Annotated in this window: 46 protein-coding genes and 1 pseudogene; 21 read left to right on the forward strand and 26 right to left on the reverse strand. The window is 73.0% G+C overall.

What is annotated here, in order from left to right; translation table 11 throughout:
* Positions 1-220, forward strand: a pseudogene (locus ACWEKM_RS25295) (hypothetical protein); the annotation flags it as partial.
* 87 nt (positions 221-307) lie between these two features.
* Here the strand turns inward: ACWEKM_RS25295 and ACWEKM_RS25300 are convergent.
* The 11 genes from ACWEKM_RS25300 to ACWEKM_RS25350 form a co-directional block, all read right to left on the reverse strand.
* A complete protein-coding gene (locus tag ACWEKM_RS25300; RefSeq protein ID WP_451623502.1) occupies positions 308-817 on the reverse strand; it encodes an SHOCT domain-containing protein in 510 nt (169 codons plus the stop codon).
* Between the two features lie 173 nt (positions 818-990).
* Positions 991-1785, reverse strand: coding sequence for a serine aminopeptidase domain-containing protein (locus ACWEKM_RS25305; protein WP_451623503.1), 795 nt, complete (start codon positions 1783-1785; stop codon positions 991-993).
* Between the two features lie 7 nt (positions 1786-1792).
* Positions 1793-2851 (reverse strand): LLM class flavin-dependent oxidoreductase, encoded by a 1059-nt coding sequence (locus ACWEKM_RS25310; protein WP_451623504.1) that lies wholly within the window; start codon positions 2849-2851, stop codon positions 1793-1795.
* A gap of 11 nt (positions 2852-2862) precedes the next feature.
* On the reverse strand, positions 2863-4194 hold the full coding sequence (locus ACWEKM_RS25315) for an NtaA/DmoA family FMN-dependent monooxygenase (RefSeq protein ID WP_451623505.1): 1332 nt from the start codon (positions 4192-4194) through the stop codon (positions 2863-2865).
* A gap of 23 nt (positions 4195-4217) precedes the next feature.
* Complete coding sequence (locus tag ACWEKM_RS25320; protein ID WP_451623506.1) at positions 4218-5063, reverse strand: ABC transporter ATP-binding protein; 846 nt, start codon at positions 5061-5063, stop codon at positions 4218-4220.
* On the reverse strand, positions 5060-5866 hold the full coding sequence (locus tag ACWEKM_RS25325; RefSeq protein WP_451623545.1) for an ABC transporter ATP-binding protein: 807 nt from the start codon (positions 5864-5866) through the stop codon (positions 5060-5062). The genes ACWEKM_RS25320 and ACWEKM_RS25325 overlap by 4 nt, the downstream gene beginning before the upstream one ends.
* A gap of 368 nt (positions 5867-6234) precedes the next feature.
* Complete coding sequence (locus ACWEKM_RS25330) at positions 6235-7125, reverse strand: ABC transporter permease (RefSeq protein WP_451623507.1); 891 nt, start codon at positions 7123-7125, stop codon at positions 6235-6237.
* Positions 7126-7127: 2 nt separating this feature from the next.
* Complete coding sequence (locus ACWEKM_RS25335) at positions 7128-8156, reverse strand: ABC transporter permease (RefSeq protein ID WP_451623508.1); 1029 nt, start codon at positions 8154-8156, stop codon at positions 7128-7130.
* A gap of 62 nt (positions 8157-8218) precedes the next feature.
* The gene (locus tag ACWEKM_RS25340; protein WP_451623509.1) at positions 8219-9790 is read right to left on the reverse strand and encodes an ABC transporter substrate-binding protein; all 1572 of its coding nucleotides are present in this window, start codon (positions 9788-9790) and stop codon (positions 8219-8221) included.
* Positions 9791-10231: 441 nt separating this feature from the next.
* Entirely contained in the window at positions 10232-10627 is a 396-nt protein-coding gene (locus tag ACWEKM_RS25345) for a hypothetical protein (RefSeq protein WP_451623510.1), read from the reverse strand.
* Between the two features lie 28 nt (positions 10628-10655).
* Positions 10656-11192: a cupin domain-containing protein gene (locus ACWEKM_RS25350; RefSeq protein ID WP_451623511.1), complete on the reverse strand. Its 537-nt coding sequence runs from the start codon at positions 11190-11192 to the stop codon at positions 10656-10658.
* Positions 11193-11487: 295 nt separating this feature from the next.
* Between ACWEKM_RS25350 and ACWEKM_RS25355 the strand changes: the two genes are divergently transcribed.
* From ACWEKM_RS25355 to ACWEKM_RS25390, 8 genes are all read left to right on the forward strand, one after another.
* Entirely contained in the window at positions 11488-11940 is a 453-nt protein-coding gene (locus tag ACWEKM_RS25355; protein WP_451623546.1) for an RrF2 family transcriptional regulator, read from the forward strand.
* The gene (locus ACWEKM_RS25360) at positions 11937-12983 is read left to right on the forward strand and encodes a DsbA family protein (protein ID WP_451623512.1); all 1047 of its coding nucleotides are present in this window, start codon (positions 11937-11939) and stop codon (positions 12981-12983) included. The genes ACWEKM_RS25355 and ACWEKM_RS25360 overlap by 4 nt, the downstream gene beginning before the upstream one ends.
* Before the next feature lie 454 nt (positions 12984-13437).
* Positions 13438-13953: a flavin reductase family protein gene (locus tag ACWEKM_RS25365; RefSeq protein ID WP_451623513.1), complete on the forward strand. Its 516-nt coding sequence runs from the start codon at positions 13438-13440 to the stop codon at positions 13951-13953.
* A gap of 149 nt (positions 13954-14102) precedes the next feature.
* A complete protein-coding gene (locus tag ACWEKM_RS25370) occupies positions 14103-14516 on the forward strand; it encodes a hypothetical protein (protein ID WP_451623514.1) in 414 nt (137 codons plus the stop codon).
* Between the two features lie 106 nt (positions 14517-14622).
* Positions 14623-15753, forward strand: a complete 1131-nt coding sequence (locus ACWEKM_RS25375; RefSeq protein ID WP_451623515.1) for a PP2C family protein-serine/threonine phosphatase — start codon at positions 14623-14625, stop codon at positions 15751-15753.
* Between the two features lie 701 nt (positions 15754-16454).
* Entirely contained in the window at positions 16455-16874 is a 420-nt protein-coding gene (locus tag ACWEKM_RS25380; RefSeq protein WP_451623516.1) for a hypothetical protein, read from the forward strand.
* 276 nt (positions 16875-17150) lie between these two features.
* Entirely contained in the window at positions 17151-18554 is a 1404-nt protein-coding gene (locus ACWEKM_RS25385) for a glutamate decarboxylase (protein WP_451623517.1), read from the forward strand.
* 264 nt (positions 18555-18818) lie between these two features.
* Positions 18819-20210, forward strand: coding sequence for an MFS transporter (locus tag ACWEKM_RS25390; RefSeq protein ID WP_451623518.1), 1392 nt, complete (start codon positions 18819-18821; stop codon positions 20208-20210).
* 81 nt (positions 20211-20291) lie between these two features.
* On the opposite strand, the gene ACWEKM_RS25395 is transcribed toward ACWEKM_RS25390, so the two are convergent.
* From ACWEKM_RS25395 to ACWEKM_RS25420, 6 genes are all read right to left on the reverse strand, one after another.
* A complete protein-coding gene (locus tag ACWEKM_RS25395) occupies positions 20292-22253 on the reverse strand; it encodes a helix-turn-helix domain-containing protein (protein ID WP_451623519.1) in 1962 nt (653 codons plus the stop codon).
* Positions 22254-22329: 76 nt separating this feature from the next.
* Positions 22330-23130 (reverse strand): 3-hydroxybutyrate dehydrogenase, encoded by an 801-nt coding sequence (locus ACWEKM_RS25400; RefSeq protein WP_451623520.1) that lies wholly within the window; start codon positions 23128-23130, stop codon positions 22330-22332.
* 54 nt (positions 23131-23184) lie between these two features.
* Positions 23185-23664, reverse strand: coding sequence for an NUDIX hydrolase (locus ACWEKM_RS25405; protein ID WP_451623521.1), 480 nt, complete (start codon positions 23662-23664; stop codon positions 23185-23187).
* Positions 23665-23674: 10 nt separating this feature from the next.
* Positions 23675-25345 carry an apolipoprotein N-acyltransferase gene (gene lnt / locus ACWEKM_RS25410; RefSeq protein WP_451623522.1) on the reverse strand — a complete coding sequence of 557 codons (1671 nt, stop codon included), beginning with the start codon at positions 25343-25345 and terminating at the stop codon, positions 23675-23677.
* A gap of 410 nt (positions 25346-25755) precedes the next feature.
* Positions 25756-26310 carry a hypothetical protein gene (locus tag ACWEKM_RS25415; protein WP_451623523.1) on the reverse strand — a complete coding sequence of 185 codons (555 nt, stop codon included), beginning with the start codon at positions 26308-26310 and terminating at the stop codon, positions 25756-25758.
* Positions 26311-26414: 104 nt separating this feature from the next.
* The gene (locus ACWEKM_RS25420) at positions 26415-27200 is read right to left on the reverse strand and encodes a glutamate racemase (RefSeq protein ID WP_451623524.1); all 786 of its coding nucleotides are present in this window, start codon (positions 27198-27200) and stop codon (positions 26415-26417) included.
* A 39-nt stretch (positions 27201-27239) separates the two neighbouring features.
* Here ACWEKM_RS25420 and ACWEKM_RS25425 point away from each other — a divergent pair, with 39 nt between their 5' ends.
* Positions 27240-28433, forward strand: a complete 1194-nt coding sequence (locus ACWEKM_RS25425; RefSeq protein ID WP_451623525.1) for a glycosyltransferase — start codon at positions 27240-27242, stop codon at positions 28431-28433.
* Between the two features lie 26 nt (positions 28434-28459).
* Here the strand turns inward: ACWEKM_RS25425 and ACWEKM_RS25430 are convergent, their stop codons facing one another.
* Complete coding sequence (locus ACWEKM_RS25430; RefSeq protein ID WP_451623547.1) at positions 28460-29770, reverse strand: TerD family protein; 1311 nt, start codon at positions 29768-29770, stop codon at positions 28460-28462.
* A gap of 299 nt (positions 29771-30069) precedes the next feature.
* On the opposite strand from ACWEKM_RS25430, the gene ACWEKM_RS25435 reads away from it, so the two are divergent.
* The 4 genes from ACWEKM_RS25435 to ACWEKM_RS25450 all read left to right on the forward strand — a co-directional run bounded on the left by ACWEKM_RS25435 (position 30070) and on the right by ACWEKM_RS25450 (position 35109).
* Positions 30070-30516: a DUF6643 family protein gene (locus tag ACWEKM_RS25435; RefSeq protein ID WP_451623526.1), complete on the forward strand. Its 447-nt coding sequence runs from the start codon at positions 30070-30072 to the stop codon at positions 30514-30516.
* A gap of 43 nt (positions 30517-30559) precedes the next feature.
* On the forward strand, positions 30560-31384 hold the full coding sequence (locus tag ACWEKM_RS25440) for an MOSC domain-containing protein (protein WP_451623527.1): 825 nt from the start codon (positions 30560-30562) through the stop codon (positions 31382-31384).
* A 521-nt stretch (positions 31385-31905) separates the two neighbouring features.
* Positions 31906-32511: an Rv1733c family protein gene (locus ACWEKM_RS25445; RefSeq protein WP_451623528.1), complete on the forward strand. Its 606-nt coding sequence runs from the start codon at positions 31906-31908 to the stop codon at positions 32509-32511.
* Positions 32512-32676: 165 nt separating this feature from the next.
* Entirely contained in the window at positions 32677-35109 is a 2433-nt protein-coding gene (locus ACWEKM_RS25450) for a right-handed parallel beta-helix repeat-containing protein (RefSeq protein ID WP_451623529.1), read from the forward strand.
* 16 nt (positions 35110-35125) lie between these two features.
* Here the strand turns inward: ACWEKM_RS25450 and ACWEKM_RS25455 are convergent, their stop codons facing one another.
* Entirely contained in the window at positions 35126-37501 is a 2376-nt protein-coding gene (locus ACWEKM_RS25455; protein ID WP_451623530.1) for a hypothetical protein, read from the reverse strand.
* A 294-nt stretch (positions 37502-37795) separates the two neighbouring features.
* Between ACWEKM_RS25455 and ACWEKM_RS25460 the strand changes: the two genes are divergently transcribed.
* Positions 37796-38626, forward strand: a complete 831-nt coding sequence (locus ACWEKM_RS25460) for a DeoR/GlpR family DNA-binding transcription regulator (protein WP_451623531.1) — start codon at positions 37796-37798, stop codon at positions 38624-38626.
* Between the two features lie 79 nt (positions 38627-38705).
* Positions 38706-39197: an SRPBCC family protein gene (locus ACWEKM_RS25465; RefSeq protein WP_451623532.1), complete on the forward strand. Its 492-nt coding sequence runs from the start codon at positions 38706-38708 to the stop codon at positions 39195-39197.
* Positions 39198-39762: 565 nt separating this feature from the next.
* Here ACWEKM_RS25465 and ACWEKM_RS25470 read toward each other — a convergent pair.
* On the reverse strand, positions 39763-40887 hold the full coding sequence (locus tag ACWEKM_RS25470; protein ID WP_451623533.1) for a PLP-dependent cysteine synthase family protein: 1125 nt from the start codon (positions 40885-40887) through the stop codon (positions 39763-39765).
* A 368-nt stretch (positions 40888-41255) separates the two neighbouring features.
* Between ACWEKM_RS25470 and ACWEKM_RS25475 the strand changes: the two genes are divergently transcribed.
* Together ACWEKM_RS25475 and ACWEKM_RS25480 are read left to right on the forward strand one after the other, a co-directional pair.
* Complete coding sequence (locus ACWEKM_RS25475; protein ID WP_451623534.1) at positions 41256-41579, forward strand: hypothetical protein; 324 nt, start codon at positions 41256-41258, stop codon at positions 41577-41579.
* 181 nt (positions 41580-41760) lie between these two features.
* Positions 41761-42306: an ATP-binding protein gene (locus ACWEKM_RS25480; RefSeq protein WP_451623535.1), complete on the forward strand. Its 546-nt coding sequence runs from the start codon at positions 41761-41763 to the stop codon at positions 42304-42306.
* 26 nt (positions 42307-42332) lie between these two features.
* Here ACWEKM_RS25480 and ACWEKM_RS25485 read toward each other — a convergent pair whose 3' ends face one another.
* The 5 genes from ACWEKM_RS25485 to ACWEKM_RS25505 all read right to left on the reverse strand — a co-directional run bounded on the left by ACWEKM_RS25485 (position 42333) and on the right by ACWEKM_RS25505 (position 48334).
* The gene (locus ACWEKM_RS25485) at positions 42333-44888 is read right to left on the reverse strand and encodes an ABC transporter permease (protein WP_451623536.1); all 2556 of its coding nucleotides are present in this window, start codon (positions 44886-44888) and stop codon (positions 42333-42335) included.
* The gene (locus ACWEKM_RS25490; RefSeq protein ID WP_451623537.1) at positions 44885-45634 is read right to left on the reverse strand and encodes an ABC transporter ATP-binding protein; all 750 of its coding nucleotides are present in this window, start codon (positions 45632-45634) and stop codon (positions 44885-44887) included. The genes ACWEKM_RS25485 and ACWEKM_RS25490 overlap by 4 nt, the downstream gene beginning before the upstream one ends.
* The gene (locus ACWEKM_RS25495; protein WP_451623538.1) at positions 45631-45921 is read right to left on the reverse strand and encodes an SHOCT domain-containing protein; all 291 of its coding nucleotides are present in this window, start codon (positions 45919-45921) and stop codon (positions 45631-45633) included. The genes ACWEKM_RS25490 and ACWEKM_RS25495 overlap by 4 nt, the downstream gene beginning before the upstream one ends.
* A gap of 467 nt (positions 45922-46388) precedes the next feature.
* Positions 46389-47636 carry an ROK family protein gene (locus ACWEKM_RS25500; protein WP_451623539.1) on the reverse strand — a complete coding sequence of 416 codons (1248 nt, stop codon included), beginning with the start codon at positions 47634-47636 and terminating at the stop codon, positions 46389-46391.
* Between the two features lie 23 nt (positions 47637-47659).
* Positions 47660-48334, reverse strand: a complete 675-nt coding sequence (locus tag ACWEKM_RS25505; protein ID WP_451623540.1) for an alpha-ketoglutarate-dependent dioxygenase AlkB family protein — start codon at positions 48332-48334, stop codon at positions 47660-47662.
* A gap of 68 nt (positions 48335-48402) precedes the next feature.
* Between ACWEKM_RS25505 and ACWEKM_RS25510 the strand changes: the two genes are divergently transcribed.
* The 3 genes from ACWEKM_RS25510 (at position 48403) to ACWEKM_RS25520 (ending at position 51952) form a co-directional block, all read left to right on the forward strand.
* Entirely contained in the window at positions 48403-49536 is a 1134-nt protein-coding gene (locus ACWEKM_RS25510; protein ID WP_451623541.1) for a methyltransferase, read from the forward strand.
* 749 nt (positions 49537-50285) lie between these two features.
* Complete coding sequence (locus tag ACWEKM_RS25515; protein WP_451623542.1) at positions 50286-51086, forward strand: MerR family transcriptional regulator; 801 nt, start codon at positions 50286-50288, stop codon at positions 51084-51086.
* Positions 51083-51952, forward strand: a complete 870-nt coding sequence (locus tag ACWEKM_RS25520) for a hypothetical protein (protein ID WP_451623543.1) — start codon at positions 51083-51085, stop codon at positions 51950-51952. Before ACWEKM_RS25515 ends, ACWEKM_RS25520 begins: the two co-directional genes overlap by 4 nt.
* 586 nt (positions 51953-52538) lie before the next feature.
* Here ACWEKM_RS25520 and ACWEKM_RS25525 read toward each other — a convergent pair.
* Positions 52539-52971: class II fructose-bisphosphate aldolase (locus tag ACWEKM_RS25525; RefSeq protein WP_451623544.1), on the reverse strand; the 433-nt coding region annotated here is incomplete at its 5' end.

Here is a 52971-nt window from a genome sequence, read left to right on the forward strand (position 1 = left end):
GGCCGCCCTCATCGCGCATCAGCGCCCGCGCGCACCGCCGCCGACCGATGCCCCGGGCCGCCAGGTCGCACCGCACCGCGCCGCGCTCACCGCCCGCGCCCCCGCGGGCCGGCCGCGGCAGGCCGGGCGAGGGCGGGCGCCGCACGAGACGCCGTTCCCGCCGCTGCCGGGACTCCCGCCCCCGCCGGGCGACGGGGAGCGGGGCATCCCCATCCCGTGACCCTGCGGGTCGGCATCCCGTGACCCTTGGGGTCGGCCGTGCCGGTCGGGCGACATACCTGGCGGTCCGCGCCCAGGCTGTGCCGGGTCAGTGATCGGCGGGTCCCGGGGTGGCGGTGGTGGCTCCTCCCCCGGTGCTCGCGCCTCCCCCGGTGCCCGGTCCGGCACCGGCGCCGTGGCCGGACAGGACCAGTTCCTTGGCGCGGCGGAACTCGTCGTCGGAGATGTCTCCGCGGGTGCGCAACTCGGAGAGCTTGGTGAGTTCGTCGGCGTTGCTGGGACCGCTCCCGCCGCCGGCGGCGGTCCGGCGGACGTAGCTGTCGAACGCCTCCTGCCGCGTCTGCGCCTGCGCCAGCTCGCGGTGTCCCATGTCCTTGCCGCGGGCGATGAGGTAGACGAAGACGCCGAGGAAGGGCAGCACGATGACGAAGATCAGCCAGCCCGTCTTGGCCCAGCCGTTCAGGGTGTCGTCGCGGAAGATGTCCAGGACGACCCGGAAGAGCAGGACGAACCACATGATCCACAGGAAGAACCAGAGCATCGTCCAGAACGCGCTCAGCAGCGGATAGTCGTACGCGAGGTACGTCTGCGCGGTCATTGCCGTCCTCCGTCCCGGGCAGCCGCCCACCGTGTACCGCTCGATCGTGTCTGCGGTGCATCGCTCTTCTGCGGTGCACCGCTTTGTCGCTCGATGCCCCCAGCGTGCACGGGGCGGGGGTGTGGCGGCCTCACCCGGGACGGGTGAGCGTGCGGGTCAGTACCGGGCCGCGGTCACCACCCGCTCGACTCGACCACGATCAGCGGCACCATGCCGTTGCGCACGGTCTCCAGGAAGGTGACGATCTCGGCCGCCACCGAGCGGTGCTGCACATCGTTCAGGACGTCGTGGTGGGCCCCGCGGACCACCCCGAGGCGGGCCCGGGGAAGGGACTTGGCGAGCTGGGCGACGGCGTCGCGGTCCGCGAGCGGATCGGCGGCGCCGACGAGGAACAGGGCCGGGACGGCGATGCCGCCGTCGTACGCCGCGGCGAGCAGGGCGTCCGGCACCGGGGTGTCGAGCAGGCCGCGCCGCACCAGGGGGTCCTCGCTGAGGGTGGCCCGGTGGACGGGGCAGGAGGTGCGCACATCCAGCTCGTCCTCCCAGGTGGCGCCCGCCGCCGCGGTACGGGCCGGCACTCCGGCGAGGACGACGGCCCGCGGCAGCCGGGCCGCGGGAAGGTCCGTCCGGGCCAGCAGCGCGGCGACCGCGGCGGCACCGCTGTCGGCGGCGACCAGGACGACGGGCTGGACCACGCCGTCGCCGGACGCGGTGCCCGCGACGGCGTCGGCGATCCGGGCGCCGAAGCGGGCCAGCGACCCGGACAGGTCGTCCGGGTCGAGGTCGGGCGCGTCGACGACGCGGACGCGGTAGGCGTCGGCGGATAGCCGCCTGCCCAGCCGGGCGTAGGTCGCCGGGCTCTCGCCCCGGCCGGGCACCACCACGATCGTGCCGCGGGTGCGGATGCCTTCGGGGGCGTGGTGGTCGGCGTGGCCGGCCGGCTCGACCGGCTCGGTGTACTCGGTCATCTGGTGCTCACACTCCTGTGTGCTCGGGCTCGGTCACGGGCCGCCAGCCCAGGGCGGGCGCCACGTCGGTCGCGATCAGCTCCAGGGCGCGGATCGCGGCGTCGTGGTCGGGGACAGCGGGGTTGAACTGGGTGATCAGGTCGGTCGCGACGGGCAGGACACGCTCCCGCCGGAGCGCGGTCACGATCTCCTCGGGGGCGCCGTGGAAGGTGTGGAACCTGCGCAGCGCCTCCTGCGCGTCCAGGCCCCTGGGGAAGGCGCCGTGCTCGGCCATGCGCTGCGCGGCGCGGTGCACGTCGTCGCCGATCTGCCGCAGCGCGGTGCGCCGGTCCTTCGCCGGGAACACGAACCGGGACAGCCCGATCCGGGGCCGACGCGGCTGCCGCCAGGCGGCGAGGTAGGCGTCCGCCCACGGGCGCTGCACCTCGTCGGTGGGCGCGTCGAACCCGTACGCCGCGCGGTTGAGCAGCAGGTTCGAGCCGCGCCCGGCCGCGTACGCGGCCCCGGCGGCGCTGAACACGCCCTGCCAGATCCGGTCGGTGAAGTCACCGGCCGGCGGCTGGATACGGAAGCCGGGCGAGACCTCCTCGCCTGCCAGGGCGCGGCGCAGCAACCGCAGGCTCTCACTGGTCAGTTCGCGTTTGCGGGTGAGGTCCTTGCCGAATGCGGCGTACTCCGGGCCGCTGGATCCGCTGCCCACGCCGAGTTCCACCCGGCCGCCGCTGAGCGTGTCGACGGTGGCGACGTCCTCGGCGAGCCGCAGCGGGTCCTCCAGCGGCAGGATCGTGACGGCGGTGCCGAGCCGGATCCGGCGGGTGCGGGCCGCGGCATGGGCGAGGAAGGTCCACGGCGATGCCAGCCCGCCGCCGCCCAGCGGTAGGTGGTGCTGGGCGACCCAGCCGACGTCGAAGCCGAGTTCGTCGGCGGCGACGAACAGGTCCTGGGCCTGGCGGTAGGTGCGGGACAGGTCGTCGCCGCGGCCCTGCACATGAGTGAGGAAGCCCAGCCGGAAGCGCGGCGGCGGGCCGGTCGTGGGGTTCTCGCCGGTCTCCGGCGGCTCGCTCACGGGGTTGGCCCTCACACCTGTGCCGGGCGGCTGTGGCGGTTGGCGGGGACCGGCAGACCGAGGTGGCCGCGCAGCGTGTCGGCGGTGTACTCGGTGCGGAACAGTCCGCGCTTCTGCAGCAGCGGCACCACGCCGTCCACGAAGAGGGCGAGGTCGTCGTCGGTACGGAAGGCGAGGTTGATGCCGTCGAAGGTGCCCGCGGCGAACCACCGCTCGATGGTGTCGGCGACGGTCTCCGGCGCCCCGACGAACGGCGACCGGCGGAACTCGCCCACCGAATCGGCCACTTGACGCAACGTCAGGTTCTCGGTCCGGGCCCGCTCGATGATCTTCGCGGCGCCGGTCCTGCCGCCCTTCTCGGCGAGGTGCGCCACGTCCGGGAACGGCGCGTCCAGGTCGTGCACGCTGAAGTCGTAGGCGCCGAAGGAGCGGCCGAGCAACGCGAGGTTGCGGTCGAAGTCGTTGTCCTCCTCGAAGATCTCCCGCTCGCGCCGCCTGGCCTCCTCGTCGGTCGGGGCGACGACCGGGCCGCCGTGGATGAAGATCTTGATGTGCTCGGGATCGCGTCCGTGGGCGGCGGTGCGGCGCTTGACGTCCGCGTAGTACTCCTGGGCCTGTTCCAGCGAGCCGCCGGGCGCGTAGATGCCCTCGGCGACCCGCGCGGCGAGGTCGCGGCCCTCCGCGGAGACCCCGGCCTGGAAGATCACCGGCTGGCCCTGCGGGGAGCGGGAGAGGTTGAGCGGCCCGGCGACCTTGAAGTACTCGCCCTCGTGGTTGAGTTCGTGCAGCTTGGCCGGGTCGAGGAAGAGGTTCCGGGCGACGTCGGCGGGGAAGGCGTCGTCCTCGTAGGAGTCCCACAGGCCCCGGGCGACCTCGACGAACTCCAGGGCCCGGCCGTAGCGGGTGGTGTAGTCGAGGTGCTCGTCGAGCCCGAAGTTGCGGGACACTCCGGTGTCGAAGCTGGTGACCACGTTCCAGCCGGCCCGGCCGCCGCTGATGTGGTCGAGGGAGGCGAATCGGCGGGCCAGGTTGAAGGGCGAGTTGTATGTCGAACTCGCCGTGCCGACCAGCCCGATGTGCCGGGTGTGGGTGGCGACGGCCGACAACAGGGTGAGCGGCTCCAGCCGGTTGAGGTAGTGCGCCGGGTAGGTGGCGTTGATGAACTGGCTGTCGACGATGAACAGGGCGTCGAACAGGGCGTGTTCGGCCGCCTGGGCCTGGCGGATGTAGTAGTTGATGTCGATGCTGGCGTTCTTGGCGACGCGCGGGTCCTTCCACAGGCCGTGCTGTCCGGGGCCGCCGACGCCATAGGGGTGCAGCGCGAGGTGGATCGTGCGGGACATGGCTGTTCCTCTCCGTGGTGTGTTCAGGCGTTCAGCAGCGCGCGCAGTGCCGCGCGGCCGGCCCGGTCGGTGGGTGCCGCGCGGAGCGTGGGGGCGGAGCCGACGAGCAGGCGCGTGTAGGCGTGCCGGGGGTGGTTGACGACGTCCCCGGCGGCCCCGACCTCGACGAGTTCGCCCCGGTACAGCACGGCGATGCGGTCGGAGGTCAGGGCAACGGAGCCGAGGTCGTGGGAGATGAGGACGAGGGCGACCCCGGCGGCGCGCAGCTCCTTGAGGATCTCCAGGATCTGTACGCGGTTGGCGGAGTCGAGGGCGCTGACGGGCTCGTCGAGGATGACCAGGCGTGGCTCGGTGACCAGGGCGCGGGCCACCGCGACGCGCTGCCGCTGTCCGCCGGACAGCTCTCCGGGCAGCCGGTCGAGCAGGTCCGCGGGGAGCCGGACGCGGTCCAGGAAGGCGCGCGCCCGTCGGGTCGCCTCGGCCCGTGGGACGCCCTGGACGAGCAGCGGCTCGGTCAGGGACTCGGCGATGGTGAGGTCGGGGTCGAGACTGCGCAGTGGGTCCTGGAAGACGTACTGGACGACACCGCGGCGGCGCAGCGCGCGCCACTGGCGCCGGCCGTATCCGCAAACGTCCTCGCCGTCGATGCGGACCGAGCCCGCCGAGGCGGGCACCAGGCCGAGCACGGCGCGCGCGAGGGTGGTCTTGCCCGAGCCGGTCTCACCGATGACGCCGACGGTCTCACCGGGGTCGACGGCGAGCGACACCCCCTTCAGCGCGGGCCGGGAGCGGCGGCGCGCGCCGTAGTGGACGTCGAGTCCGGCAATCTCCAGGACCGGGTCGGTCTCTCGCCGCCGGTCGCCGGTCATGATGCCTCCCGGGTCGTCAGGAATGTCTCCAGGCCGTACCGCTCGTGTTCGGCGATGAGCAGCCGGGTGTACTCGTGCCGCGGTTCGTGCAGGACGTGCCGGGTCGGTCCGTGCTCGACCACCTCGCCCTCGCGCAGGACGAGCACCTGGTCGCACAGCTGGGCGACGACGGCCAGGTCGTGCGAGACGACCACCAGGGCGAGGCCGCTCTGGTCGCGCAGGTCGGCGAGCAGGTCGAGGATCTCGGCCTGCACGGTGACGTCGAGGGCCGTCGTGGCCTCGTCGGCGATGAGGACGCGCGGGTCGGCGGCGACGGCCGCGGCGATCAGCACGCGCTGGAGCATGCCGCCGGAGAGTTCGTGCGGGTACTGGGTGTAGACGAGCTCCGGGTCGCGCAGCTGCACGGCGGCCAGCAGTTCGACGGCCCGGTGCCGGGCCGCCCGCCGCTTCAGCCCCTGCTTGACCCTCACGACCTCGGCGATCTGGGGGCCCACCCGAATCGACGGGTTGAGGTAGGACGCCGGGTCCTGGAAGACCGCGCTGATCGTGGCGCCGCGCAGGGCGGTCCACTGCGCGGGCGTCAGGGTCGCGATGTCGGTGCCGGCGATCTCGATGGAACCGCCGGACACCTCGAAGTGCGGCGGCAGGATGCCGAGCGCGGCACGGCAGGTGAGGGTCTTGCCGCTGCCGGACTCGCCGACGATGCCGACCGCCTTTCCGGGGGTCAGCTCGAAGCTGACCCCGTGGACGATCTCCCGGTCGCCGGCCCGGTCGCTGATGCGGACGTCGCGCACGGCTAGCACGGGGGCGGCCGCGGAGCGGCCCGGTCCTTCCTCGGCGGTGGTGCCGGCCGAAGCGGCGGTGGCGGTGGTGTCGGCCGGGGCGGCGGTCGTGCCGGTGGTGTCGGCCGAAGCGGCCGTCGTACCGGCCGGTTCGGCAACGGCACCCGCCGGGCTGCCGCCTGCGGCGTCGGTCGGGCTGCCTGCGGCGTCGGACTGAGCGCCTGCGGTGCGGCTGGGCCCGGTACCGGTGGGCCCGGTGACCGTAGACCCGGTGCCCGTAGACCCGGTGCCCGTCGGCCCGGTACCGGTCGGCCCGGTGACCGTAGACCCGGTGCCGGTCTCTGTGGTGCCGCGGACCGGATCGGGGGCCGTGTTCTTCGACAGGGTCGTCATCGCGTACCTCCGGCGGAGACGGGGTCGGCCGCGGCTCGGCGGTTGGCTCGGGCCTTGCGGGAGTTGACCAGCGCGCGGCCGGCCTCGCCGGAGACGTCGCGGATCGCGTCGGCGAGCAGATTGGCGGCCCAGACGGTCACCATGATCAGCAGTGCGGGCACCACGGGCGCCCACGGCCGGTGGCCGAGGTAGCCCAGGTCCGAGGCGAGCAGCCCGCCCCAGGTCGGCTCGGGCGGCCGCACGCCGATGCCGAGGAAGGTCAGGCTGGAGACGATGACGAAGCCGACCCCGATGGTCTGGGCGAACGCGACGGCCAGGGGCGGCAGCACCTTCACCCACACGTGCCGGCGCACCACCCAGCCGATGGACGCGCCGGAGATGAGCGCCGCCTCCACATACTGCGAGCGGGCGACGGCGAGCGTGGCGGCGCGGGCGACCCGGTAGAAGAGCGGGGCGACCAGCGCGCCCGTGACCAGCATGGCCTGGGTGATGCCATTGCCGAGCAGCGCGATCACGGCGACCGCGAAGAGCAGGAACGGCAGCGCGACCAGTGTGTCGGCGAGGCGCAGGGTGACCCACTCGAAGACCCGGCCGAGGTAGACCGAGAGGATGCCCGGGATCGCGCCGACGACCAGGGCCATCACGGCGACTTCGAGCGATCCGAGCACGCTGACGCGGGAGCCGTCGAGAAGTCGGCTCAGGACGTCACGGCCGAGGTAGTCGGTGCCCAGCCAGTGCGCGCCCGATGCGGCGGCGAGCGTGTTGTCGCTGGTGGCCAGGGGGTTCTGGGGGGCGAGCAGCGGGCCGAGGAGCGCGAGCAGCGCGATCAGGGCGAGAATGCCGACGGCGATCCGGCCGGAGGTCAGGGCGAGGACGCGGCGCACCATGGTCACACCCCCCGCCGGGCGGCCGGCGTGACCCGTGCCAGCACCAGGTTGACGATCAGGTTGAAGGCGACGACCAGGACGATCGACACCACGAGCACCCCTTGCACGGCGGGCACGTCACCGGCCTGCGCGGAGTCATTGGCGAACCGGCCGAAGCCCTGCAGGCCGAAGATCCACTCCGTGACGACGGAGGCCCCGACGAGCGCGGGGAACTTCAGGCCGAGGGTGGCGAGCGCGGGTCCGAGGCCGTTGCGCAGGACGTGTCCGAGGAAGATCCGCCGGGGGCTCAGGCCGCGGACGACCGCGCCGGTCACGTAGTTCTCGTGGTAGGCGGCGATGAGACTCGTACGGAGCTGGCGTGCGACGTCGGCGACGACGTCCAGGCTGAGCGCCAGCGCGGGCAGGGTGATGTGGGCGAGCCAGGGGCCGATCCCCTGCCGCGCCGGGACGTATCCGGCGGACGGGAACAGATGGAATCCGACCGCGAGGACGCCCACCAGGACGATGCCGACGACGAACGCCGGCATCACCGAGATCACCGTGACGCATCCCGTGATCGCCCGGTCGATCCAGGTGGTGCGGCGCAGCGCCGCGACCGTGCCGAGGACGAAGCCGGCGAGCACGCCGAGGATCAGGGCGAACGTCGCGATCGACAGGCTCACACCGAGGCCGAGGCCGATGAGCGTGGAGATGTCGGCCCCGTTGACCCAGCTGGTGCCGAGCTGTCCGTGCAGCACACCGGTGAACCAGTCCCAGTACTGCGTCAGGAACGGCCGGTCCAGGCCCCATTGGGCCTCGACCCGCTGGATCGCCTCGGGAGTCGCCTCCTCGCCGAGCTGGATCCGTGCCGGGCTGAGCCCGCTCAGTGACCGGAGCGCGAACGTCACGAACGTCGCGACCAGGAACACGGGCACGAAGATCCCGATCGACCGGGCGACGGTGGCCAGGACCCGGCCGAGCCCGTGCCGTGCCCGGATCGCGGCGGCCCCTCGGCGGCGGGCCGGTGTCGCCGGTGCCGCGATCGTCGTCATGGGGATCGCCCCCTCTCTGTTGCTGTCTGTCGTGGACGTGGTGTCGGTGCCGGGCGGGCGGGTCAGCTGCCGCCGATGGTCACGCCGGTCCAGTCGATGTGTGCCGGATTCCTGGGCAGGTCCGAGACCGACTTGCTCTTGGCGAAGAGGTTCGGCGAGGAGTACGTGAACACCAGGGCCCTGCTCTGCAGACCGGCCCGGGTCGCCGCCTGGAGGACCTTCGGGTAGTCCGGCGCGTCCAGCGGCGTCCGGCGTACCTTGCCGACGGCCGCCGCGAAACCGGCGGGCTGGTACGGCGAGCTGAGGTTCAGCGGGCCGTTCGGGCCGAAGTGGGCGGTGAGCGTCTGCACGGCGGAGTCGCGGCCCGTGGTGGCGTACAGCGAGAAGGTCAGGTCCTTGGCGAAGAACGGCGTGGCCCAGTTCTTGTCGATCTTGATGGTGACCTTGATGCCGACCGCGGCGAGCTGCGACTGGACGATCTCGGCCGCGGGGTCCTCGGCGGGGATGACGAGGTCGAGTTTGATGTCACCGCTGCGGTGGCCGGCCTCGGCGAGGAGTTGCCTCGACTTCGCGGGGTCGTACGGGTAGGCGTCGGCCGACCGCGGGTCGTAGGCGACGTATCCCTTCGGGAACGGCTGGTCGGTCGCCTCCCCGTAGCCGAAGGTCAGTTTGTCGACGAACTCCTTGCGGTTGACGGCGTAGCGCACGGCGTCCACGACCTTGTCGTCGTCGAACGGGGCCTTGTTGACGTTGAGGCTGATGTTGGAGGCGTTGAACCCCGGCTGAATGAAGACGTCCAGGCCGGCCTGCTTCGCGGTCTTCGCCTGACTGGGGTCGATGTCCGCGAAGTTGTAGACACCGGTCTGCAGGCCGGAGACCACGGTGGCGGCGTCGGGGGCGGAGGTCAGCTCGACGTTGTCGATGTGGATGTTCTTCGCGTCCCAGTAGTGCGGGTTCTTCTTCAGCAGCACCTTGGTGCCCGGCACCAGCTGTTCGACGACGAACGGTCCGGCACCAACCGGGTTCTGGTCCAGCTTCGACGGGTTCGCGGCGGCCTTGGGGCTGGCGATCTGTAGCACGCGTTCGCCGAGCAGTTGCGGGATCTGGTAGTCCACCTGGGTGAGGTGGACGACGGCGTCGAGTCCCTTGGCGTCGACCGACTCGATGGAGGTGAGGTCGCCGAAGAGCGCCGAGTTCTTCTGCTTCTTGGCCCGCTCGATGGCGGCCTTGACCGCGCTCGCGTCGACCGGTGTGCCGTCGCTGAACTTCAGGCCGGGGCGGAGGTGGAAGGTGATCCGGTCGCCCTTGTCGTTGTACTTCCAGCTCTCGGCGAGGTCGGGGACGGCCTTGCCGCTCGCGTCCGTGCGGGTCAACGAGGCGTATACGAGGGCGAGTTCACGGAACTGGGCGCCGCTGCCGGCGACCACCGGGTCCCAGTGGGCGGGGAAGTAGGAGGAGGCCCACTTCAGTGTGGCGTTGCCGGACGCGGAGGCGGCGTCGCCGGCGCAGGCGCTCAGGGCGGGGGCGAGCAGGGCGAGGAAGGCGGCGGCGAGGGCGGTGAGCCGCGGGCCGCGGGCCCGTCGGGCCGGTCTGGCGTCGGCTGTGGGACGGCGGAGGGCGAATCGTGCGGGCATCTCACTCTTTCTGTGACGGGTCCCGGCCCGAGGTGGGCGGAGGGGGCGCGCGGGACGGCCCGGTGGGCGGGCGGGGGCGTCGGCGCGCACTCGGGCAGGCGGGACCGGGGAGGCTTGGAGGCACACGTCGGGCGCCGCCGAGGGCGGCGGGCAGGGCTGGCTCACCGCCGGGCGGGTTCAGGGTGCCGAGCGCATGCCACACGGCAGGGGGAACTGGCGCGGGAAGGGCGGGCGCGGACGCGCCCGCACCCAACGGTGCCGACGAGTAAGGCCGTCGGCGGCCGACGCCTGTGGGCGGTGGTGGACGGCGATCAGCGACAGAGGGCGCTACAAGTGCGCCGCAGGTCCACGTAGCGGCACACCACACCGGGGTGCGTCGTGAGCATGCTGCTCATCCTGGGGCCAGCCGCAAGCCACTGTCAATGGACACCAATTGATGTCTCATTCGGTGGAACGGTTCGGGAGGGACGATGCAGGAGGGACAGTTCGGGAGGGACAGTTCGGGAGGGACGGTGCGAGCAGGACGGGCCGCTCGCGGACCCGGCGCCGGCCGAGCCCCGGCACCGCCGGCGCGATCACATCGATCACCGCGAACAGGGTGAGCCCGCAGGAGAGGTAGCGGGTCGGCTCGAACAGCAGGCCGGAACCCGCCGCCGTCCAGGGCGACCCGCGCGTGTCCACCCGGGCGAGGAGCGCCACGGCCCACGCGGCGACGGCGGCGAACCGGGGTACGGGCGGCGCACGGAACGGCCCCCTGACGTGGATCAGGGGGCCTGCGGGTCCGGGCGGGCGGGGGCCCGCCGCGAGTGGCGCCCGCCCGCCGGCAGCCGGCGGCACAGGACACCTCAAGGCGTCCTGATGCGGGTCAGTCCGCCTGCTGCTCCTTGTCCAGCACATACAGCTCGGGCAGGTTGACGACGATCGCCTCCTGGGTGCTGCGGGCGATGACCACGACCGCCTCGGTGTCGATGCTGGGGTTCTCCTCGCGGTGCGGCACGAACGGCGGTACGAAGACGTAGTCGCCGGGTGCCGTGCGGATCCGGATCTCCTCGGGTGTCCCCGAGGCGTCGTCGAGGAAGACGAACTCCGGGTTGCCCGCGACGATGTGGATGGCGGTCTCCGAGGCGCCGTGGTGATGGTTGGAGGAGGCGGTGCGGGGCGAGACATGGGTCTGGCCCATCCAGATACGCTCCGATCCGACGGTGCCGCCGCTGATGGCGGCGAAGCGGCGCATGCCCTCGGTCTGCGCGGTGCCGCCGTCGAGCGCGTCGGCGCGGATGTGGTGCAGTCGCGCCCGCAACGGCAGGACGGGACCGGCGGGCCGGGTGAGGTCGGGGTGGAACGCGTCGTGCTCGCCTTCCTGGCAGGGCGCGGCGGCGGGGGGTGTCTCGTGCGAGGTCATGGCTGTTCCTGCTCGTCGAAGGTGCGGGTGCGGCCGGGTCGGCCCATACGCACGGCCGGGGCGGAAGGGATCGGGCAGCCTCGACGGTGGGGATACGTGGACGAGCGCGCGGCCACGTGTTCGCCGTCCGGCCGTCGGCGAGTACGCGCACGATGAGTACGCGCACGATCCTGCGGCGACGGTAGAGAGCCCGCCAAATGGATGTCAAGATGTGTCCAATGCCGCTCGCCCGTTCGGCGACCGGGACGCGGACCGGCGCCGCGGCGGGCGACCGACCACACGGAAGACGGTGCAGATGCATATCTCGGCGAAGGCCGACTACGCGGTCCGGGCTCTGGTGGAGCTGGCCGCGGACAGCACGCGTCCCCTGACCTGTGAGGGGATCGCCGCGGCCCAGGAGATCCCGTTCCGGTTCCTCAAGTCCGTCTTCCGCGATCTGCGGGCCGCCGGACTCGTACGCAGCCAGCGCGGTTGCGAGGGTGGTTACTGGATCGGCCGGGACGCCGGCCGGATCACGGTGGCCGAGGTGATGACGGCGGTGGACGGGACGTTCTTCACGGTGCGCGACGAGACCCCGGCCGACCTGGTGTATCCCGGCACGGGTCGGGCGGTGCCCGGCCTGTGGCAGGACGTGGAGGCCGTCGCCCTGGCGCTGCTGCGGCGCACCACGATCGCCGAACTCGCCCGGCGGGGTGCGGCGGGCGAGGAGGCCGGTGCCGAAGCCCGGCGGCGGGCGGTCGGCGTATGACGGGTGCGCCGCCGGACGCCGAACCCCTGGCCTCAGAACCTCTGGCCTCCAAGCCTCTGGTCGCCGACCCCCTAGTCTCAGAACCCCTGGCCTGCGAACCCCTGGTCGTGGTCACCGAGTTCACCGACCCCGCCTGCCCGTGGGCGTGGGGCTCCGAGCCGGCCGTACGACTGCTGCGGACGGTCTTCGGCGACCAGCTGCGGTGGCGGCGGGTGTTCGGCATCCTCTTCGACGAGACCGACGACCCGGCGCCCGATCCCGCGGCCGAGGCACGCTGGTACGAGGGTTTCGTGCGGGACGTCACCGCGCACACGGGCGCGCCGCGCCCGGCGCGGCTGCACTGGCTGACCCGGACGAGCTGGCCCGCCTCCGTCGCCGCCAAGGCCGCCGAGCGGCAGGGCGCCGAGCCGGCCGAGCGGGTGCTGCGCCGGCTGCGGGAGAGCACGTTCGTCACGGGGACGCCCGCGGACTCGGCGGCGGGCGTGGCCTGGGCGGTGCACGGAATCCCCGGGCTCGACACCGACGTCCTGCGCGCCGACTCGGCCTCGGCCAAGGCACGGGCGGCCGTCGCGGCGGACCATGCCGAGACCCGCAGACCGTGCCGCGAGGTGCGGCTGCTCGACGCCCCGGGACCGCATCCGGGCCGGGCCAAGGAACTGGCCGACGGCGTGCGCTACGCCCTGCCCACGCTGCTCTTCGACGGCCCCGGCGGACGGGTCTGCGTACCGGGCTGGCGTCCGGCGCGCACCTACCTGGACGCGGCCCGGACCGCGGCCGGCACCGCGTTGCGTACGGCGGGACCGGTGCGGGCCGAGGCGGCGCTGGAGCGGTGGCGTACCCTGACGCTGCCCGAGCTGGAACTGCTCACGGGCGGGCGCACTCCGCCGGCCGACGCGGTCGAACTCACCACGGCGCACGGGGTGTTGTGGCTCCATCCGAGGGAGGCGGCCGGCCATCCGGCGCTGCGCGAGCCGCACCCCGAGGCACCGGCTCCGGCGGGACCGGACAAGCCGGGAGGAGGCGGTGCGGGTCTCGCCGAATGAGACACCGATAAGTGTCCATTGACAGGGCCGTGACGACACCGTGAGGATGTGGACCATGCATCCGCAGCACCCCGGCGTCGTCTGTCGTTACGTCGACTACCGACGCACCTCCAGCGCCCTGTGTCGCTGAGCGACGGCGTCGGCCCGGCGCCCGACGGGCCTGCCGCTTCGCGTCCGACCGGTTGACCATCGCACCCGCCCGTCCACGGGCGACGCAACCGCGGGCCACCTCGCCCCGGGCCTGACCGTCCCCCCGGACACCGGCGCCCGCAGCGCCACCCGGGGCGGGCCGTACCGGCACCCCGCCGGATCCCACCTCCCGCGCATCACCCGCCCCGACCGGCCCGCCGCCGCGCCGTCCGGGCGCCCGTGACGGCCGATGACTCCCACCCGCCCCCGCACCGCACCGGCCCGGTCCCAGGGCCGGCCGCCGCCATGCCCGAAGGGAAGCCGTGTGACCGCCTCCGCAAGCCCCCGCCTCACTCCCCGCCCCGCCGGCCCCGAAGCCGCCGAGATCCTGCGCAGCACCCTGCGGCGCCATGCCGCGGGCGTGACCGTGATCACCGTCCCCGGCCCGGCCGGCTTCACCGCGACCTCCTTCACCTCGGTGTCCCTGCGGCCCGCGCTGGTCTCCTTCTGCGTCGGACTGACGGCTTCGGCGGCCCCGGCCGTACGGACGGCGGACCGGTTCGCGGTGCACCTGCTCGGCACCCGGGACACCGCCCTCGCCGACCGGTTCGCCACCAGCGGCATCGACCGGTTCGCAGGGGTCGCCTGGCGCCGCGACGCCGCGGGAGTGCCGCTGCTCGACGGTGTGAGCGCCTGGCTCACCGCGCGGGTCACCTCGCGCCAGACCCTCGGCGACCACCTCCTAGTGGTGGGCCAGGTCGACGACGGCACCGTCGTCGACGAGGCCACTCCGCTGGTCCACCACGCCGGTTCCTTCGCCTCGGCGCTGCCGCTTGCCTGACCACACGTCCCGGGCGCGGGCGCCTCGAACGGGGCGTTGTCCCCGGCCGGACTGAGTACGCGTGCTCAGGACGCGGGCCCGAACGGCTCCTACGGTGGCTCCCGACGGGCGGCCACGGACCGTACGGACCGCGGGACTTCGGGGGAACCATGAGCGTCGGCAACCACCACTACGGCAACCACCACTACGGTTACCACCACTACGGTTACCACCACCACGCGTACCCCGTGGCCCCCGCTCCCGAGCGGTGGCCGGCCGCCTACCTCACCGTGGTGGGGCTGCTGGCCGGCCTCGGCGCCCTGGTCGACGCCTTCGTCTTCTACCTCTCGATCTTCGCCACGGACAACTGCTCGACCGAGAACCCTGCCTTCCGGTGCACGACGTCCGGGATCCTCACGATGCTGGGGCTGCCCTGGTTCGGTCTGCTCCTGGCCGTGGCCGCCTCAGTGGTGCCCGGCCTTGTCGTGTACCGCGGCGGGGGTTCGCCGTGGTGGTTCCTGCCACTCGGGGCCGTGCTGTACGTGGCGTCGCTGGCCGGGACCTGGCTGGTGATGACGTCCTGACCGGCCCCCGCGTCAGCAGAACGGCAGGGAAGGCGGCAGGCAGCGTGCGGCGGTCCGGTCGCGCCCGTGCTCGCGCGCCCGTCCGTCGCGGTGCACTGTGGGAGGCATGTTCTCCACGCAGCGGCTGTTCGCTCGGCCGTGGCAACCGTGGCGGCCGAGCCGCCTGCTGCTGTTGGTCCCGGTGGGACTCATCGTCGTGATCACGGTGACCGACATCGTGTCGCCCGCCGACATCGTGCTCGGCCCGCTGCTGGTCATCGCGCCCGCGGTCACCGCGTGGTTCGAGGGCCCGGTGCTGACGGCGATCGTGGGTGCCACCGCGGCAGGGGCCCAGGCGTTCATCGGCTGGCATTCCGGCATCCTGTGGTCGCGGAACACCCTGGTGCAGATCTTCGCCCTGCTCGTGCTGTCGCTCCTGATCGTGGTGTTCAGCGCGGTCCGTGAGCGGCGCACCCGGGAACTGGCCCAGGTGCGGTCCGTCGCCGAGGCGGCCCAGCGGGTGCTGCTGTGGCCGCTGCCCCATCGGCTCGGCACCCTGCAACTGGCCTGCGTCTACCTGGCCGCCGAGGAGGAGGCCGAGATCGGCGGCGACCTGTACGCCGCGGCCCGCGGCACGGAGGGCACCCGAGTGGTCATCGGTGACGTACGGGGCAAGGGGCTGTCGGCCGTCGGGGAGGCGGCCCTCCTGCTCGGCGCGTTCCGCGAGGCCGCGCACCACAACGCGGCGCTGCCCGAGCTGGCCGCCTCGCTGGAGCAGAGCGTGACCCGCTATCTGGCCGATTTCGAGCCCACGGAGGAGGCGGGGGAACGGTTCGCCACCGTTCTCCTGCTGGAGATCCCCGACCACGATCCGGTCGCCCGGCTGACCAGCTGCGGTCACCCGGCACCGCTGCTGCTGAGCGCCGGCCGCTCGGCGACCGCCGCCGACCTGGTTCCCTCGCCTCCGCTGGGGGTCGGCCTGACCGACCCCGGTGACATCACGGTGGCCGTGCTGCCGTTCGCCGTCGGGGACACGCTGCTGCTGTACACCGACGGGGTGGTCGAGGCCCGCGATCCCGGCGGCGTCTTCTACCCCCTCACGGAACGCGTCGCCCAGTGGGCCGGGCACTCCCCGCAGGCCCTGCTCCACCACATCCGGCGCGATCTGCTCGCCCACACCGGCGGCCGGCTCGGCGACGACGCCGCCCTCATCGCCATCCGCCGCACTCCTGCCGCAGCCCACCCCGCCAAGCGGTAGCCGTTGCGGTGGTCGGCTCTTTCCTCGCTGATCCGACCGTGTCCCCGGGGACGACGGGCGGTCACCCGACTCCGCAGAGAGCATGGTCGATGAGTTGCAAGATGGCTCGGTCCTGATCGTCCTGCCGCTCGTCGCCGGGCCTCCATGTGTTCGTGGAGGTCGCGACCGCGCGGCGGCCGTCGGCGGTGACGCCAGCTGTGGAGATGAAGCCGGGCATGGTCCCGCCGTGGTATCAGATGCCGTCCTTGCACCCTTTGGCAGGTCGCCGGTAGATCCCGAGACCGTAGCGGGCGCCGGGCTCGATGTCCCGCATGTCTTTGGCCTCGACGGTTTCCTTCATGTGCGCCAGTTGGGCGGGGCGTACATGTGCGCCAGTTGGGCGGGGCGTAGCAGCCGTCCGCCCAGCAGCGCACGGAAGAAGGTGTTCACATCCGCCGTCGTGCTGATGAGAGGGGTGTCCGACCCGTGCGCTCCCGACGTGCGGACCCGAGCGAGAAAGGTAAGAGAAATGTAAGAGGACCCGGACCCGTGTCGACCCGTTCCACCTGCGCGGACACACGGAGGGTCACCACACCCCACAGCCTTGGCGGCCGGATCGGGATGCCACTCCCAGGGACCAGGTTCACCCTGATGGAGGCGCGGCATGGCCCCACGGCACATGCCCGACCCAGGGGGGCATCCGTCGACCCACGGGAGTCACCATGACCTTCACCTTCCGCAGCCGCACTGTCCGGACGGTCGCCGCCGGCGCCCTGACCGTGGCGCTGGTGTCCGCCGGCTCGGCGGCGGCCCAGGCCGCCGCCGACCCGAGCCCGAAGCCCACCACGACGCACAGCGACGCGCCAATACTCGCCTCGCTCACGGCCGAGGTCAGTCCGACCAGCGTGAAGCCCGGCGAGGAGATCCGGATCACCGGTCGCAGCACCGGTCTTCTGGTCGGCGCCCCGGTGACGCTGCAGCAGGAGAAGCACGGCCAGTGGACCACGCTCCAGATGAGCTCCACGGTCAAGAACGGCGACTCGTACACCCTCACCACCCGGCCCACCGCGATGGGCACCCAGCACTACCGCGTGATGTCCGGCACCACACACTCCCCGGCCGTCTCCGTGACGGTGAAGTAGGGCCCGGCGGGGCGGTTTTCCACCGTTCCGGAACCGAGCCCGCACACCGGCCGCCGGCACCGCGCGTGGCGGCGGCCGGTCCATGGGGGCCGCGCACCGGGCATTGCCACGGTGGTCCCATGACCGGTTGTCACACGGGGAAAATCCAGCTCATCACTCCGCAAATCGCTCACTAGATCGGTGTAACCTGCACGGCCGCCGGGCCGCGAAGAGATCTAACGTCCGGAATGTACGCGGGCCGCAACGCACTCGGACCAGAAAGGCATCCAGGCACCCATGCCCATTCCGGATACCGGCGTCCTGCCGGAAGCAGACCTAGACACCCTCATCGCCTCCCCCCAAGTCCTCCCCCAGCCCGCCGACACGCTGCTCGTGCCGGTCGAGGAACTACCCGCGGCGGAGTCGTCCCCGGACGCGGTCCACCGCCGCGTGCGCGACGAGCTGATGCTCGACGGCAACGCCCGGCTCAACCTCGCCACCTTCGTCACCACATGGATGGAGCCGCAGGCGCGCCATCTCATGGCCGAGACCGCCGAGAAGAACCTCGCGGACCGCGCCGAGTACCCGCAGATCACGGCCATGGAGGAGCGCTGCGTCCGGATGCTCGCCCGGCTGTGGCACGCGCCGCACCCGGAGCGGGTGCGCGGCTGCTCCACCACCGGCTCCAGCGAGGCGGCCATGCTCGGCGGCCTCGCGCTCAAACGCCGCTGGCAGGCCCGTCGCCGCGCCCAGGGCAAGGACGCCACCCGTCCGAACCTGGTGATGGGCGCGAACGTCCAGGTGTGCTGGAAGAAGTTCGCCAACTACTTCGAGGTGGAGCCGCGTTACGTCCCGATGGAGCCGGGCCGCTACCACCTCACCCCCGACACCCTGACCGCCTACTGCGACGACAACACCATCGGGGTGGTGACCGTCCTAGGCTCCACGTTCGACGGCTCCTACGAGCCCGTCGCGGACATCTGCATGGCCCTCGACGGCTACCAGGCCGCCACCGGCACCGACATCCCCGTGCACGTCGACGGCGCCTCCGGCGCGCTGGTGGCACCCTTCCTCGACCCCGGCCTCATGTGGGACTTCCAGCTCGAACGCGTCGCCTCCGTCAACGCCTCGGGGCACAAGTACGGACATGTCTTCCCCGGCCTCGGCTGGGCGCTGTGGCGGGACGCCGAGGCCCTCCCCGACGAGCTCGTCTTCGAGGTGGACTACCTCGGCGGCACCTCCCCGACGTTCACCCTCGCCTTCTCCCGCCCCGGCGCCCCTGTCGTCGCCCAGTACTACAACTTCCTGCGGTACGGCTTCGACGGGCTGCGGAACCTGGCCCGCCAGAGCCGCTCGACGGCCCGCGCACTGGCCGCGCGGATCGCCGGCATCCCGCCGTACGAACTGGTCACGGACGGCTCCGAACTCCCGGCCTTCGCCTTCCGGTTGGCGCCCGGCACCTCGGACTTCACGGTCTTCGACGTGTCCCAGGCGATGCGTGCCCGCGGCTGGCACCTGCCCGCCTACACCTTCCCCGCACCCTGCCAGGACGTCTCCGTGCTGCGCCTGGTGGTGCGCACCGGCTTCACCGCCGAACTGGCCCGGCTGTTCGTCTCCGACCTGTCACAGGTGACCGCGCAGCTCCGGATTCCCGACCCGCGTCGGCGCACCGCGACGCTCCGTACCGCCGTCGCGACCTGATTCCCTGTCCCGCGTCCCACGCAGCCCGTCCGGGGCTTGACGGACGGGTACCGGACCGTCCCGTCGCCGCGACCCGCGCCACAGGTCGCGGCGACCGGCCTGGCGGGAAAGGATCCCTACCGACCGGCCGGAATGTCGGCGTGGTGGCAGCGCACACACATCAGCTGATACCTATGAACTCCCACCACATATTCGCCTGACCTGCTTCTTCCTACGGTGTGCCGACACACATCCGTCCCCACCGCACTTGAGGAAGTGGCGTACATGGCCTCCGCAGCATCCGCTCCACCGACACCCGCCAAGCTCCCCCGCATCGTCGCCGCCAGCCTCATCGGCACCACCATCGAGTGGTACGACTTCTTCCTCTACGGCTCGGCCGCCGCGCTCGTCTTCAACAAGCTGTTCTTCCCGGACTCCGACCCGCTCGTCGGCACCCTGTTGTCGTTCCTCACCTATGCGATCGGGTTCGCGGCGCGACCGCTCGGCGCCCTGGTGTTCGGGCACTACGGGGACCGGCTGGGACGGAAGAAGCTGCTGGTCATCAGCCTGCTGATGATGGGCGCCTCGACCTTCGCCATCGGTCTGCTGCCGACCCACGCGAGCGTCGGAACCGCGGCCCCGGTGCTGCTGACCCTGCTGCGGCTCGTCCAGGGGTTCGCCCTGGGCGGCGAATGGGGCGGCGCCGTGCTGCTGGTGTCCGAGCACGGGGACGCCCGGCGGCGCGGGTTCTGGGCCTCGTGGCCGCAGACCGGCGCGCCGGCCGGCCAGTTGCTGGCGACCGGTGTGCTCTCGCTGCTCACCACGCTGCTGTCGGACTCCGCGTTCGGCAGCTGGGGCTGGCGCATCCCGTTCCTGCTCTCGGGCGTGCTGGTCGGCATCGGCCTGTGGATCCGCCTGTCCGTCGACGAATCGCCCGTGTTCAAGGAGGCGTTGGCGAAAGCGGAGGCCCGCAAGGCGACGGAGACGACCGACCCGGAGAAGCTGCCGCTCGTCTCCGTGCTGCGCAACCACTGGCGCGACGTGCTGGTGGCGATGGGCGCGCGGATGGCGGAGAACATCAGCTACTACGTGATCACCGCGTTCATCCTCGTCTACGCCACCACCTCGGCCGATGTCTCCAAGCAGACGGCCCTGAACGCGGTGCTCATCGGGTCGGCCGTGCACTTCGCGGTCATCCCGCTCTGGGGCGCGCTGTCGGACCGGATCGGGCGCAGGCCCGTCTACCTGCTGGGCGCGGTCGGGATCGGCCTGTGGATGTTCCCGTTCTTCGCCCTCATCGACACGTCCTCGTTCGGCAATCTGATCCTGGCCGTGACCGTGGGCCTGGTGCTGCACGGCGCGATGTACGCGCCGCAGGCCGCCTTCTTCTCCGAGATGTTCGCGACCCGGATGCGCTATTCCGGCGCCTCCATCGGCGCCCAGTTCGCCTCCGTCGCGGCCGGTGCCCCGGCGCCGCTCATCGCCACCGCGCTGCTCTCCGAGTACGACAGCTCCACGCCGATCGCGCTGTACGTGATCGCGGCGGCCGTGCTGACGCTGGTGGCCATCGTCGTGGCGAAGGAGACCCGGCACCGGGACCTCGCCGATCTCGAATCCGAGGCCGCGGCCGGCCAGGAGCAGTCCACGGACCAGGCGGCGGACGCCCGCACCGTCTGAACCGCGCCCGACCCGCTCCCTTCGGTTCGCGCTGACCCCGTACGGACGCCCGTACGGGGTCAGCGCCGTACGGGGTCAGTGCTATGACGGCGCGGCCAGCCGGTGCAGACGCAGGGCGAGTTGGATCTCCAGCGCGCGGGCCGGGTCATGCCAGTCGTCGCCGAGGAGCTGAGACACCCGGTCGAGCCGCTGGGCGACCGTGTTCACATGGACATGGAGCTCGTCCTTGGTGCGGGCCGGGCTCATACCGCAGGCGAAGTACGCGTCGAGCGTGCGCAGCAACTGCGTACCGCGCCGCTCGTCGTACTCCGCCACGGGGCCGATGGTGCGCTCGACGAAGCCGGTCACGTCCCGCTCGCCGGCGAGGAGCAGCCCGAGGAAGCCGAAGTCCTCGGCCGCGCCGCCGTCTGCACACCGGCCGAGCAGGCGCAGCGTGTCGAGGCAGCGACGTCCCTCGGCGTAGGCGGCGGCCACGGCCTCGGGGCGGGCGAGGAGGCCGGTGACCGGGGCGGACGCTCCCACCGTGACCGGCTCGTGGACGGCCGTACCGAGGTGGCGGGCGGTGCGGCGGGCCACGTCGGTGGCGGTGTCGCCGGGGCCCAGCGGCAGCAGCAGGACGGTGCCGCCGTCGCGGGCGGCGGCGAGGCCCTGCCGGGTCGCGGCGAGGTGGGCGGCGGCAGCGCCCAGGCGGCGGCGGGTGGCGGCCTCGTGTTCGGCGTCGGCCACCGGCCCGCCGAGGCGGGCGGCCAGAACCACATGCACGGCGTCGAGGTCGGCGTGCAGCCGGGACGCGCGGTCGCGCAGCAGGCGCGGGTCACGGTCGCGGGCGTCCAGGAGGTCGTCGAGGAGTTCGCCGCGGACCCGCTGCTCGGCGTCGGCGGCCGAGCGGCGGGCGAGCAGGAGCAGCGAGGTGACCGTCGCGGCGCGCTCCAGGGTGCGCTGGTCGACGGGGTCGAGTCCGGGGTGGCCGCGCAGCACCAGCGCGCCGAGGAGTTCCCCGCCGGCGGCGACCGCTGCGATCCAGTCGGCGCCGTGGGCCACCGCGTGGCCCTCCGCCCGGGAGGCATCGAGCGCCCCTGCCGGTGCGTCGCCGGTCTCGGTGAACTCGACGGTGCCCGCCAGGACTTGGGAGACCGCGGCGGCCACGTCATGGACCCCGCCGCCGTGCAGGACGAGTTCGGCGAGCCGGTCGTGGACGTCCGAGGCCCGCTCGATCACCGCGCTGCGGTCCTGGATGATCTCGTTGGCCCGCTCCAGCTCGGCCAGGGCCGAACGGGTCTCGGTGAGCAGGTTCGCGGTGTCGATCGCGGCGGCGGCGAGCGCGGCGAACGAGCCGAGCAGCGCGATCTGTTCCCGTTCGAAGACCCGTGCCCGGCGGTCCGCGGCGAACAGGACGCCGATGACATGCGGACCGAGCATGAGCGGAACGCCGAGGATGGCGACCAGGCCCTCGTCGCGCACGCCCGCGTCGATGGTGAGCGTGTGCCGGAAGCGGTCGTCCTTGAAGTAGTCGTCGGTGACATACGGGCGGGCGGTCTGGGCGACGAGCCCGCCGAGCCCCTCCCCCATGGCCAGGCGCAGCTGCTGGAAGCGGGCGGCGACCGAGCCCTCGGTGACCCGCATATAGGTGTCGCCCCGGGCCGGGTCGTTGAGGCTGAGGTAGGCGATATCGGTGCCGAGGAGCGAGCGGGCGCGCTGCACGATCGCCTGTAGGACGGCGTCCACGTCCCGCAGTCCCGCGAGGTCGTGGGCGGTCTCGAAGAGGGCGGACAGCTCCGCCTCGCGGCGCCGTCGGCCCTCCAGTTCCGCGCGGACCCTGAGCGCGATGAGCTTGGCCCGCTCCAGCGCGGCGATCCGGTCGGTGGGCCGGCCCGCGGCGCGGGCGAGCAGCACCGGCTGCTCGTACGCCTCGGCCGGGGCGCCACGGGCCAGCAGGTCGAGGAACGGCGTCCCGGCGTCGCCGTCCTGCGGGACGGCGGTACCGGCCGGGAGCCCGGCGGCGGTGGCGGGCCGTCCGGTGGAGTGCAGGTGATCGCGAGACATGCTCACAGGATTCCGCATCGCCCGTCCGTCCCGTCCGGCCTGTGGAAAACTCCCCGGCCCTCGGTCGCCGGGCGGGTCAGTGAGCCGTCCAGCCGCCGTCGAGCACCAGCGAGGTGCCGGTGACGAAGGCGGCCCACGGGCCGCAGAGATAGCCGACGGCCTCGGCGACCTCCTCCGGTTCGATGAGCCGCTTGACGGCGCTGTCCTGCAGGAGCACCTCGGTCAGCACACGTTCCTCGGGGATGCCGTGGGCCTGTGCCTGGTCGACGATCTGTTTCTCGACCAGGGGGGTGCGCACATAGGCGGGATTCACACAGTTCGAGGTGACCCCGTGGGGCGCGCCCTCCAGCGCGGCCGTCTTGGACAGGCCCTCCAGACCATGTTTGGCGGCCACATAGGCCGACTTGTAGGCGGAGGCGCGCAGACCGTGGACGGAGGAGATGTTGACGATACGGCCCCAGCCCTGACCGTACATGTGCGGCAGGGCACCCCGGATGAGCCGGAACGGGGCCTCCAGCATCACGGTCAGCACGGTGTGGAAGACGTCGGGCGGGTACTCCTCGATGGGGCGGACCAGCTGCAGCCCAGCGTTGTTGACCAGGATGTCGATACCGGCGGCGGCGTGCTCGGCGGCGTCGAGGTCGGTGAGATCCAGGACCTGCGGTTCGACCGTGCCCGCCAGCTCTCGGGCCCGCTCGGCCAGCGCGTCCAGGCCGGCCGCGTCCCGGTCGACGGCGCGCACCTTGGCGCCGGAGGCCGCGAGTCGCAGCGCGCAGGCGCCGCCGATGCCGCCCGCCGCGCCGGTGACGAGGGCGGTGCGGCCGGAGAGGTCGAGCGAGGGGGTGTGCGGACCGGGCAGGGAGCTGGGCGAGGTCATACCTCGACCCTAAGCAGCGCCCCGACCCGGCCACATGTGGTCACACCCCATACTTCATTCAGAACTCGTAGGGACAAACCATGTGGGTTCGTCGGACAGGGCCTGTTTGATCCGGAACAGTTGGCGTTCGTTCATCGTCGGCATGGCGTCCACCTCGAACCATCCGACCTCAAGGGACTCGTCGTCGTTGACGCGCGCCTCGCCGCCGACGGCCCGGCAGCGGAAGGTGAGGTCCATGAACTGGCAGATGTCGCCGTTGCCGTAGGTGACCACGTCACCGGACTTCACCATCACGACCCGTTCCGGGACGCACCGGACGGCGGTCTCCTCGTACACCTCGCGCACGGCGCAGTCGGCCGGCTGCTCGCCGGGGTCCGGGATACCCGACGGCACCGCCCACTTGTGGTTGTCCGCGCGCCGGCCCAGCAGCACTCTGCCGCGTTCGTCGAGGACGACGGCGCTGACGCCCGGAAGCCACAGCAGCTGGTGGCCCGCCGAGGCCCGGATGGTACGGATGAAGTCAGGAGTACCCATGAACCCGACCCTAATGGGCCCGGTCGTGTTCCTCCCGCGCTAGCGGCGGGGCGTGCGACGGGCGGCGGGACGCGTCGGTGGCGCGCCGGGCGCGCACACCGGCGCCGATCGCCCAGCCGAGCCCGCCCGCGGCGACCAGCACGAGGGCGATCTCGGGCAGGATGCCCAGCCGGGTGGCGGGGGTCTGCGAGGAGCGCAGCGGGATCTTCTGGACCAGGTAGTCCGCCACGAACATGCCGGTCTTCTGGGTGATCTTCCCGTCCGGCATGATCACCGCGCTGACGCCGCTGGTCACCGGCACGGTCACGGTGCGGCTGTGCTCCACGGCGCGGACCCGGGACATGGCGAGCTGCTGATAGGTCATCTCGCTGCGGTCGAAGGTCGCGTTGTTGCTCGGCACGGAGATCATCTGTGCGCCGTGGGTGACCGTGTCCCGCACGACCCAGTCGAAGGCGGCCTCGTAGCAGGTCGCGAGGCCGACCTCGGTGCCGCGGATGTCGAAGACACCCGGCTCGGTGCCCCGGCTGAAGTCCTGGCGGACCATGGCGGTCCAGGTGCCGTTGATCGCGCCGATGAGCGAGCGCAGCGGCAGGTACTCGCCGAACGGCTGGATCTGCCGCTTGTCATACGTCTGTGTGGGCCCCTTGGCCGGGTCCCACAGGATCTGCTCGTTGAACAGTCTGCCGTTCCGCTCGACGACGCCGCCGACCGAGATGGGCACGCCGATCGCCTTGGCCGCGTCGTCGATGACGAGGCCGGCGTCGGGGTTGGCGAAGGGGTCGATGTCGGAGGAGTTCTCCGGCCACAGCACGAAGTCGGGCCGGGCGACCTTGCCCGCCTTGACGTCGGCGGCCAGTTTCCTGGTCTCGCGCGCGTGGTAGTCGAGCACGGCGCGGCGCTGGGCGTTGAACACCAGGCCGGCACGCGGCACATTGCCCTGGATGACCGCGACGGTCACCGCGCCGTCCTCGGCCTTGTCGCTCACCAGCGGCCGGGCGGCCAACGCCCCCGCCACCGGTACGGCCACGCTCAGCAGGGCCGCGGCGGCGGTCCCCCGGCGGACGACCCGGGTGCGGCGGCCCTCGACGGCGACGCGTACGGCCTCGTACAGGCCGAACCCGCACAGGACGACGGCGAAGCCGAGCACGGGGGTGCCGCCGACCGCGGCGAGCGGCAGGAAGACGCCGTCCGCCTGGCCGAACGCGATCTTTCCCCAGGGGAAGCCGTGGAACGGTACGCGCGCGCGTACCGCCTCGTCCGCCACCCAGAGGGCCGCCGCCCACACCGGCCAGGCGGGCAGCTTCGAGACCACGGCGACGCCGAGCCCGACCAGCGCGATGAAGACCGCCTCCACGGCGACCAGGGCGAGCCAGGGCCCGGGGCCGACCTCCACGCCGGTCCATACCAGCAGCGGCAGCAGGAAGCCGAGACCGAAGAGGTAGCCGAGGCCGAGGGCCGCCCGCCAGCGGCGGCCGCGCAGCACCCAGCCGAAGCCGGCGAAGGCGGGCAGGGCGAGCCACCACAGTGTGCGCGGGGGGAAGCTGACGTAGAGCAGCACTCCGCAGAGCGCCGAGACGGCGGCCGGGACCAGACGCAGCAGCCGGGAGCCGGGCGTGGGCCATGGCCATGGCCGCGGCCGGACCCGGTCCGGCCGGTCCACGGATGTTGCGGTGACGGTCACCCCGGGAGTGTACGGCGGGTGACCTTGCCGCAGACAGCGCGGTCCGGGTACGGGGGGGGCGACGCCGTGGGGGCAGCGGGGCAGACGTCCGCGTCCGGATCTGAAGCAGACAAGGGGCGCGGGCACGAATGCGGACGCCGTCAGCGGCAGACGACATGCTTCCGATGTGCCGGACATCGTGGTGCTCGTCGTGGTGCCAGACATCGTGGTGCCGGGTGCCCGCACCATGTGGTTCCTGATCACCACGGCGGCGTGGGACGGCCGTCCCGAGGTGTCCTGCTCGCGGTACTCGCCATGGCCGTGGGCTGTGCCTGGGGCCGGATCTCCGGGGCGCTGCGCCCGCCGCCGCGCCCTTCGCCGGGGCGCTCGCCGAGCCGGCGAAACGGTGCGTCCCGGCAGCGGCGGCAGGCTCAGTGGGCGGTACCCGGTGTGATCGTCCGCAGCCGGGCCTTGATCACCCGGACCGCGGACTCCGCGTTGTCCACAGTGATCGTGAACGTGTGGCCGTCCCACAGTCGGAGCACCACGCCCTCGCCGCGGCGCACGACGACGGCGGTGCCCTTCTCGGGCCGCCAGCGGTACCCCCAGCCGCCCCAGTGGCGCGGGGTGACATGCGGGGCGAACTCGGCGCCGGCGACATGGCTGAGCGGGATACGGCGGCGGGGCAGCCCGATGTGGCCGCAGCGCACTTCGAGGGACTCCTGGTCCAGCTTCAGGTCGACGTGCACGAACGCGAGGGTGCCGAAGAGGACCAGCAGCCCGGCCGCGATACAGCCGACGACGGACATGACGAGCGGGGCGATGCCGGAGGTCCAGGCGGACTCCACGGCGAGTTCGATGCCGAGGGCCATGCAGGCCGCGCCGACGAGCGCGAGCAGCCACTGGACCCGGTTGGTGGCGCGGCCGGTCCACACCTCGGGGTGCGAGGCGTCGGTGGTGTCCTCGTCGTGGGAGTGGTCCTGCATGGCTACGAGGTTACTCAGGATTCGCTGCGCGGTGTGTGCGTTGGGCACGCTGACCGCGCCGGGTCGCGGGAAGCGGCCCAAAGGGTCCGCCCGGCCACCGGTGGTCAGCGGGCGGGGCTCGCGGCCACGAGGAGGCGGCCCTCGGCGTAGCGCAGCGCGGGCGCGGGCAGCCCGCCCGCACGGCCGCTCAGCAGCACCGTCACGGTGCCCTCGGCCGGCGCGTCGGGAGCGGGCCGCTCGCCGATGCGGCGCAATGTCTGGGCGGCCACCGCGCCGGCGCTGCCGTGCAGCACCAGCGGCGGGGCGTCGGCGCGTCGCACGGCCGCGCGGATGCGTTCCGCGACCAGTTCGTAGTGGGTGCAGCCGAGGACGACGGTCGTCACGTCGGGCGGGGTCAGCCCGGCGGCCGCGGCGACGGCGGCGTCGATGGCGGCCTCGTCCGCGTGCTCGACGGCCTCGGCGAGTCCCCGGCACGGCACCTCGGCGACCGGTACGCCGTCGGCGAACTCCTCGATGAGCCCGCGCTGGTAGGGGCTGCCGGTGGTGGCGGGTGTGGCCCAGATCGCGACGGGGCCGCCACCGGCCGCGGCCGGCTTGATCGCCGGGACGGTGCCGATCACCGGGATGCGGGGTTCCAGGCGGGCGCGCAGCGCGGGCAGCGCGTGCACGGTGGCCGTGTTGCAGCCGACGACCAGGGCGTCGGGGCGGTGCGCCGCGGCGGCCTCGGCCACGGCCAGGGCGCGCTCGGTGAGGTCCTTCGGGGTGCGCGGGCCCCACGGCATGCCGTCGGGGTCGAGGGAGAGGACGAGATCCGAGTCGGGCCGCAGGCGCCGCACCGCGGCGGCGGCCGCCAGCAGGCCGATTCCGGAGTCCATGAGCGCGATCTTCACCCGGCCACGATAGACGACGGGTCCCGGCGGGCCCGTCCGGTGGGGCAGACTGCGCAGGTGAGTGCCCTCCTGTGGATCGCCGCCGTATCGCTCGCCGCCTGGCTGTGGCTGTTGCTGTGTCAGGGCCGCTTCTGGCTGACGGATGTGCGTCTGCCGCCACGCCGGGACCCGGACGACTGGCCGTCGGTGTGTGTGGTCGTACCGGCCCGGGACGAGGCCGCGGTGCTGCCGTCGAGCCTGCCGTCGCTGCTGGCGCAGGAGTATCCGGGGCGGGCGGAGGTCTTCTTGGTCGACGACGGCAGTTCGGACGGCACCGGGGAGCTGGCCCGCGAACTGGCCCGGCGCCACGGCGGGCTGCCGCTGACGGTGGACTCGCCCGGCGAGCCGCCCGCGGGCTGGACGGGCAAGCTGTGGGCGGTGCGCCACGGCATCGGTCTGGCACGCGCGCGTGACCCCGAGTATCTGCTCCTGACGGACGCCGACATCGCGCACGCGCCGGACAGCCTGCGGCACCTGGTGGCGGCGGCACGCACCGGCGGCTTCGACGTCGTCTCGCAGATGGCCCGGCTGCGGGTGGAGAGCCTGTGGGAGCGTCTGGTGGTGCCCGCCTTCGTGTATTTCTTCGCGCAGTTGTACCCGTTTCGCCGGATCGGGCGGCGCGGGGCGCGCACGGCAGCCGCGGCAGGCGGCTGTGTGCTGCTGCGCACGGAGACGGCCGAGCGGGCGCGGATCCCCGACGCGATCCGGCATGCCGTCATCGACGACGTGGCGCTCGCGCGGGCCGTGAAGGGCGACGGGGGACATGTCTGGCTGGGGCTCGCCGAGCGGGTGGACAGTGTGCGCCCCTATCCGCGGCTGCACGACCTGTGGCGGATGGTCTCGCGCAGCGCGTACGCGCAGCTGCGGCACAACCCGCTGCTGCTCGTCGGCACCGTCGCAGGGCTGGCGCTGGTGTACCTCGTGCCGCCGGTGGTGCTGGTCGTGGGCGCGGCAGCGGGGAGCACGGCCGCCGCGGTGACCGGTGCCCTGGCGTGGCTGGTGATGACGGGGACGTATGTCCCGATGCTCCGCTACTACCGCCAGCCGCTGTGGCTCGCCCCCTCGCTGCCGTTCACCGCGTTCCTGTACCTCCTCATGACGGTCGACTCGGCGGTTCGGCACTACCGGGGCCGCGGAGCGGCCTGGAAGGGCCGTACGTACGCGCGTCCCGACGCCGTGCCCGACGAGGGCTGAGGGTTCGTCACTTCCGGCCGGTGTCGTCACTTCCGGCCGGGTGTCCAGTTCATGCCCCATCCGTAGGCGCGGTCGACGGTCCGCTGCGGGCTCACTCCGCGGGCCGGCACCAGGTACTGGGCCTCGCGCCGGACCACGAGGTCCCCGCCCGTGTTGGTGATCAGGGCGAGCGCGCACACCGTCGACGGCACCCTGCACTCGTCGAGCGAGAACTCGACGGGCGCGCCGTGCTGGGGCCGGAGGGTGACGGTGGCGTGCAGGTCGACGAAGGAGTCGGCGCCTTCGTAGATGGTCACGAAGACGAGGATGCGCCGGAAGTCCTGGGTGTGGTCGAGGTTGACGGTGAGGTTCTCGCCGCTCGCCTGGGCGCCGGTGCGGTCATCGCCGTCGAGGTGGATGTAGGGGGGCCGGTGCAGCGATCCGAAGGCGTTGCCGAGGGCCTGGACGACCCCTTTGCGGCCGTCGGCGAGTTCGTACAGGGCGCACAGGTCGAGGTCGAGATCCGAGTGCGCGGCGCCGTGCCGGCGGCCCCATCCGGAGAACTGCTTGCGCGTCTGCCAGTTGAGGTTGACCCGCAGGGCACCGGACGTGCCGCCCTGCTTGGCGAGCGAGACGGTGGGGGCAGCCTTGGTGAGCGTGACCTTGCCAGGGCGCACGGGCGCGGCGGACGGCGGCGGGGGCAGCGGGACCGGCTGGCCCACCGGCGGCGGTGCGGTCACCGTGGGCGGTGCGGTCCGCGCGGGCGGCGGGGCAGCTGGGGGCGGCGGCACCGGCGGCCGCACCGCGGTGGCCGGTGGAGCGGGCGGTGCCGTGTGCTGCGGCTCGTCCACGGTGATCCCGAAATCCGTCGCCAGCCCCTCCAGGCCGCTGCCGTAGCCCTGGCCGACGGCGCGGAACTTCCAGCCGCCCTGACGGCGGTAGAACTCGCCGAGCACGAAGGCCGTCTCGACCGTCGCACCCATGCTGTCGAAGCGCGCGACCGCATCGCCCCGGGCGGCGTCCGTCACCGCGATGTACAGGTCCGGCACCCGGCCGAAGGTCCCGCCGTCCGCCGAGGCGGCGAGGACCACGCGCTCGACGGCGGCCTCCACGCGCGCGAGGTCCACGAAAAGGGTGTCGGTCACCCTGCCCGCGGCATTCCGCTTGCCTTCGTGACGGACCGCTCCGGAGGAGTGCGCGGGCTGGTTGTAGAAGACGAAGTCACCGTCCGAGCGCACCTTTCCCGCCACCAGCAGGAGTGCCGAGGCGTCCACGTCCGGGACCCCGGGCCCCGCACGCCAGCCCAATTCGACGCGCAGCGCCGTCGTGGGCACCGGTGCATTCGATCCTTTCGACATTGCCATGTACGCCCCCATCACGTGGTCGCCGAGCCGGGTCGCGTCCCGGCCGGCTCCTGCCATCCCTACCCCGCCAACCTATTCCGGGGGACGGCGAACTCCCATGAGCTGCACAGAATGATCGCTGTCCAACCCCCGGTAACCTGCCGGGAACTTGGCCTTTACATGATTCAAACGCAGGTTGCCGCCCCTTTTTGCCAAGTTCGCTCGGATTGGCGATCCCGCGTCACCGCCGACACAGAAAACAACCCTCTTATCGGTCTCCCCAACCAGCACATCGTGGGCTTAACTTATGTGCCATGACCTCCCCCCGCTCCACTTATGGCGGCGGCTACTACTCCGCCTCCTTCCCGGACACTCCGATCTACGACTCGCTCGTGGCCGAGCGGGGCACCCCGCAGATCGCCCCGATCCGGGTCCCCGCGGCCTACGACACGTCGGGCGGCAACCTGCCCGCGCTGCCGTCGGCTCTGCCCGCGCTCCCGGCGGGACCCTCCCAGCACGCCCCCCACTACGGCTACCAGCAGGCGCCGCAGCCCGCTCCGCTGCAGCAGGCGCCCACGGCGTACATCCCGCAGCAGGCCACCGCCCCGCGCGGCTACCCCGGTCCGCAGCCCCCGCAGCCGCGGCCGATGGCGCCGGGCACCGGCTACGAGGCGATGCGCCCCGCGGCCCCGCGGCCCGCTCCGGCTTCGTACCAGGACCCGTACAACAACCACAACCAGCAGCAGTACCGCGGCTACTGACCGGTCCGCCCCGGCTGTCGGTGCCGACTGGCACGATGACGGCATGGGGAACGCCACGCTGCACTCGATCCACGTCCATCCGGTCAAGGCGTTCCGGGGCGTCTCGCCCCGGGAGGCCACCGTGGAGCCCTGGGGGCTGGCCGGAGACCGGCGCTGGGCGCTGATCGACGACGGGGGAAAGGTCGTCACGCAGCGGGAGGAGCCGCGCCTCGCGCTCGCCGCCGCCGAGCCCGTGCCCGGCGGCGGCGTTCGGCTGTCCGCGGCCGGGAGAGCGCCGCTGACGGTGCCGGTCCCCGCGCCGGGCACCACGGTGACGGTGTCCGTCTTCGGCACCAAGCTGGAGGCCGTCGCCGCCGACGCCGCCGCGCACGCCTGGTGCGCCGACCATCTGGGGACGGACGTCCGCCTGGTCCACCTGGACGACCCGGCCACGCGCCGCCCGATCGATCCGGCCTACGCGCTGCCCGGCGAGACGGTGAGCTTCGCCGACGGCTATCCACTGCTGGTGACCACGCTCGCCTCCCTCGACGCGCTCAACTCCCTGGTGGCCCGGGGCGATCACGCGCACGAGGGCCCGCTGCCCATGAACCGCTTCCGGCCGAGCGTGGTCGTGGCCGGCCCGGAGCCCTGGGCCGAGGACGGCTGGTCGGACATCGCCATCGGCGAGGTGGTCTTCCGGGTCGCCAAAGCCTGCGGGCGGTGCGTAGTGACCACGACCGACCAGGGCACCGCCGCACGCGGCGCGGAGCCCCTGCGCACGCTGGCGCGGCACCGCCGCATCGGCCGCTCGCTGGTCTTCGGCCAGAACCTGGTGCCCCGCTCCACCGGCACGATCCGGGTGGGTGATCCGGTGACGATCCTCGCTTGAAGTGTGTTGCGAGCGGCGGCGACCGCCCGAGGCCGGACGCCGCGGTGCCGCAGTGTCGCAGTGCCGCGGGGTGCGTCGGCCGGGCGGACCCGAGGCGGTTGAACGGCAGGCGTGCGACCCCGAAGCGGTGCGGCGCCCTCGGGCCGGGCGGGCACGGGCGGGCACGGGCGGGCACGGCCATGCGACGAGCACGCGCCGGACGCCGCGCGCCCCGGCCGGACGTCGAAACGCCGCGCGCCGGGCCGGGCGTCACAACACGCCCCGGGCTCCGGCGGATCGCATTCCCGCCGCACCGGGCCGCCTCCTGACGGGCGGTCGGTGTTGGTCGGCGGTGGCTCGATCCCGTCGCCGTGGGGAACCGGACGCCGTCGCCCGATCGTTGGGATGTCGTGGAAAGTCCATGAGAGGTCTCGGTCGAAGCTGCTCAGGAGCGGAGGTGATTTCGCTCTCTCTTCGACCGGGCCCGCGGATGAACGGCTCCGCGAGGGGTTATCACGGAACGGGAAGGGGGGTGCGGAAGGTTGCGGGCAATCAGCGGCCTCTGGCGCTGGCGGCACAATCCGCTGCGCCGCGCGACCGATCTGGCCGAAGCGTGGGTGGCCCTCGGGGCACTGCTGCTGATCACGGTGGCCGCACCCGTGGCCGGCTCGCTCGTCGGCGCCGTGGCGCAGGACGCCCTCCAGCAGTCCGCGCGGGCCCAGCAGCACTCCCGGCACCTGGTCACGGCGACCGTGGTGCGCAAACTGGCCGACGCCGTGCCGGAGGCCGGCCCGGACACCCCCATCGGCCATGATCCCCGCAGCCGTGTCCTGGCCGAGTGGACCGCCCCGGACGCCACCCTGCAGCACGGGCCGATCCTGGCACCCCTCACCTCCCCGCACCCGGGCGACCACTTCACACTGTGGGCGGACGCGCACGGCCGCATGGTCGCCCGCCCACTGGACTCCGCGACGGCGACGACGCACGCGGTGCTGGCCGGATTCGGCGCCGCGCTGCTGATATCGGGCCTGGTCGAGGGCGGCAGACGGATGATCGTCTGGCGCATGGTCCGCCGCCGGTACGCGCGCTGGGACCAGGCATGGGACCGGGCGGGCCCGGACTGGGGCAAGGCAGGCACCGGCAGTTGACGGGCCGCCGCCTCTGGTCAACCCACCGCCCGCGCGCACGCTACGGTGGACCGGCCGAGGCACTCGGCGACGACCCGCGCGCAACGAGCCGCAGGGACCGCGGCACCGGCCGTGCGCCCCGAGGCGAACGAGCCACGTACCACGAGGTGGGGGCACAGCAACGCCATGGCACAGGGCACGGTTCAGGTGACGCACACCGGTACATCGCGGTGGCGGCGCCGCACGGGTGAGTACGTTTCGCTCGCCGCCGCCCTGGAGGCCGCCGCCGACGGCGACGTCCTCACCGTGGCTCCCGGCACCTACCGGGAGAACCTGGTGATCCAGCGGGCGGTGACGCTGCGCGGCCCCGAGGGCTCGCCCGGCTCGGTGCGGATCGCCCCGCTCGACGGGGTGCCGCTGACGGTGCGCGCCTCGGCCGTGGTGCAGGACCTGCTCGTGGAGGGCCAGGACGCCGCCGCGCCCGCGCTGCTCGTCGAGGAGGGCACGCCCGAACTGCGGGACGTGCGGGTCGTCGCCCGGTCCGCCTCGGGCCTGGAGGTGCGCGGCACCGCCCGCCCGACCGTGCGGCGCTGCACCGTGGACAACCCTGCGGGGATCGGCATCGCCGTGCTCGACGGCGGGGCCGGGGTGTTCGAGGACTGCGAGGTGGTGGCGGCCGGGCAGTCGGGCGTCGCGGTGCGCGGCGGCGGGCACCCCCGGCTGGAGCGCTGCCGGGTGCACCACGCCTCGGGTGTCGGTCTGATGGTGACCGGCGAGAACTCCGCGCTGGAAGCGGTGGGTTGCGAGGTCTACGAGGTACGCGGAGCCGGTGCCCAGGTCACCGCGCGGGCCACGGCGCACCTCACCGACTGCGATGTGCACCGCACGGCGGCGGACGGCGTCACGCTGGACACGGATGCCGTGCTGACCCTCGCCGACTGCCGCATCCACGACATCCCGGAGAACGCGGTCGACCTGCGCTCCCGTTCGGTGCTCACGCTGACCCGGACGACGGTGCGGCAGTTCGGGCGCAACGGCCTGTCGGTGTGGGACCCGGGCACCCGCGTGGACGCCAACCAGTGCGAGATCTTCGACAGCACGGGCGACTATCCCGCGGTGTGGGTGAGCGACGGCGCGACGGCCGTGCTCGACTCCTGCCGGGTGCACGATGTGCCGGACGCCCTGTTCGTCCTGGACCGGGGCTCCCGCGCGGACGTGGTGGACAGCGACCTGTCCCAGGTGCGCAACACCGCCGTGTCGGTCAGCGACGGGGCGACCGCGCAGCTCGACGACTGCCGCATCCGGGACGCGGCGACCGGCGCCTGGTTCCGCGACCACGGCAGCGGCGGGACGCTCAACAACTGCACCGTGGACGGCACGCAGACCGGCGTGATCGTCACCAAGGGCGCGGACCCCACGATCGAGCGCTGCTCGGTGGACGGCCCCGCGGAGGCGGGCTTCTACGTCTCGGCCGGGGGCCGCGGCAGCTTCCTGGGCTGCCGGGTGACGGGCAGCGGCGGCTACGGCTTCCATGTGATAGACGGCTGTCGTACGACGCTGAAGAAGTGCCGTACGGAGCGCTGCGCGCGCGGCGGCTACGAGTTCGCGGACGGCGGCCCCGACGCGGGTTCCGGCACGGGGCCGGTCGTGGAGGACTGCACCAGCGACGAGAGCGGCGGCGGGCTCAAGCCGCCCGCGGCCCGGGAGACCGCCGCGGAGACGACCGGTCCCTCCTCCGGGCTGCTGGGCGCGATCCCCGGCCAGCGCAGCGGCGAGGAGGAACCGCCGGGGGTCGCCGCGGAGTCGGCGCGGACGTCCGAGGACGTGCTCGGCGAACTCGACGCCCTGGTCGGCCTGGACAGCGTCAAGCGCGAGGTCCGCGCGCTCACCGACATGATCGAGGTGGGCCGGCGCCGCCGTGCGGCGGGTCTGAAGGCGGCGTCGGTCAAGCGCCATCTGGTGTTCACGGGCTCCCCGGGTACCGGAAAGACCACGGTGGCCCGGCTCTACGGCGAGATCCTCGCCTCGCTCGGCGTGCTGGAGAAGGGGCACCTCGTCGAGGTGTCCCGGGTCGACCTGGTCGGCGAGCACATCGGGTCCACCGCGATCCGCACCCAGGAGGCATTCGAACGGGCCCGCGGCGGTGTGCTGTTCATCGACGAGGCGTACGCGCTCTCGCCGCAGGACGCCGGCCGGGACTTCGGCAAGGAGGCCATCGACACCCTGGTCAAGCTGATGGAGGACCACCGGGACGCGGTGGTGGTGATCGTCGCGGGCTACACGGCCGAGATGGAGCGTTTCCTGACCGTCAACCCCGGTGTGGCGTCCCGCTTCTCCCGGACCATCACCTTCGGCGACTACGGGCCCGACGAGTTGCTGCGGATCGTGGAGCAGCAGGCCGACGAGCACGAGTACCGGCTGGCGCAGGGCGCCTCACAGGCGCTGCTGGAGTACCTCACGGCGATCCCCAAGGGTGCCGCGTTCGGCAACGGCCGCACCGCCCGGCAGACCTTCGAGGCGATGGTGGAGCGGCACGCGAGCCGGGTCGCCCAGCTCGCCGAGCCGAGCACGGACGATCTGACGCTGCTGTACGCCGAGGATCTGCCGGAACTGCCCTGACCCGGAACGGCCCCGGTCAGGGCGCCGGTTCGGGGCGCTGACCGGGTACGTCCGGCCGCAGCCCGGCCAGCAGCCGCTCCCGTTCCTCGGCGAACGCCGGGTCGGCCTGGTACTCGGAGTGGCCGAGGATGGGCGCGGGAAGCGGGTGCCGGGCGGTGCGGCCGTAGGCGAGGGGGTCCTTCAGTGGCGCGTGGTCGACGTCCGGGCCGCAGTCGCCGGGCAGCCGCACGGGGCCGCCGATGGGGTCGGTGAGCCGGTAGAGATTGCGCCAGCGGGCCACCTCGCGGTGCAGGGAGCCGAGTTCGGCGGGGCCGAAGTAGGCGGGGAACCAGCGGCCGTACAGGCGCTCCAGCGGGGAGCCGTAGGTGAGCAGGGCGACCCGTCCGCGCACGGACGGCGTCAGCTGCCAGGCCGCGGCTGCCGCGAGGACACTGCCCTGGGAGTGCCCGGAGATCACCAGGCGTCCCCCGGTGTGCTGCGTCCAGGTCGCCATCCGCCAGGTCAGGTCGGGCACCGCGCGCTCGGCGTAGCAGGGCGGCGCGAAGGGGTGGGCGGCGCGCGGCCAGAAGGTGCCGACGTCCCAGAGGATGCCGATGGTGCGCCGTGCGGAGGCGTCCTTGTAGGCGCGCCGCCCCCAGCTGACGAACAGGACGAAGCCGAGCCCGACCAGCCAGGAGCCCAGTGCCTGCGCGGTCTCGGCCGCACCCCGCACGACGGCGTAGGTGTGCCCGGCCGCCTCCCCGGGGGTCTTCCCGGTGTCCAGGCCGCCCGCCAGCGCTCCCGCGCCGAGCAGCAGCGTGGTGGCGGAGACGACGACGAGGAGGAGGGGCGCTTGGTCGGTGAGCGCGGCCATCGCGCGGGTGCGTGCGATACGGCGGGTGGTGGCCGGGTCGTCCGGTTCCTTCGGGTAGTCGCGCCGCACCGTGCTCCGCTCGGCGCGGCTGAGCTGCCAGGTGCGCCAGGACAGCCAGCCGACCAGGGCGAGCAGCGCCACCAGGAGCGGCGGGATGACGGACGCCTGCCAGGTCAGCAGCACGGGCGGGCCGTCGATGGAGGAGCCGGTGCCGTCCAGCCAGTCGGCCACGCGCTGGGCGACGCCGCCCGACATCACGCCGCCCAGCGCGCAGGCCAGCAGCGCGACGGCGGGCCCGCCAAGACCGCGCATGGCGGCCCGCCCGCCGACCGGGGCGCCCGCCGGTCCGGCGGGTTCGGGGTCCGGGGGCGGGGAGCGGTGCAGCAGGTGGGCGACCGCCGCGATGACGACCACGAGCAGCCCCTGTACCAGGGCGATGGCGCCGAAGGTGGTGTCCCCCGACAGCCGCCCGGCCGACTGCCAGCCCGGCCGGGACCAGCCCGCGTACAGCAGCGCGAGGGCGAGCAGGACGAGGGCGGCCAGCGGCAGCCGGCGTACGAGGTGCTCATCGAGTTCCCGGTCCAGGCGGTTCTCGCTGCGGCCTTGGCGGCACACCACCCAGAGCACGGTCGCCGCGGTGGCGCACAGCCCGGCGATCAGCAGCCGGCCGAGGGAGTCGAGGGCGTCGGACCCGCCCGGCCCGCGGTCGAAGCGGACGGCCGGGGCGACGATCGCCGCCGCCACCGTCAGCAGGCCCGCGGCGGTGTGGGCGGCGCGCAGCCGGGCCACCAGTCGGCGCCCGTACCAGAAGCCGGGGCTGCCCAGCGCGGTGGGGCCGCCCTGTTCGTCCGGCTCGGGGCGGTGCGGCAGCGGCGGCTGGGACTCATAAGCGCTCCAGGTGCGCCGCGACAGGTACCAGAGCAGGTAGGTCAGGGCGGCCGGCACCAGGGCGGCCAGGGCGAGCCGGCGCCCGGGCAGGCTCCACCAGCCGTCGCCGGAAGCGGCGGGCGAGAGGAAACCCAGCCAGGAGTGGCGCGCGGCGCATGCCTCGACGCCGGCGCACTGCCAGGCCACGAGGTCCAGGGCGACCTCGCAGGCCGCCGCCACCAGCAGCACCGTGAGGGTGAGCCCCGCGAGCCGCACCAGCAGCCCGTACAGTCGCACCGTCCGCCGCCGGCGGCCCCGGGTGGCGGGCCGCATCCAGTGGGCGAGGTTGACGACCATGAAGGGCAGCAGCAGGAGCCACAGGGCGCGAGCGCTGTTGCCGGAGGTGAGGTTGCACCAGACGTATGCCTCGGGGACCGGTCTGTCCCGGTACTCCTCGGGCCGGTCCTCCGCGTCCACGTCCACGGCGCGCCGGAAGACGGCGGCCGTGTCGTCGCCGGTGATCCGCACCGTGCACGGATCGTCGAGCATCTCCTCGGGTGTGGTGCCCCCCACTCCGTGGACCAGGAGTTCCAGGTCGACCGGGGTCGTCCCGGGCCGCACCGCGGGGCCGTTCGCCCCGTCCGCCGCGGTCTGCTGCTGCGCACGCTCCACTGTTCTCGCTCTTCCCCCCGTGACGCGCCGACGGCTGGTGTCCGTGCGGCCTTCAGGATCTCCACTCCGGGTGCTCCCTACACCTCTCGTCACCGAATCTCCCCGATCCGTGTGACCATCAGCGGGACGGACGGTGTCCGAAGGGCATGTCCGGGTCGATATGGAGGCCGGCACGGCGGGGAGCAACCCGTGACAAGATGGGACGCCCGCGCACCGGTGGCATGGCGGAACATCCTGGTCGGAGCGAGTGTGAGAGGCATGTCGGACGGCTGAGGCGAAAGGACCGGAGCGTACGTGAGTGAGAATCAGAACCTCCTCGCGGAGCAGCGCCGCGCCTTGATCCTGGACGAGGTCCGGCGGCGCGGCGGCGTCCGGGTGAACGAACTGACGCGCAAGCTGGGCGTGTCCGACATGACCGTGCGCCGCGACCTGGACGCGCTGGCCCGGCAGGGGGTCCTGGAGAAGGTGCACGGCGGGGCGGTGCCGGTCATCGAGGCGAGCACGCACGAGCCGGGTTTTGAGGCCAAGTCGGGCCTGGAGCTGAGCGCCAAGGAGGACATCGCGCGGGCCGCCGCCGAGCTGGTCGGCCCGGGCACCGCGATCGCTCTGTCGGGCGGCACGACGACCTACGCGCTGGCGCACCGGCTCCTCGATGTGCCGGATCTGACGGTGGTGACCAACTCGGTGCGGGTCGCGGACGTCTTCCATGCCGCGCAGCGCACCTCGGGTCAGCGGGAGGGCGCGCCGACGGTGGTGCTGACCGGCGGGGTACGCACTCCGTCCGACTCGCTGGTGGGGCCGGTGGCCGACCAGGCGATCGCCACACTCCACTTCGACCTGTTGTTCCTCGGCGTGCACGGGATATCGGTCAAGGCCGGCCTGTCGACACCCAATCTCGCGGAGGCCGAGACCAACCGGCGGCTGGTGCAGTCGGCACGGCAGGTGGTGGTGGTCGCGGACCACACCAAGTGGGGGACGGTGGGCCTGAGTTCGTTCGCGACCCTGGAGCAGGTCGACACCCTGGTCACCGACCGGGGGCTGCCGGCGGCGGCGCGCGCGGAGATCTCCGAACATCTGCGTCGGCTGGTGGTGGCGGGTGCTCCGGCCGAGGACCCGGACAACTGATGGGCCGTCAACTAGGCTGACGTCTCAGCACTGTCAACGGCCCGTTCGCTCAAGGGAAGTCGCGAGGAGATTCGCGTCCATGGCTCACGGTCTGCGTCCGGTGGGGATCGACTTCGCCGAAACGGCGCCCCTGCGCCTGGTGCTCACCCGCGAGATCACCGCCGCGCCGGACGCCGTCCACCGCGCACTCGCCGAGGACGTGTCCGGCCGGCCGCAGTGGTTCTGGGCGGTGACGTCCGCCCGGGCGACCGAGGGCGGTCAGGAGGTCCGGCTCCGGGGCTGCACATGGCTCACGGAGTCGGTGATCTCGGCGAAGGCTCCCGAGGTGTACGCGTATCGCGTCGACAGGACGAACGCGCCGGGAGCCCGCGCCTGGATCGAGGAGTGGCGGCTCGCCCCGGCCGGCACCGGCACCCTCGTCCGGATGACGTTCGCGCTCGACGGGACGGGGCTCTTCCGCGCCGTCGCCCGCCTGGCGCGCCCCGGCGTCGGCCGCGCGTTCCGCGACGCGGTCACCGCGCTGGACCGACGCCTGACCGACCGGAACCCGTCGGGTCCCGGTCCCGTGTGAGCACCGCACCGAGGACCAACTCCGGTGCGCACCCGCCCGATTGACCTCCCCCAGCAGCCACGTTCCCCAACGGCTCATCGAGCGGGCACAGGCAGGTGCCGCACAGACCGGACCCACGCGACAAGCGCACCGACAGGAAGCCCCCGCGAACGCGTCCACGAGCGTCCCCGCAGCGATCACGGCCCCACGGACGGCAACAACCGCCACAAACCGACGGACAGCGACCGCACGCGCCCCGCGCACTCCGGCAGGACGCCGGCCCCGGCGGACGCCGGTACACACGTGGCCTGACGCCGGTACACACGCGGCCTTCCGCCGGTGGGGACCCGGCGGGGCGCCGTATGACTGTGGGCCCCACGGCCGATAGGACCATGACCATGACCAAGCCAGCCGGATCAGGACCGGGACCGCCGCCTCGGGGGCCAGGGCCAGGGTCACGTCCGGCTCCCCCGCACCACGTATCTGCGCTCCCCCGCGAGCGTCTCCCCGGCGGGCCACGCTGTCATGAGCACCGGTACTCGGACTCGGCGACGGCCACGGCGACGGCGATCCCGCGGACCGCCGGTCAGCGCGACCACGCCCCCGTGGTCAGCAGCGCGTCGATCGCGGCCGTGTACGGCCCGATGTCCAGGCCCTGCTCCGCCAGCCAGGCGTCCGAGTAGTACTTGTCGAGGTAGCGGTCCCCCGGGTCGCACAGCAGGGTCACCACGCTGCCGGTGCGCCCCTCGGCGACCATCTCGGAGACGATCTTGAGCGCGCTCCATAGGCCGGTGCCGGTCGAGCCGCCCGCCTTGCGGCCGATGACCCGGTCCAGGGCCCGTACGGCGGCGACGCTGGCCGCATCCGGGACCTTCATCATGCGGTCGATGGAGCCGGACACGAAGCTCGGCTCCATGCGCGGCCGGCCGATGCCCTCGATGCGCGAGCCACGGTCACAGGTGACGTCCGGATCACCGGTGGTCCAGCCCTCGAAGAAGCACGAGTTCTCCGGGTCGGCGACGCAGATGCGGGTGTCGTACTGCATGTAGTGCACATAGCGCGCGATCGTCGCCGAAGTGCCGCCCGTGCCCGCGGTGGCAACGACCCAGGCCGGCTCCGGGAACCGCTCCAACTCCAGCTGGCGGAAGATCGATTCGGCGATGTTGTTGTTGCCGCGCCAGTCCGTGGCCCGCTCGGCGTAGGTGAACTGGTCCATGTAGTGGCCGCCGGTCTCCACCGCGAGGCGGGCCGATTCCTCGTACATCTTCGGCGAGTCGTCGACGAAGTGGCATTGCCCGCCGTGGAATTCGATGAGGCGGCACTTCTCGGCACTGGTCGTGCGCGGCATGACGGCGATGAAGGGCACGCCGATCAGCTTGGCGAAGTACGCCTCGGACACGGCCGTCGAACCGCTGGACGCCTCGATCACCGGCCGGTCGGGCCGGATCCAGCCGTTGCAGAGGCCGTAGAGGAAGAGCGAGCGCGCCAGCCGGTGCTTGAGACTGCCGGTGGGGTGGGTCGACTCGTCCTTCAGATAGAGGTCGATGCCCCACTCCTCGGGCAGCGGAAAGCGCAGCAGATGGGTGTCGGCGGAGCGGTTGGCGTCGGCCTGGACCTTGCGGACGGCCTCCTTCAGCCAGGCGCGGTAGGCGGCGTCGCTGTGGTCGGCGTCCAGGGTGGCGCCGGTCCGGGTCTGTGGGGTGGTGCTCACGACGTGGCTCCTTACACTTGGCGCCGACGACGCCGACGGCGACCGGCAACTCCGATCATAAGCAGCTTCCACACCGCTTCCCACCTGCATAAACTCACCTTTGGGCAGGCATAAGGCGGCGCGGGGGCACGGTGCGCGAGCGGCGCTGGGGGCGCTGGGGGCGCATTCCGGAGAGTGCGCCGGGCGCGGCGCTCGCGGGGACCGTGCGCACTGGTGCTCGGCGTCGGGTGGGGGCAGACTGCACCGGGTGCGGGGCCTGCACCCCGTGCGAAGGCGCACAATGGATCACGGAACGAGCCGGACGACACCGGATCCCGCCCCGGCGGGTCCCGGTGCGGCGGGCGAGAGACGTGAGGGGGCGGGGAAGAATGGCGGAGCCGGAGTTCACGGCCACGGGGGTCCGGATAGACAAGCGGCTGCGGTCGCTCACCCGGGCCGGGCAGGTCCGGATCAGCGGCGGCAGGGTGGAATTGCTCACCAGCTACGGCAGTGAGATCGACAGCGCGCCGGTCCAGGCGGTGCGCGCCTCGAAGCCCTGGTTCGCCCCGGACGACCGGGCGCTGGCCGATCTCAACGGCCACCGATATCTGCTGACTCTGGGCGATCACGACCCGGCGCCCGGCCGTCCGGGCCCGCCCGCCGCACGCCGGTTCATCGAGGCGGTGCGCCGGGCCGCGGGACGCGGGGACTGAATCACGGCGAGTTGCGCGCATGTGTGTCCTGGGTCACTCTGGTCTCACGTCACTCTGGGTTTACCGGCGATAACGCTGCGAACCAGCCAGCCGGCCATGACAGCAGGCGACCGCTGGACACAGGCGCCTGCTGGATCCGTACTCCGTGTTCTTCCGGACCTCACGTCGGGGAGTCGCAGCCGTGATCAGTCACCCAAGCAGGCACTGCGCGGTGGAGCTCCAAGCCCTGCCGTCGCGGATCGGCCAGGTCCGCAGAATCGTATCTGCGCACTTGCGCTACTGGCATCTGGACCCGTTGATCGACCGGGCCGCGCTCGGTGTCACGGAGTTGCTGACCAACGTCCACCAGCACGCCCGGCCCGACAAGTCGTGCACCGTGGAGATCGAGCTGCGGCTCGACCGGCTCACGGTCTCGGTGCGCGACCACGATCCGCGCCTCCCCGTGGCGGCCGACATCAAGGACGTCGCACCGCTGGACACCTGCGGGCGCGGGCTCGCCATGGTGGCCGCGCTGAGCGAGAGCTGGGGCGCGCGACCCTGCGGCACCGAGGGGAAGGTCGTGTGGTTCACGCTGCCGACGCATGCGGAGGCGAAGCCGCAGCGGACGGGTGCGCCGCGCCGTACCGCCGTGGAACGGCCCGCCCCCGGGTTCCTGGAGGCCGAACCCGTCGCCTGCGCGCCCGCCGCCGCGCCCTGTGCTCCCGCCCGGTCGGCCGTCGTCGGCTGACCGGGCGGTGACCTCCCCTAGCCCCGTCACTCGGTGGCGATGGCCCGCAGGATGTCCAGGCGGGCCGCCCGCCGGGCCGGGCGCACCCCCGCGAGCCCTCCGGCGGCCAGGCCCACGAGCGCAACCACCGCGAGCTGCCCCGGCGGGAGCGCGAAGGCGAAGGCGCTGTCGCCACCCGACGCCTTCACCAGCACCCAGCCGAGGAACGCGCCGAGGCCGAGCCCGCCTGCCGTGCCGAACGCGGCGACCAGGACCGACTCCCAGCGGACCATGGCCCGCAGTTGGGGCCGGGTCTGACCGACCGCCCTGAGCAGGCCCAGCTCGCGGGTGCGTTCATGGACGGCGAGGGTCAGCGTGTTGGCGATGCCGAGCAGGGCGATCAACACGGCGAGCGCGAGCAGCGCGTAGACGAGCGTCAGCATCATGTCGATCCCGCCGGCCGACGACTGCGCGTACTCCGCACGGGTCTGCACCTGCGGATCGCCGTACCGCGCCGCGGTCTTCGCCACCGCGGCCTTCCCGGTGTCCGTGCTCACGCCGTCCTTGAAGGACACCGCGACCAGGCTGTCGGAGTCCTGGGCGCGGTGCGGCGCCCACGCCGCCCGGGTGATCACATAGTCGCCGGCGAGTTCGGAACGGCCGTAGACCGCACGGACGGTGAAGTCCGCCCGGGTGCCGTCGGCGAAGGCGAGCCGGGCGGTGCGGCCCAGGGTCAGGCCCTGGGCTTCGGCCTCCTTCCGGGTGACCGCGATGCCGTGTGCGCCGAGGTCGCGCAGCGAGCCGCGGACCGTGCCGAGGTCGAAGGTGCGGGCGAGCGCGGCCGGGTCGGTGACGGTCAGCGCCCGTCCCGTGCCGTTCACTTCGGCCACGCCGCGGCCGAGCCCGACGGCGGTGTCGACCTCGGGCAGCCGTTGCAGCGCCGGGGCCAGCCCGGGGCTCAGCCCGCTGCCGCCCGCCCCGAACGAGGGGGTGCTGACGGCGACGTCGCCCGCGAAGGACCGGGCCACGGTCTGGTCCATGGTGGCCTTGAGCGAGGCGCCGAACACGGTGAACAGCGAGACCACGGCCACGCCGATCATCAGCGCGCTCGCGGTGGCGGCCGTCCGCCGCGGGCTGCGCAGCGCGTTGCGCCGGGCGAGCGATCCGGTGACGCCGCGCAGCCGGTCGAGGGGGCCGCCGAGGACGCGTACGGCGGTGGCGGAGACGACCGGGCCGAGCACCACGAACGACACCAGAGCCAGCGTCGCGCCGAGTCCGGCCGACCACACGGACGGGGCGACAAGGACACCGACGAGGGTCGTCGCGAGCGCCAGCGCCGCAAGGACCGCGCCGGTGACCGCGCGCGGGCGGGAGGCGCCCGAGGCGTCGACGGCGAGCTCGCGCAGCGCGGCCAGCGGGGCGGTGCGCCCGGCCCGTACGGCGGGCAGCAGCGCAGAGCCCAGACAGACCACCACGCCGACCAGGAGCGGCAGCGTCAGCGACAGGGTCTTGACGACCAAGTCGCCTTCAGGGAAGGAGAATCCGATGGCCGGGAACAGGGCCTGCAGCCCGGCGGCGATCCCGAGGCCGCCGCCGAGACCGGCGAGGGAGGCCGACACGGCGACGGCGCCCGCCTCGACCAGGGTCGCCGCCGTGACCTGGCCGCGGGCTGCGCCCAGGGCGCGCAACAGGGCGTTCTCCCGGGTGCGTTGGGCGACGACGATGGCGAAGGTGTTGTGGATGGAGAAGGTCGCCACGAGCAGGGCGACGCCGGAGAACACCAGCAGGAAGGTGGTGAAGACGGTCAGGAACCGGCCGGAGATCATATCGGTGTTCTCCTGCGCCGACTCCTGTCCGGTGATGGCCTCGACGCCCTTGGGCAGGACGGGAGTCAGCCGGTCGACGAGTTCCCGCTGGCTCACCCCGGGCCCGGCCCGCACCTGGATGCCGGCCGCCTCGCCGGGCCGGGCGGTGAGGTACTTCTCGGCGTCGGCCTGTGTCATGCCGGTGAACGTCACCTGGGCCATGCCGTCGGCGCCGCCGAAGGTCGCGAGGCCGACGATCCTCACCTGGACCGGATCGGGGGTGCGCAGCGTCGTGGTGTCACCGATCTTCAGGCCGCCCTTCGCGGCGGCGCCCCGGTTGACGACGACCTCGCCGGGCTTCGCCGGAATGCGGCCCTCGGCGAGCCGGTAGGGGTTGAGCTGCGGGTCGGTGATCCAGTTGCCGGCGAGGGTGGGTGGGCCCTGGCCGCCGATCGGTTTGCCGTCGGCGCCGAGGAGTTGGCCCGCGCCCTGGATGGTGGGGACGGCCGCCGCGACACCGGGGACCCGTTCCAGGGTCTTCACCAGGGCGGTGTCGACGGGGCGGCGCACGCCCTGTGCATCGCCGGGCGTGGTGATGGCGTCGGCGCCGCGCACGACGGCGTCCGTGCCGGCGGTCGCGTCGCCGAACATCGAGCCGAAACTGGCGCGCAGCGTGTCGCCCATGACCAGGGTGCCGGCGAGGAAGGCGACACCGAGGAACACGGCGAGGAACGTGCCCGCGAAGCGGCGCCGGTGGGCGCGCAGCGAGGCGAGGCTGAGGCGTACGGAGGCGTTCACGGCCGCGCCTCGAATGCCTTCATGCGGTCCAGGACCGTGTCGGCGGTCGGCGACGGCAGGCGGTCGACGAGCCGTCCGTCCGCGAGGAAGACGACCTCGTCGGCGTGGGCGGCGGCGACCGGGTCGTGGGTGACCATGACGACCGTGCGGTCCATCTGCCGTACCGCGCGGCCGAGGAGCCCGAGGACCTCCGCGCCGGAGCGGGAGTCGAGGTTGCCGGTCGGCTCGTCGGCGAAGACGACGTCGGGTCGGCCGGCGAACGCCCGGGCGACGGCGACGCGTTGTTGCTGGCCGCCGGAGAGTTCGGTGGGGCGGTGGTGCAGCCGGTCGCGCAGCCCGACGATGTCGACGAGCGCGTCGATCCACTCCGGGTCGCCCCCGCCGCCCGCCAGGTCCAGCGGCAGGGTGATGTTCTCCGCGACGGTCAGCGTCGGCACCAGATTGAATGCCTGGAAGACGAAGCCGACCCGGTCGCGGCGGAGCAGGGTGAGGCGGCGGTCGTCGAGGGCGCCGAGTTCGGTGCCGCCGATGAAGGCGGCGCCCGAGGTGAGCGTGTCGAGGCCCGCGGCGCAGTGCATCAGGGTGGACTTGCCGGAGCCCGAGGGGCCCATGATCGCGGTGAAGCGGCCGGCCGGGAAGTCCGCGTCCACGCCGTCCAGGGCCCGTACGGCGGTGTCGCCACGGCCGTACACCTTCACGCCGCCGACGACCCGCGCGGCCGTGCGCACGGTGGTCGTGGTGGTCACACCGCACCGCCCTTGCCCACGCGGCCGAACCGCTCGTCCAGGACGGAGAGCCGGCGCCAGTACTCGTCCTCGTCGATCTCGCCGGTGGCGAAGCGCCGGCCGAGGATCGCGATCGGCGAGTCGCCCGTGGGGCGCCCGACATCCGCGGGCCACCAGGGTGCGCCGCGTCCACGCCGGACCGTGCGCCTCAGCACGGTCGCGCCGCCGATCACCACGGCCGTCCAGAACAGGGGGAAGAACAGGATCCACGGGCCGGGACCGCCGTCCCAGTTCGCCAGGGTCTGCATCTCGGGTCATCTCCTCCGCGCAAACGAGTCGGTCATTGCTCAAAGACTCGCCCCGGGGAGAGGTCCGGGTCGTCGTACGGCCAGCGGCAGTGCGGCTACCTCCCGGGGAGTACGCGGGTGTGGGGCGGCTGCTCCCCGGGGCTCGGCCCGACCGGGTCGGTGCCGCCCGTGGGCGACTGCCGCACCGGCCATGCCCCGGACCCGCATGCCCGCCGGACGACCGCCTCGGCGGACGACCGTCTGGGCGCGCGCCCGTTACGCCACCGGCCGACGCCCGACGGTGGCCGGACGGGCGCCCGCCGGGGCCGGGTTCGGGGAGCGGCCGGCGACGACGGCGCATGGGACGCGGGGTTGCGGGACGCGGGGTTGCGGGACGCGGGGTTGCGGGACGCGGGGTACGAAGTGCGGGACGCAGGGTGCGGGGTGCGGGTGTCTTCCGCGGCCGGGGAAGGGCACCGCGCCCCGGGTCAGACCGGTTCGGTCAGGGCTGTCAGCGGGTCGTCCAGGACCGGTTGCCAGGCCAGCTCCGCCGCGCCGACAAGGCTGTTGTGGTCCAGAGTGCAGGGCAGGATCGGGACGCCGCCGCTCTGGCCCCACAGGCTCTGCCCGGCGACCACCGCGCGCAGCCGGTCGGGGTCGGCGTCCAACAGGGTGCGGTGCAGTCCGCCGAGGATGATCCGGTCTGGGTTGAGGATGTTCACCAGGCCCGCGAGGCCGAGGCCCAGACGGTCGATCAGGGCCTCGGCCGCGGCGCGGACCGCCGGGTCGGCGTAGTGGGTGCGGACGAGGTCGTCGGCCTGCCGGAGCAGGGACACCTCGGGGCCGGGGGTGCGGCCCGCCTCGACGAGCAGCGCCAACGGATCCGCCTCCACGTCGAGGCAGCCCCGGCTGCCGCAGTGGCAGGGGCGGCCCTCGGGGTTCACCGTGAGGTGCCCGACCTCCAGCGCCAGGCCCGAACTGCCCGTGTGCAGACGCCCGTCGAGGACCAGCGCACCGCCCACGCCGCGGTGGCCGGTGGCCACGCACAGCAGGTCGCGTGCGCCGCGGCCCGCGCCGTGCCGGTGTTCGGCGAGCGCGGCCAGGTTGACGTCGTTGCCCGCGAACGCCGGGCCGACGATCCCCACGGCCCGCACACACCGGGCGAAGATCCGGCGCACCGGCGCGCCCACCGGCCAGGCGAGGTGCAGCGGGTTGAGGGCGAGGCCGTCCGGTTCGGCCACCGCGGACGGCACGGCGAGCCCGGCGCCGACGCAGCGGCGGCCCGTCGCCCGGAGCAGTGCGGCGCCCGTCTCCACCACCGAGCCGAGCGCCTTCGCCGGGTCGGCGGGGACGGGCTCGCAGCCCGGAGCGGTGGCCACGATCCGACCGCCGAGGCCGACCAGCGCGGCCCGGAACCCGTCGGCGTGCACCTGCGCGGCGAGCGCCACGGGCCCGTCCTCGGCGACCTCCAGCCGGTGCGAGGGACGGCCCTGGGAACCGGCCGCCGCGGCCGGCCGGGCATCGACCCGGATCAGCCCCAGCGCCTCCAGCTCGGCGGCCACCGCACCGGCGGTCGCCCGGGTCACACCCAGTTCGGCGGTGAGCACGGCCCGGGTCGGCGCCCGTCCCGTGTGCACGAGCTCCAACGCGGGTCCGAGCGCCCCACGTCCCCGGTCCAGCCGCGTCCTTGAGGTGGTCCCATCCCCCGCCGTCCGGGGGTCCGCCTTGCCGCTCATGGGGCGAGTCTCCCATGATCCCCCTACGGTGCGACCGGCGTCGCAGCCTGGAGGCCGCTCACGCGCAGCGTGACGTTCAGCCGCCCGGTGAGGCCCAGCGCGGGCGGTGCCGTGCCCGGGTGCACCCGGGGCACACCGTGGTACGCGAGGCGGGACGCGCCGCCGAAGACGAACAGGTCGCCGCTGCGCAGTTCGACGTCCGTGAACGGCTTCGTGCGCGTCTCGGTGTTGCCGAAGCGGAAGACACAGGTGTCGCCGAGGCTCAGCGACACCACCGGCGCGTCGGACCGCTCGTCGGCGTCGCGGTGCATGCCCATGCGGGCGTCGCCGGCATAGAAGTTGATCAGTGCGATGTCGTACGGCGCCGAGGAGGCCGCCGCCGGACCGAGCGCGTCGGCCACCGCCCGTCGGCCCAGCTCGCCCAGCCAGGCGGGGAAGGGCTTCACCGGTGCCCCGTCGCCGTCGACGACGGTGCGCGCGTAGGCGTACGGGTACCAGTGCCATCCCAGGCACACCTGGCGCGCGGTCATGGTGCCGCCGCCCAGGGTGCGGACGGTGCGCAGTCCGGCGGGCGGGCGCGCCCACTCGCGGCACGCCGTCAGCAGTTCGCGCTGACGGCCGGCGGGCAACCAGTCCGGCACATGGACCGCGCCCGGCGCGATCCGCTGCCGCTCCCGGGGAAACAGTTCCGCCACCATGGGTTCCCTCCTGCCCGACCGGCCCTGAACTGCGGCTCCGCTAGCCTGGACACACGATGGACGACCGTATGACTACCCCGTGGGGCGCGTTCCAGCTGTCCCGCTTCCCCGAGGATCCGCGCGACCGGCTGCGTGCCTGGGACGCCTCCGACGCGTATCTGCTGCGGCATCTGGCCGGGCGGGAGGTCCCGCTGTCCGGCACGGTGGTGGTCGTGGGCGACCGCTGGGGCGCGCTGGTGACGGCGCTGGCGGAGCACCGGCCGATGCAGATCACCGACTCCTTCCTCACCCAGGAGGCGACCCGGGCGAACCTCGCGCGGGCCGGGGTGCGGCCCGGTGCCGTACGCCTGCTCACCACCCAGGATCCGCCGCCCGACCGCGTCGACGTGCTGCTCGTCCGGGTGCCGAAGAGCCTTGCGCTGCTGGAGGACCAGTTGCTGCGGCTCGCGCCCGCCGTGCACGCGGACACGGTCGTCGTCGGCACCGGCATGGTCAAGGAGATCCACACCTCGACGCTCCGGCTGTTCGAGCGGATCCTCGGCCCGACCCGCACCTCGCCGGCCGAGCAGAAGGCGCGGCTGATCCTGTGCGGCCCGGACCCGTCCCTGCCACGCCCCGCCAACCCGTGGCCGTACCGCTACCCGCTTCCCGACGGCATCGGCCCGGCCTCCGGGCACCCGGTCGTCAACCACGCGGGCGTGTTCTGCGCCGACCGGCTCGACATCGGCACCCGGTTCTTCCTGCGGCATCTGCCCGATGGCCGGGGCACCCGCAAGGTCGTGGACCTGGGCTGCGGCAACGGTGTTGTCGGGACGGCGGTGGCGCTCGCCGACCCCGAGGCCGAGGTGCTGTTCGTGGACGAGTCGTTCCAGGCGGTGGCGTCGGCGGAGGCCACCTACCGGGCCAACGGCGTGCCGGGGCACGCCGAGTTCCGGGTCGGAGACGGGCTGGCCGGGGTGGCGGCGGGCAGTGTGGACGTCGTCCTCACCAATCCGCCGTTCCACTCCCATCAAGCGCTCACGGACGCGACCGCGTGGCGGATGTTCACCGGGGCGCGGCGCGCCCTGCGGCCGGGCGGCGAGCTGTGGGTGGTCGGCAACCGGCACCTCGGCTACCACGTGAAGCTGCGGCGCCTGTTCGGCAACAGCCGACTGGTGGCCGGCGACCCGAAGTTCGTGGTGCTGAAGGCCGTCAAGCGATAGCGGCCGCGTGCAACGCCCTGGGAAAGGGAGCCGAGTTCGCGTCGGCACGCCTTGGCGAAGGCGTGCGAGTCGGGGATGCCGACGGACGCGGTAACGGCCGGGCCGGACAGGGGCGAGGAGCACGGCAGGTGGTGGGCAAGATCGGGTCCCGCCTCGATGCGGGCGATGGCGGCGCGCACCGCCGGGTGGTGCCGCGGATTCGGCTTCGGGCGCGCCCGATGGCCGATGCCCCACAGCACGGTCCAGGTCTCGGCACACCTCCGCTCGGGCGCCCGGGGGCACGGCTGTCACCGCTTGCCCCAACAGGGCTCTGGGGAAAAGGAGTTCGGCTCCACGGTGCTCGGAGCGCCCCCAGTGACGGTGGCGATGACGGACCGTCACGCCGGGCGGTACGAGGCTCACCGACCCGGGCGGACGAGGTGCTGGTGCCAGGTACTGGGTGCCAGATACCAGATGCCGGGATGCCGGCGACGATCAGGGCGGCGCCGTAGCCGTACAGGTATCCCTGCCGCAGACCGGGCGGCCGGAAGACGTCGGTGGGGCACGTCGCTTCTGTAGGTCTTACCCTGGAGCGCCTGTCGGCTGACCGGGTTTTTGCCTGCTCAGGACCCCGCAGTCGGCAGGAATGGTGTGCAACAGCTGTCGTGGACGGTTATGGCTTCAAGTCACCCCGCCTTGCACTGCCAAGGTCATCTGCCGTGAACGGAAGTGCTTGACCTTGTCGCAGCGACAACGTTTCTACTGATGCCATGAGAATCGGAGAGCTCGCCGGCGTCGTCGGCGTCACCACCCGTGCCGTGCGGCACTACCACCGCATCGGGCTACTGCCCGAGCCGCCGCGCCAGCCCAACGGATACCGTGAGTACACGCTGCGAGACGCCGTCGAACTGGCCCGCATCCGCCGTCTGACCGAGTTCGGCCTGGGCCTTGACGAAGTCAAGGACGTTCTGGCGGACGACGTGGGCAAGGATCTCGTCGAGATCCTCGCTGAGCTGGACGCCGACCTGGCCCGCCAAGAGGAGGACATCCGGCGGCGCCGCGTCCGCCTAGGCCAGATGCTTGAGCAGGCCGAGCGGACCGGGCGGCTGCCCGTCGAGGCCCCGGTCTCTCCTGAACTCGCCGCCCTCTTCGACGACATGGCCCGTGCCTCAGCGCGGTTGCCCGGACCAGAGCCGACGATGGCGGCCAAGGAGCGGGAGCTGCTGGCCCTGTTGGAGACCGGTTTGCCGGGCGGCGACCGCGACTGGCTCTACGCCATGGGGCAGAGTCTGAGTGCCGACGCCGAGGCCATGCGGCGCGCCTACGCGGTGTACGCCCAGATGGACGCACTGGCCGAGGCAGCCGAGCACGATCCACGGGTGGAGGAGACTGCCCAGGTCATCGTCAAGAGCATCCCGGACGATGCGGCGCAGGCGATGATCGCCGCGGAAGGCAAAGGTAGATCAGGTGAGAACGGCGGTTTCGCGGACGCCCTCTTCGCGGAATTCACTCCCGCCCAGGCGGCGGCCGTGCGCCGCGCCATTGAGTTGCTCAGGGAGCGTGCCGGGTGAAGGCGCTGCGGAAGGCTGTGCACTGGGGCTTCGCCGCGCTCGCACCGTGCGAACTCGTGATCTTCATGTGTGTGGTTGGCGGGGTGCGAGTAGCCCCGGCCGCATGGTTGGCGGGGGAACTGGCGGTGCTTGTGCACATGGCCGGGGCGACCGCACTGCTTCTTTTCGACTGTCGGCGGCGCCGCCGCGAGGGTCTCCGCCGTCACTCCGCATTCCTGGCCGCGATCGCTGACAACGTCCCGGCGCCTGTGCGCAAGCTGATCAGCCACGAGATGACCCTCGCGACCAGCTTCTTACGCTGGGCAACCCGCCGCGGCCCGCACGGCGTACGCGGCGGCGACCACGCCGTTCCGTACGCGCCAGCCCAGACGGCGACCATGTACGGCTTGCTCTTCGTCTGCATCGTCGAGACCGTCGCCCTCGCTTACCTGATCCCCTGGCCGGTTGTGCACGTCGCCACCCTCGTCCTCGACATCTGGGGCTGCTACTTCCTTCTCGCCCTGCACGCCTCCTGCGTGGTCCGCCCGCATGTGATCGGGGCCGACGGCTCGCTGCGCCTGCGTTACGGCTCTCTGCTGGACATCCGCATCCCAGCCAATCGCATAGCCTCCGTCCGTCTGGACCGGGCATTTCCGAATGGCAAGCTGGCCGCTGCGGATGAGAGCGGCGTGGCCGACGTGGCTGTGGCCGGCCTGACAACGGTCACCGTCGAGCTGACCGAGCCGGTGCGGTACGTACGGGTCCTTGGTAAGCATGCCGAGGCCCGCGCCTTCCGCTTCTATGCGGACGACCCCGTGTCCGCGGTCGCAGCGCTGAGGGCAGACGGCAGGTCTTCCCCTGGCTCCCTCACTACCTCGGGCCCGTAGCCGACGGCAACCAGAGGCAGGAGTCCGGGGTTGGCGCTTGGTCAGGACGTGGCAGCCGGAACGCTGGCGGTGGCTGCGTGACGGAACCTCAGCGGCGTCGCGGGAAGTTGCTGTTGAGCTGGGCCATCAGCTCCCGGTTGGTACCTCGCGCAGCTTCTAGAGCGTGGCGCAGCCAGAACACTCTCGTAGGTGGCTGTAGTCGACTCGGCCTGATCCCGGCCGAACCGCACGTGCCGCAAAAACTCGTCCGCCTCCACGACCGGCGCCAGCACGTCTTCGTCCAGCACCGTCCAGTACCGGTCGCCCGAGGGCATCCGGACCAAGAACGGCCTCAGCCGCACCCTCCTGTTCACCATCACGGACGCATCTCAGCAACACCCGCGACGTCCACGACACCGGTTCGAGAATCGTCGTGCACAGGTTCACCATCCAGGGTGATGTGACAGTGCGCGACACCTCCTGGAACCCAAGGGAACGCGACGCCGTGCGCGCCCGCCACGACGGGCGTCCCGACGGTCGCCACGACAACCGCCACGAGGGGCGGCTCGCCGAGGTGTGGGCGCGGGTGGTGCGGGGCGGGAAGGCATCAGGGGTCCGGCCTGCCGAGGACGCGGACGATCCGCGTCACCTCCCGGGCCATGGCCTCCCGGCCGACGCCGAGGTATGTGCGCGAGTCGACGGCCTCGGGGCGGGCGGCGAGGACGTCGCGGATCGCGCCGGTCATCGCCGCGTTGAGGGCGGTGCCGATATTGACCTTGGCGATGCCGCCCGCGACCGCCCGGACCAGTTCGTCGTCCGGCACCCCGGAGGAGCCGTGCAGCACGAGCGGGACAGGCACAGCGGCGGCGAGCCGCCCGAGCAGGCCGTGATCGAGGGTCGCGGTGCGGGTGGTCATGGCGTGCACGCTGCCGACGGCGACGGCAAGCGCGTCGACGCCCGTGTCGGCGACGAAGCCACGGGCCTCGTCGGGGTCGGTGCGGGCGCCGGACGCATGGGCGTCCAACGGCGCCCGGCCGCAG

The sequence above is a fragment of the Streptomyces sp. NPDC004752 genome (assembly GCF_053601275.1).

Bases quoted from the DNA above. Each gene is read 5' to 3' on its own strand.
- ACWEKM_RS25465 (WP_451623532.1), top strand. From the start codon at position 38,706: ATGGCTCACGGTCTGCGTCCGGTGGGGATCGACTTCGCCGAAACGGCG.
- ACWEKM_RS25335 (WP_451623508.1), bottom strand. From the start codon at position 8,156: ATGACGACGATCGCGGCACCGGCGACACCGGCCCGCCGCCGAGGGGCC.
- ACWEKM_RS25360 (WP_451623512.1), top strand. From the start codon at position 11,937: ATGACGGGTGCGCCGCCGGACGCCGAACCCCTGGCCTCAGAACCTCTG.
- ACWEKM_RS25320 (WP_451623506.1), bottom strand. From the start codon at position 5,063: ATGACCGGCGACCGGCGGCGAGAGACCGACCCGGTCCTGGAGATTGCC.
- ACWEKM_RS25305 (WP_451623503.1), bottom strand. From the start codon at position 1,785: ATGACCGAGTACACCGAGCCGGTCGAGCCGGCCGGCCACGCCGACCAC.
- ACWEKM_RS25495 (WP_451623538.1), bottom strand. From the start codon at position 45,921: ATGCAGACCCTGGCGAACTGGGACGGCGGTCCCGGCCCGTGGATCCTG.
- ACWEKM_RS25440 (WP_451623527.1), top strand. From the start codon at position 30,560: ATGGGGAACGCCACGCTGCACTCGATCCACGTCCATCCGGTCAAGGCG.
- ACWEKM_RS25430 (WP_451623547.1), bottom strand. From the start codon at position 29,770: ATGTCGAAAGGATCGAATGCACCGGTGCCCACGACGGCGCTGCGCGTC.
- ACWEKM_RS25340 (WP_451623509.1), bottom strand. From the start codon at position 9,790: ATGCCCGCACGATTCGCCCTCCGCCGTCCCACAGCCGACGCCAGACCG.
- ACWEKM_RS25475 (WP_451623534.1), top strand. From the start codon at position 41,256: ATGGCGGAGCCGGAGTTCACGGCCACGGGGGTCCGGATAGACAAGCGG.
- ACWEKM_RS25510 (WP_451623541.1), top strand. From the start codon at position 48,403: ATGACTACCCCGTGGGGCGCGTTCCAGCTGTCCCGCTTCCCCGAGGAT.
- ACWEKM_RS25435 (WP_451623526.1), top strand. From the start codon at position 30,070: ATGACCTCCCCCCGCTCCACTTATGGCGGCGGCTACTACTCCGCCTCC.
- ACWEKM_RS25395 (WP_451623519.1), bottom strand. From the start codon at position 22,253: ATGTCTCGCGATCACCTGCACTCCACCGGACGGCCCGCCACCGCCGCC.
- ACWEKM_RS25450 (WP_451623529.1), top strand. From the start codon at position 32,677: ATGGCACAGGGCACGGTTCAGGTGACGCACACCGGTACATCGCGGTGG.
- ACWEKM_RS25400 (WP_451623520.1), bottom strand. From the start codon at position 23,130: ATGACCTCGCCCAGCTCCCTGCCCGGTCCGCACACCCCCTCGCTCGAC.
- ACWEKM_RS25315 (WP_451623505.1), bottom strand. From the start codon at position 4,194: ATGTCCCGCACGATCCACCTCGCGCTGCACCCCTATGGCGTCGGCGGC.
- ACWEKM_RS25415 (WP_451623523.1), bottom strand. From the start codon at position 26,310: ATGCAGGACCACTCCCACGACGAGGACACCACCGACGCCTCGCACCCC.
- ACWEKM_RS25355 (WP_451623546.1), top strand. From the start codon at position 11,488: ATGCATATCTCGGCGAAGGCCGACTACGCGGTCCGGGCTCTGGTGGAG.
- ACWEKM_RS25380 (WP_451623516.1), top strand. From the start codon at position 16,455: ATGACCTTCACCTTCCGCAGCCGCACTGTCCGGACGGTCGCCGCCGGC.
- ACWEKM_RS25405 (WP_451623521.1), bottom strand. From the start codon at position 23,664: ATGGGTACTCCTGACTTCATCCGTACCATCCGGGCCTCGGCGGGCCAC.
- ACWEKM_RS25505 (WP_451623540.1), bottom strand. From the start codon at position 48,334: ATGGTGGCGGAACTGTTTCCCCGGGAGCGGCAGCGGATCGCGCCGGGC.
- ACWEKM_RS25300 (WP_451623502.1), bottom strand. From the start codon at position 817: ATGACCGCGCAGACGTACCTCGCGTACGACTATCCGCTGCTGAGCGCG.
- ACWEKM_RS25390 (WP_451623518.1), top strand. From the start codon at position 18,819: ATGGCCTCCGCAGCATCCGCTCCACCGACACCCGCCAAGCTCCCCCGC.
- ACWEKM_RS25385 (WP_451623517.1), top strand. From the start codon at position 17,151: ATGCCCATTCCGGATACCGGCGTCCTGCCGGAAGCAGACCTAGACACC.
- ACWEKM_RS25370 (WP_451623514.1), top strand. From the start codon at position 14,103: ATGAGCGTCGGCAACCACCACTACGGCAACCACCACTACGGTTACCAC.
- ACWEKM_RS25330 (WP_451623507.1), bottom strand. From the start codon at position 7,125: ATGGTGCGCCGCGTCCTCGCCCTGACCTCCGGCCGGATCGCCGTCGGC.
- ACWEKM_RS25515 (WP_451623542.1), top strand. From the start codon at position 50,286: ATGAGAATCGGAGAGCTCGCCGGCGTCGTCGGCGTCACCACCCGTGCC.
- ACWEKM_RS25375 (WP_451623515.1), top strand. From the start codon at position 14,623: ATGTTCTCCACGCAGCGGCTGTTCGCTCGGCCGTGGCAACCGTGGCGG.
- ACWEKM_RS25500 (WP_451623539.1), bottom strand. From the start codon at position 47,636: ATGAGCGGCAAGGCGGACCCCCGGACGGCGGGGGATGGGACCACCTCA.
- ACWEKM_RS25350 (WP_451623511.1), bottom strand. From the start codon at position 11,192: ATGACCTCGCACGAGACACCCCCCGCCGCCGCGCCCTGCCAGGAAGGC.